The sequence below is a fragment of the Desulfosarcina sp. genome (assembly GCF_033791525.1).
GTDB lineage: Bacteria > Desulfobacterota > Desulfobacteria > Desulfobacterales > Desulfosarcinaceae > Desulfosarcina.
The window spans coordinates 1-46013 of the sequence record NZ_JASJGN010000153.1 but is presented as its reverse complement, the minus strand read 5'-3'; the positions used below and the strand labels follow the sequence as shown (position 1 = coordinate 46013).

Sequence of the window (46013 nt, the reverse complement as noted above, 5' to 3'; positions counted from 1 at the left end):
TGCCATCGAAGATGAAGCCATGAAAATCGTCACTGAAAATATGTCTGAGAAAGTCCGAAGTGGACTGACTGTGATCATTTCAATGGCCAGATATCGGGTTGATATTAGAGAGTAACCACTACCCCAAACAATTTTCTAAAGTCCAAACAAAACCTGCCGATCTCTATCGATGGGCACGCGCCACAGCACAGATCTCTCAACCCGCATTGCCTTGAGTCGTGCCCGTCCATTTTTAGCCATGACCCCACATTATTTTTTCCATGGATAAGTATCTCACTTATATTGGCACAGAGGGACTCGGGCATCATTGCTCGCAGAATGGTAGAACCGTTTTCGACATCGTTCACCTAACCGTAAGGTTTTGATCGGTTAAACCCATTTTCCGATTATTAATTAAAATAACAAATATTTAGGTTGCTATCTTTTTGAATATGCTTATTTTGTCTTAATTCAATTGAGTCCTGCGTGTAATCGGTGGGGCGGTTTCTTTCTGTAGGAACAATCCATTTGCCAAAGTGGCACCCTCCAGTTTGCGACGTTGAAAATTATTAATAATTAGGAGGATGTTATCATGGCTAATGGGACTGTTAAGTGGTTTAACGACTCAAAAGGATTCGGGTTCATTGAGCAGGAAGATGGAGCAGATGTGTTTGTTCATCATTCAGCAATCAATGCTACCGGTTTTAAATCACTCAATGACGGCGACCAAGTTTCCTTTGACATTGGAGAAGGACCAAAAGGTCCTTCCGCTACTAATGTCACTGTAATTTAATCTTAAGTTCTGAATAAATTGGGCATCCCTTCCGACATTGAGGGGATGCCTTTTTTTTGCTGAATATATTCGAGACCGGACTAATACACAATCAACCCGTCCACCAGTTCAAAACACTCAGCCGGCACTATCGCGATAGTAGCCGTCAATCCCATCTGCCAGCCCCGATACCGATCATCCAGATCCAAAGCCACTGCACCGGGCAGAGAGCTAAACTTTCGGGTGAAGTCGCACTCATTTGGATTCCCATCTAACATCTGACCGATTGACCACATCTTTGTCGAAGGCCGTTCCCGTGTGATGTATTCCCGGATCGACAGATGTTTATTCGGGACCTGGTCTTCCCATTCCAGCTTTTTCAACGTGTGAAGGCTTCCCACGATTACCAGTATTTTGGCCGATAGATTCCTATTCAACACTATCAACAATGACCGTGCCATCCATTCATCACGGGAAACAGTTCCTTTGTACATCGAACTGGGTAGATCGATGGCCACCGGAATTGGTCCACCGGATTTTCGAAGCACTTGGAATAGGCGTCGGTACTCTGGGCTATCGATTTGAGTGTGGAGCTTGATGTCATCCAGACCTTGTCCAGTCTTCATGAAGACATCTATCTTTTCTTGCTGGTCAGACGGTATCTCAAGGCCTATATGGGACACACCCCAACCTTTAAGGGATGGGGTAAGGTCAGCTATAAAACTGAGAATCTCAGGCTTCTTGTGCGTTGTTCCCAGAAATACGATGTCGTTTTGCTGGAGTTTGGAATGGAGGTAGTCAGCGGGCGGGAACAATTCACTGGTGGCGGCGACGGAAAGTGCCGGTAAAAAAAGCATGAAGGCTATGCAAAGGAGTTTCATCAAACATGAAAATATCATAACAACCTGTTTTATGGAGTTTCTGCTTTTGCGCATCTATTTTTTGATTCCACAAAAATATGGTCGATTAAGTCACTGAAGCTTTTGTAATATTCCGCGATATATGTTCCATAGGTATTTATGTTTCTCACTGCCTTGTTTAATGTAAAGAGAATTTACAGTACTAATCAAAACCCAATCGCCTTCACGAAATACGATTATAGCAAGGTAGCCTTCGGATACAGTCATTAGACCTCTATCTCCAAGATCTTTAATTTTCTTCAGTTCAAAATTTGGTGGTATCTCCTTGTGGAAATAATCCCGAAGAATCTTCTGGCTTTCGATAACACCGATTTGGAGATATGGAATGCCGCCTGGCTTATTGCTCCATTGGCAACCACGTTCTTGCCCGGTCGGGAAAAGCTTTTTCGGGTAAATTGCTGCTAACTGTTCGTCGCTAACCTGTTCGCAGACATTGAGATTTATTCCTTCCGCATAGCATTGCGTGAAAACACCTAATAAAAAGAGAACAATAAATATTGCACCACTGCGGTTTACCAACTTCAAGATCTCCTCCATTTTGAATTATAAGGATTTCCACATTTCATAAGCAGGTAGTCATTATTCAGATAATCCTAAATGCGTCGTCACCGTATACGCCATATGTTCGTCCAACTCCGTTCCAGATAGCCACTCAATGTAATCCCTTGACACCTCACTGAATAGCTCGCAGACGACAGGGCCACCTTCGGGTTTGAAGGCGATCTGGCAGAGGCGGTCGTCGGGACCATTGCCGGTGGTTTCTGTGTCGAGGAAGATGAACATGTCTACCCTTTGATCCAGGACAAATAAAGATGGATGCCTTCAATTTTTCCGGCAGAATGGACTTGATCCATGCTTGTATAGATCCCAAACAAATCGGCGAAAGCAGCATAGTCTTCAAACCAATTGTATGTTGGGCTAAATGAATGCACGAGCATGGCGGCCGTTAAAGCCTTGAACCGTTTCGCTTCCATTATTGCAGAAGCGGTTCGATGCAAGAGCTGGTATCGGACATCCTGAACTTGGTCCGGGTCCAGCCCCAGAGTCCTGCACAGAAAACCTAATCTTTTAACCTTCCCCGGTGATGGATCAGCATACCAGTCTCTGACAAGCGGTCCAAAAGGTTCGTTGACTTTACCTTCAATCATGATGCTTACAAGGCCATACCGGTTCCTTGCAAGGCAGAATATGTCATTCTGTGAAGCCGTAACGCCTCCGGGGAGGCTAACCTTGTATTCCGGGATCGCCAAGAGCAACTCAACATCTTCAAGGGCCGGAACCGACTCCAAGGCCTCCTTAATTTCGCTGGGGAAACCCTTTGCTTCCTCCCAACGGTGAGCCAATGCATATGCAGAGTATCCCGCCTCCCAATGCAGATCAGGATCTGCCAGCAGGTGCTTCCAGTCATCCGGGCCTTTGGTTGGAATGAGTATCATGGTTTGCCGTTGACCCTTTCCCTGAGTTTTCCAGAACATTTGAACGTCACCACCCGCCTTGCGGGCAGGATAGCATCCTCCCCAGTAGCTGGATTCCGGCCTTTCCGTTCCCTCTTTTCCTTCACACAGAATTTTCCGAACCCTGACACCAAGACATCATCACCGGATGCCAGGGTGGACTTGATAATCTTAAGCAGGGATTCAGTAATCTCTGAAGATTGAATTTTTGGAAAGCCGAGGCCATTGCAGACCTGTTCTACGATGTCATGCTTCGTCAGGGCCATACATAAACTCCGTAAATGTGTTAGAGGAAATGAAAGGCAGGAACAGAAACACGTTCGCAAAGATTCCTATTCTTGTCAAGGGTTTGGTGTCTCTTGACAATCTGAGTGCTGAGGGATATTGCTCAATTGTACCATCGTTCTGAATAAATCATCCCGCGTTTTTAAAGATACTCCATCAGCGTCGAATTCCAAAAAATTTCGAGGGGAGGTAAAAGTATGCCCAAAGACTCCAATATCAGTTGGGGATGGTTGAAGTTTATGTATTGGTAAACCATCGTTGGGGCAGGTGGTTGCGGATTGGGATAATTACAATCCCGGACACTAGTATGGCCAACGGGGAGAAAGCGAAAGCTGCATGATAAAAACAGGACAAATAATCCACAACCGCAAGATTGATATCACCACATACGAAGGAGCCTCCGATTCTGTGATTGTCGAGGGTATTCTTTATGACGAACGCTTGGTTGAAACATTTCGTCCAACCGGGGATAAGCATCCCCCCGGCACCGTTCACCACATGATCATACGCCTGGAGATCAAGGGGTCGAAACTGATTGTCGAGGACATTGATGTTGAAATGCCGACGATTCCGTATGAAGCGTGCCTTGAAACCCTCGATACACTCAATCAGTTGAAAGGGATGCCTATCGTTGCCGGCTTCACAGCCAAGGTAAAGAGGCTGATAGGCGGCAGGAAGGGATGCTGCCATTTGTTGTCTTTGTTGACTGCAATGGCACCTGCAGCTGTCCAGGGGGCTTGGAGTGCTGTGATACGGGAACCAGTTGCGCAAGAAACATATCTGGCAATGGCCTTCGGGCGGGTGAAAAACACCTGCTGGGTCTGGCGTGAAGATGGGCCATTGATCAAGGAATGGAGGGAAAAAGCAAATAATTGAATGCTATTATCCATAAATAGTGAGGTGACCTATGAATCTCAGAGCAAAAAGAAAGGCCAAGCTATCTGAATTCACAATGAAAGAGTAGGGGATTAACGGTGGTTTCATGGCCATTTCGTCATCCTCGCCGAGTTGATCTTTGATACAGGTATCAAAAGCGTATTGAAGATAGGGAACCTTATCTTCTTCTATGTTGGCGATGATGGCCTTTTCCTTCAGGGGTATGTCAGCCAGGATTTCTTGGACGATCTGGTTTATGTTGGATGGGTTGATCATAATTTTTCCGCCGGCCGAAAAATCTTTCCTTGGCTATGGCTTATCGATATTTGGAACCTGCATCATGAGGTGATCATAGAATTTGTTTCTGACCTTTTCAATGCGGAGTGCCTCCTGAAAATCAACCGTGCACTTGTCCTTTTGTAGGTGTCTTTCTGGCTCAACCTGCAAAACGTATGAATTCGGGTATCTTTCCCAGAACCACTCAGCACAGCCGTATTGAACATAGTGGGGATCGATATCAGAGAACTGTTTAAGCCAGCGTAGGAATTTTCGACCAGAATGGCTATACTCCAAACATATCGTGATGTAGGCGATTCTGTATTCAACGGAGTGGATTTTACCTGGCGACGGCAGTGGTTGAATATTGTTTGGATCTTCCTGACCAGGATAAAGAAAGTGGCCAAAGCAGCATTGGATGGTGAAACAGAAAGGAAATTCGCACAGATCGTCGATTAGGCCGGCTATCGGGGCATCCAGTTCATCGATGTCCAGTTCATATAGGCATTGCCTCCTTCGATCTTGGTAGCTGGGATCGACGACCATAGACCTGAATTCGGTGAATGTTTCCATGCCGTAACCCTCTATTGATCAAGCAGGCATATGGCGGTTGATCACCCTTTCCGCCGGCCAGAAAATTAGGATTCTGATGCCATTACCAATTTATTATGGCATTCCCGCCCAAACTACAAGGCATCCCCAACACGTTAGTAGCTTTCACCTACCACCATTCAGCCAACCGGCTCACATTGCCCAAATCCTTTAATGCTGTAAATTGTTGTCAGGAAACAGATTTTAAACCGACAAACAGTCAATAGCTAAATGAGGTGACAAAATGGCCGATAAAAAAACTCAGGATTACTTCGACGACAATACCGAAGGACACGTTGATACTCGCGAAGCCAATTTCAAATGTAAAAACCCTGACAAGAACCTGGGATGTGATCTCGGCATCGATGTGATGGGATAGTTGAAATGAAACGTCTAAAAAAAGCCATATTGTTGCCGGTAAGGAGTTTTGCTTATCGCTGGAACCGATTGAAACTGTATTATTGGGCTGAGCAAGAGTTGCTCGAAATGCGAAACGTTCATGTTATGCCGACTTTCTACTACCGATGGTTATTTCATTTTTCCATGCGAATTGTTCATGTTGATAGGTTCCGGCGATTTGCAGACAAGGTTATCCATACCATTCCCTATAATATTCGTTTTCATGTGGCTTGATTTAGCAAACCAGTACGGCAGAGTTTCGAAAAAATAGGTATCAAGAACAAAACCCGCTGATATGGCGGTACACGGCAGAGCCTCTAACGGGGCTCTTTCTTTTTAATGACCCGGATTTAAAAGGTACCGGGCCACCAATTAGGCAGTCCGGTAAGGAAGAAAGATCTTTAACGACTGGGCTCCCTGGTCCCATGGCGAGGCCATCAGAGTACCCGTCTTATGGTCGAACAATAACCCCCAAACCTTTTTTAAGGGCGGAGAGAATGGTAGTGAGGATTGAAGTAGGGTAGGGTACTAATTGTGATTTTCGACTGGTACAAAATTGGTACACTCCAATCGTTTTTTATTTCACTCATTTCGTTAATTTCATATCGAGTAATTGGGTTGGAAGCGTTGTGGCTCGGGTAAAGCCTTGACTGTTTTGTGATTACCCCAATGTTGCATAAAAATATCTGAAAAGTTAGCTAAACTATTGGAAACATATTTGATATAGTCAAGTTGCTATCATTTTCTGGATGTCACGAATGGTGAAGTCCAAGAATGTCACAGTTTTTCTCATTTTTTTTACCTTTCAGGAACGCTGGAGGACTTCAGGACCCGTGTTGTCAAGGGATCGCGGTAGCCGATTACAGCTTCACCCTTGACGCCTTGTCTCTGAAGCCCTCCAGCTTTTGCAACGTTGGGGTTAACATTCTTGAAGGTCTCTGATTCTTTGGCGAATCTGCAAAAAATGGTTCAGTAGCAGGAGGCTCCTGGAAATTGTGCTAATGAGCGGGACAGGTCAGAGCTTGAGAAAGCGCATTCGGCCAAATCGAATCGAAAATGTTCCAATGGACAAATTAAGCACGGTATTGCGCAGGATCAAACTCATCCGCGAACGCTTTTGACTTTTTGAAACCGTGGTCAACGACAAGGCTGTATTCCACATGGGACGTTCCATGTGACTCCGAGTGATTTTCATTTGGATGGTACCGAATACGTCGATGTTGCCAAAACCGGCGGCCAGATGGTTTCGAAATTTCCATTCTTAATTTGAAAAACTTGAGTCGCAGAGGCATTCTGACGCTTGAATGGTCCGTAATCTTTAAATTCGACGCTTCCAAATGGCGTTTCTATTTTCGTATCGTTCAATGCGGCGCGGATATCATCGGAGGCCAGGGACCGGGACCGGTTGAGTGCGTCCGCACTAACCAGAAGGGCTGAATATGCCTCTGCGGCGTGATAATCAGGCTGAATCGAATACTGCTTCACATATCTGTCATAGAAATCCTTTGCCATGGCAAATTTGGCCGCTGGAGACCATAGGGTGGCGGTTACCATATTTTCCGACGCGTTGCCGGTCTTCCGGCAAAAACTGGCGTGGGTGAATCCGCCTGCACCGCCGCACAACAGGGATTGGATCTTCATTTCCCTTGCCTTACGGACCAGCATGACCGCATCGTCAAGGTATGACACCATGAAGATGGCATCCGGTTGATCCTCCTGTATGGGGCTTAAGACCTTTTGGAGATATTCCGGCGTCGCGCCTTTTTTGAAATAGGGATGAACACCCTTTATCTCGATTTCATTGGCCCGGCAGAAATCCATCATCTGCCTTGCACCACCGGTACCGTAGGGACTGTTTTCATAAACGATCGACATGGATGTCGGTTTAACCTGGTCAAGCAAAAATTCCTCCAACCCTTTGGTGTATTCGCTGGCAGGCGGATTCAAACGATAGATGTTTTCAAGGTTGTGTCGGGTGATTCGATCATCGGCAGCCGTCGCCACCAAAAAGGGTTTGTCCAACCGGTCTGCCGCATAGGCCATCTGAAGGGTGTTGCTGCTCGAATAGCCGCCGACCATCATGACGACCTTTTTCTCCTCGACCAGCGATTTGACTGCCTGTTCCCCAGTCTTGGGTTCTCCCTGATCGTCGGAAAAGATCAATTGCAACGGTTGCCCCTTTATGCCGCCCGCATTGTTGATCTCCTCCAGAGCCATTTCAAATGCGTTTTTCATCATCTTTGCATAGGCAAAGTCCTCACGGTGAACGATGCCGACAACAACGGGTTCTGCCGCGCCCGCGGCAAAGTCGAACACTAAAACAGAAACGGCGGCAACGCATGCGGCGGTGATCTTTTTAAAAACACTGTTCATGGCTATCCCTCCTTTTTCCAAAAAAGTTAGCTGGGGGAATCGTCGGTTGACCGTTGTGATGTGAGAGAGGTGGCGTCAAACTGGAGGATGAGGTTGAATGCGAGACGGACTCACAATTCTGATGCTATCGATGTGCTGTCGAGCGTCGGCGCGGCGCGCATGCGGCCATTTGACTTCTATCCGATCACCATCATCATATGATATCGGCAGGAAATGTAAACACAAAAAAAACAGGTATGACGCCTGTAGATCGAATCGGGGCCTTATTTTTCAATCACCCCTACTCATCTTTTAGTTTTTCTTCAATTTTTTCGGCAAGATCGCCCCTGCCGCGGGTCCGAAGCGGTTCAATCAGCTCTGTATAGAAGGGCTGGCGTACACGGATGGTGATGCTGAAGGCGTCCAGCCATGCCGGATCGACTGCATTTTCCTCAAATGCCCGGGTCTTGTCCAGAAGGCCCATGGCCTCCAGTTCCAGCATGGTGCGCACGCATTTCTCACAGCGACCGCAGTTGAGCTTTTCCGGCACGTTGGCCAGGCAGACGCGGAAATTCTGGAAGGCCACATCCCATCCGGCCACCATTTTCAGTTTTTCCATACGGGAAAGTCCTACATCGCGGTGGCGGATCTGAAGATCGGCGCTGCCGTACTCCGGGTCCAGCAGGGGGTGGGAGCCGCAGGGGTGCAAGTGGGGGATGTCGTAAGAAGATGCCAGCCAGGCCAGGTTGATGCGCGGGGAAAAAGCGTGCACGGCGGCGGCCAGCACGGCGCCGAAAAACTGGTTGAGCCACAGATCGCGGTTGTCGCACAGGTGGCGGATATTCGTATAGATGGGAATAAGGGCCAGATCGGCGTCGGCGGCCACGGGCGCCATGGCTGCTTTGGCGCGTTCGAACACGTGGTATTTCGCACCCCGCTCGATTACGCCGCCGATGTCGAAACCGTGGACCAGCAGGGCGTCCCTGGGATACCAGGGATGCGTCGGGGCATAGTTGTCCTTGATCCGCTTGAGGGCGGCCAGGGAGTCCATGCCCCCGGACAGGAAGATCCCCGCGTGGCGTTTTTTTTCTTCATGCAGGGCCGTTCGGCCAAGCGGTGCATCGATGGCCAGCGGTTGAAACGTGCCATCGGTCCAGTGATGCATGAGGACCATGACCGTCTCCAGACCCTCTTTGAGCCGGGGACAGATGGCTTCGTCCAGAGCAAGGCGCCGTTCCCCGAAATAAAGGGCCGGGATAATGCAGCCCACGGCAAAGGCGTGGGGGTTGGCAAAGATCGACTCCGCGTATGCCGTTTCGGTTTCGATGAAGATTTCCTGCGCCGGCTGATCGCTGTCCTCGAAGGCCACTGAGGCCACGGCCCGGGTCAGGCCATCGTTTTTTCTCATATGCAGGTTGGAAAGTTTCATTTCAGACGTTCATGCTTTCTCGATTTTGGCGATACCGATCGGCGGCAAACTGGATGATTCGGCCGGCGATGTCAAGGCCGGTGGCCGCCTCCAATCCCTTGAAGCCCGGTGAGTAGTTCACCTCCACGATGAATGGGCGATCATCCTTGTCCACGATCATGTCCACGCCGGCCACATCACACCCGACCACCCTTGCGGCGCCAACGGCGATTGGCCCGAGCTCTTCGCTAAGTGCCGTGGCCTCGATGGTGCTGCCCAGATGGAAATTGGCTCGAAACTCGCCTGTTGACGGGATAAGCGCCGCCGCACAGACCACTTCACCGCCGATAACCAGTGCACGAATATCCCGGCGCTGTTCAGGCGGCAGGTAGCGCTGGACGATCAGCCCCCGGCGGCGATCCAGTGCGGGCAGGGCGCGCTGACGGGCATCGCTTGCGTCCATGATCCGCAATACCCCGTCTCCCTGACGCTCGCTCGTCTGTTTGGCCACCACCGGGTAGCCGCCCAATTGATCGACGGCACGAAAAAAGCCCGCTTCGTCGTTGACGAAAACGGTGTCAGGGCAGGGCAGGCCGGCGGCGGTCAGCACCTGCTGGGTGAGAAATTTGTTGCGGGCGATGGAAACCGCCTGATGATCGTTGACCAGTGGCATGCCCATGAGCTGGAACTGGTGAATCAGGGCCAGGCAGGAATCGCCGATCTGGGCACCCTGCCTTGGCAGCACCACGTGGGGAAGGGGGGCAAAATGGGCGCCGGTTACTTCCAATCGCCCTAAAGCCGTTATCGGCCACAGGTGATAGGGGTGGATGAGCATGCCCTGGTGACCGGCCTTACGGGCCGCTTCCAGCAATCGGCGGTTGGGGTGGTAGTCGCTGTCCTGGACGGTGATGATACCGATATGCATGGTTAACTTGGTCTCTTAAACCTGAAGTGCATGTTTTTTTTGTCTGAAAACGAGAAACAAACAGTAAATCACAATAACCAAAAAACCAAATGACAAATAAATCACAATTCCCAAATTCAAAATTCTAAGCTGATCTTTAATATAGGATATTCCAATCATCAAATTTGGCGGATCCGTAAAAAGTCGAAATTTCGGTTTTATTGTCGTCCCCGTGAAGGCGGGGATCCAGTATTAACAGGTAGTTATAGATAGCGCTGAAAAAGCTTCACGACGTGCCCCGCCTTCGCGGGAATGACATGACAGGTGACTTTTTACGAATCCGTCAAATTTGGAGCAATGGAAAAAACAATCAACTCTTGGATTTTGTCCTTTTTGAGATTTGGATTTAGCTATTTGGTATTTATTTGAGATTTGTCGTTTGTTTTTTTGCGTTTGATGTTTTCAATTGGCTGTTTCTGCTTTGTCCGGGTTAGGCGATTTCATTGGTATCGATCATCCATTCCGGCATCCAGATGCCAAGTGTCTTGCCGGCCTTTTCACTGAAATAGGTGGCCACCTTGCGGGTGCGGTTGCGCAGGGCGATGATCTTGGTGGCTGGGTTGTCTTCGGCGATGACCGAAAAGATCCTGCGGTCGCCGGCCCGCTGGGTCAGTCCTTCCAGGAGCCTGGTCCCGATTCCCAATCCCCGGTATTCGGGACGCACCGAGGTATAGCCCCGCTCGACGAATCCGGTGAGATCCAGCCCTGTCTGGCGTTGGACAGCTTCGATGTATTCGGGCCTGGGGTTCTTGAGACTGGAATTGCCGACGATGACGCCTTTTTCCTGCACATAGCCGATGAGATGCGCCCGCTGCAGATTGAACCGGACATGGGTGGCCGCCACCGTGCCTCCGGCCGCAACCATGGCGCAGATCTCTTCCAGGTATCCGTCTGGCAGCCGGTCCGGCGGAAGAAAGTGGTACTTAAGGGCTGCGCCGATCGTAAAAAGGCGCTCACCGTCATTGTCTACGCGCAGACGCAGCACCTGGTCTTTGGTCAACCGGTCCACCAGTAAAAACCGGTTCACCGGGTCGTTTACGCTATGCCACAGCGGCCGGCCGGGCAACGGGGGCACCTGGCCGTAAGTCTCATTGAGATTGAAACTCCGATCGCCAGCGTGGGTTTTCTCCCAGGAGTGGATGATATTCGGATGGCTGGTGATGGCCCTGCAGGTTTCTGATGAAGCATCCCCACCATTGAGCACCAGGTGGTTCCAGATGCCGGCCCGGGAAAATGCCTTGAAAAATTCAAAATTTGGCAGTGGGCCACTTGCGTGCCATTGGAGTTGAACGATGGCTTTGTCACTACCCATGTCCATGATTTCTGGTTCGATGCAACCATCGATGGTGCTGCAAAGGGACAGACGCAAGCGCGGCCGTCGCTCGTTTATTGCCATCAGCAGGTTTTTTAGCTGGGTCGGATCCATTTCATCCGGACATAAAAAATGGATCGTGTCGTGACTCGCCGACAACCGCTCTAAAAGATTCAGCAACCGCCTGCCGCCATTGGTGAACCCGTCCGGGCGGGCATCCCACTGGTGCGTTTCCATCGACCCCGCGGAAAAAAGCTTCTTGGCCTGGGCCAGGGTCGACGGCGGCATGGCGGGCATCTCAGGGGATGGCTGAATCAGCAGAATCGAAAACGAGGATGCAACGGTCATAGTCTTAAGGGAAGCAATCCTAAGGCGGTTGGAAGAGCGGTGCCGATAGTCGACGATCTTTGCATCGGCCCGGCTGACCATTTCCTCTGGTCTGGTTGGCCAGAACCATAGGGACTTTGCACTTTGGTGTCAATTAGAAAGGGCCTCGGGCACCACCTGCAACGCTTGGAGGGTTCTTCCAGAATTGATGCGCTCAACCGCTGAGGGTTGCTAATTTGGCCAAATTAAAGTAAATGAAAGTATCTTATCGACGATTGTCATAAAGGCTGGGAAAAGGACTGTTTCTGCCATGAAGATTGCCTACCTGATGGATCCGCTGGAAAACATCCAGCCTGAAAACGAGACCACCAGCCACCTGATGTACGCGTGCAACGAGCGGGGGCACGCGGTCTATTTTTTAGAACCCCACGACGTATATATCCGCAACGGCCAGGTCGTGGCCCGCATGCGCAACATAACGGTTAAAACAGGCCTCAGTATGGCCAAATACTGGCAGTCAATTATTCGCTGCACCAAGCAGGACCATCTTGTTTTCGAAGCCATTACCGAACTCGATGCGCTGTTTCTGCGCAGCAATCCGCCGCTCAACTACCAGACCATGGAGTTTTTGCAGACGGCCAACAACCACGTCTTCATCCTCAACAGCACCACCGGCCAGATCCTGGGCAACAGCAAACTCTATATCCTCAATTTTCCGGAGATCATCCCCGAGACGCATGTGTCCAGGGACCCCTCCCGCCTGCGCAAAATCATTGACGATTTCGGAGGGGCCATGGTGGTCAAACCCCTGCAGCGGTTCGGCGGAGAGGGCGTGATCAAGGTGAGCACCCGGGACCGGATGAACCTGAACTCCCTGATTCACTATTACGTGCGGGCCTATGAATCCTATTCGCGGCGGGAACCGATCATGGTGCAGGAATACCTGAAAAGCGTCAAGCAGGAGGGGGATATTCGAATTCTGCTGCTCAACGGCGAAATTATCGGTGCCATGCGCCGGAAGCCCAAAAAAGGGGACTTTCGCACCAATGTCCATGCCGGCGGCGAGGTGTTCGCCCACCGGGTGACGGCCCAGGAAAAGCAGATCTGCCAGGTCATCAAAGAAAAGCTGATCGCCGATGGGCTCTATTTCGTGGGTATCGATATCATTGCCGGCAAACTGGTGGAAGTCAACTGTGTCAGCCCGGGCGGTATACCGCGGATCAACCGGTTGAACAATGACCGTCTCGAGTCAAAAGTAGTCGATTTCATAGAAAAAAAGGTCAGCGCTATCAGCCATGTGCCTCACCGGAAGCGGGTCTGAGCATGGGCGGCGCGAGTCGGTGGTGCAGCCTGATCGTTTTTCTGCTCATAGCGGTCGCGGTATCCGCCTGCCATGAGAACAGTCGCCCCTATGCCCTAAAAATCGGCCTGGCTGAAGAACCCCGCACCCTCAATGTCTGGCTGGCCAGCGACGCCAACTCCCGCAAGGTGCTTTCCCTGATTTATCAGCCCCTTTATGTGTATGACCCGGATACCCTCGATCTGGTGCCCTGGCTGGCTGAATCCATGCCGGTTTACGATGCACAGACCTTGTCTTATACCGTGACTCTCCGGGAAGCCCGATGGTCGGACGATACTCCTTTCACGTCAGGGGATGTGGCCTTTACCGGGAACCTCATTCGATCTTTCAAGGTGCCCCGTTATGCGTCCAACTGGCGATTCATCGACCGTATCGAAACGCCGGATTCGCGTACGGTGACCTTTTATCTCAAAAAACCCATGGCGGCCTTTCTTTCCGGGACCTTGTCGACCCCCATCGTGCAGGAAAAAGAATGGGCAGGTTTTGCCGAAATAGCCAAGACCACCGAAAAGCCGCTGGCGACCCTGGTCAACCACCGGGTGCAGCATCCTGTGGGCACCGGCCCTTTTACTCTGGAGCAGTGGCGGCAGGGTGCATTTTTACACCTGAAGCGAAACCCCCATTTTTTCGGTACCGGCAAAACCATCAATGGCCGCCTCCTGGGGCCGTTTTTCAACGATCTTGTCTATAGCGTGTTTGGCACTTCGGATGTAGCCATACTGGCCCTGAAAAAGGGCGACATCGACATGTTCTGGTGGCCCATTCAGCCTGGCTATCTGTCCGATCTGAGCCAGCAGAAGAAGATCCGTCTGTTCACCAACGAGAAGAGCGCCCTTTACTTCATGGGGTTCAACCTGCGGCGGCCTCCCTTTAACGATGTTGCCCTGCGACGGGCTGTGGCTTATACGGTCGACAAAGACTTCATTGTCGATCGGATCCTCCAGGGCCAGGGCACCAAGATGTATTCGGTGGTGCCGGCTGAAAACCGCTTCTGGTGCTGCACCGATCTGCCGCGCTACGGGGGGGACATGAGCCGGCAAAACCGGCTGAAAACCGCATACCAAGTGCTCGTCGATGCGGGCTACAGCTGGGCGGTGCCGCCGGTGGATGCCGCCGGGAACCTTCAGCCAGCCAGGGAGATCCGGCTACCCGGGGGACAACCCATGGGGCGGTTCACCATCCTGACGCCGCCGGCGGACTACGACCCGCATCGCGCAACCAGCGGGTTGATGATCCAGGAGTGGCTTCGGGAACTGGGCATGCCCGCCTACGCCCGGCCCATGGCCTTCTCCTCCATGCTGCAGCAGGTCAAAGGCAACCACGACTTTGACGCATTCATCCTGGGCTATGGGCGTCTGCGCCTGGATCCGGACTATGTGCGCAACCTGTTTCATTCGGCAAACGACAGGTCCCGGGGCTGGAACATGAGCGGGTACCACGATTCCACCTTCGACCAATTGGCCGACCGGTCCACATCCGAGTTGGACCCCTTAAAACGGCAGGAACTGGTGATGGAGATGCAGAGACTGATCGCCCGTGACCTGCCCTATCTTCCCCTGTACAAGCCCTCCTTGGTGGAGGCGGTGCGAACGGATCGCTTCGAAGGCTGGGTAGAGATGCTGGAAGGGATCGGCAACATCTGGTCCATGTGCCAGGTAAAACCGGTGAACTACGATGGGGCTTAAACGATTCATTTTAAGACGGCTGGTTGAAATTGCCGTGATCTTCTTCGTGATCATGACAGTGCTTTTTATCCTGTTCCGCCTGGCACCGGGGGATCCGGTGTCCCGGATGGTGGATCCCTCCATGACGCCGGAGGACGCCCGTCTGCTCATGGAGAGCATGGGGCTGGATCAGCCCGTTTGGACCCAATACCTCTATTACCTGAAGAACGCGGCCACCGGCAACATGGGGGTGTCTTTCCATTACGGCGAACCGGTGACCCATATCCTGTTGAACCGGCTGCCCAACACCATGCTGCTCTTTACCACCTCCATCATCATTTCGGCCCTGCTGGGCGTGTTTCTGGGAAAAATCGCCGCCTGGAAGCGAGGTGAGCGAACTGATACGCTGATGACGATCGGGGCGCTTTTCTGCCATACCTTGTTCCTACCCTGGCTGGCCCTGATCATGATCTGGTTTTTCGCTTACTGGTTAGGCTGGTTCCCCATCACCGGGATGGTTTCGCCGGACGTGTGGATCGATCCCGATGCCGGTTTCGTGGTCAAGGCCCTGGATGTGCTTCACCACATGGCCCTGCCGCTGATGACACTGGTCCTGATCCATTTCGGCAGCTACCTGCTGGTCATGCGCAGCAGCATGCTCGAAACGCTGAAAGACGACTATATCCTCACCGCCCGGGCCAAAGGCTTGGATGAAAAAACCATCCGGGACCACCACGCGGCCCCTAACGCGGCGTTGCCCGTGGTGACCACCGTGGGGTTGAGCCTGGCCTTTTCCATCAACGGTGGAGCCTTGACCGAGACGGTGTTCACCTGGCCGGGTCTTGGGCGAGAATTGGTCTTCGCCGTCAGCCACGCCGACTACCCCCTGGCCCAGGCGGCCTTTCTGCTCATTGCCATCGTGGTGCTGCTGGCCAACCTGGTGGTGGACGTGCTTTACGCCTACCTGGATCCGAGGATACGGTACTGATATGCCCAACCCATCCACTTTTTCCGGGAATCCGGGTAGCCGACCCCCCACATCAGCCGTCAGGCAACGGTCACGCTGGGTGGAACGTTTTCTGGACGGTTGGTCGGTATACCGGAAGAACACCATCGGACGCATCGGGTTGACCCTGCTTGGGCTCTTCGGCCTCATGGCCGCGGCCAGCTATATCCCGCAATGGGTGAACCCCATCTACCACCCCATGACCGGTGTGGACCCGCTGATTTCCCATAGCACCGGCCCAAGCCTGCAGCACTGGCTGGGTACCGATTACATTGGACGGGATATCTTCAGCCAGCTGTTGGCCGGTGCGCGCGTTGCCTTTATGGTGGGCATTTCGTCGGCGCTGATCAGCATCCTGTTCGGCACCACCATCGGCATGGTGGCCGGCTATGCGGGCCGGCGCACGGACGTGGTACTCATGCGACTGGCGGACATGATCATGGTCATGCCTACCCTGCTGGTCGTGTTGATATTGTCGGCCCTGTTCGGCCAGCTGAACATCTGGGTCATCGTGGTGGTGATCGCCCTGTTCCGTTGGCCCGGCGTCGCACGGGTGATCCGGTCCCAGACCCTGAGTCTGCGGCACCGTCCCTTCATCGAGGCGGCACGGGTGTCCGGTGCGTCGCATCTGCGCATTATCTTTAGACACATCCTGCCCAACGTGATGCCCCTGGCCCTGCTATACATGACGTTCCGGGTCACCTCGGCCATCATCATCGAAGCGGCCCTGGCGTTTCTGGGTTTCGGGGATCCGGGCACGGTAAGCTGGGGGATGATGCTCCAGTGGGTGTGGAAGACGGGCCACATGTTCCAGGCCCCCTATTGGCTGCTGCCGCCGGGCATCTGCATTTCCCTGATCACCATGGCCTTTTACATGACCGGCCGGGCCATGGACGACGTGCTGGATCCGCGCCTGCGCAAAGAGGAGACCCAAGCGTGACCACGGCCTTGCTGGAAGTTGACAACCTGAGTATCGGCTACCGCACCACCACCGGCATCGACCTGGCGGTGGATGGGGTTTCCTTTCGCGTGGATCGGGGCGGATCCTTAGGGCTGGTGGGTGAATCCGGGTGCGGAAAGACTACCATCGGTATGGGCCTGATGAGGCTGCTGGCGTCGAATGCGAGGATTGTATCCGGGCAGGTCCGTTTTGAAGGCGAAGACCTGACCACCGTCAGTGAAGAACGGATGCGTGAGATCCGGTGGCGTCGGATCTCCATGATTTTCCAAGCTGCCATGAATGCTTTGAATCCCGTGCATCGGGTTCAGGACCAGATTGCCGAAGCCATCATTACCCATGAGCCGGGTCTATCCAGCCATGCGGTGGCCCACCGGACCCGATCGCTTTTCGAACTGGTTAAGATTCCCGAGGACCGGCTGCAGGACTACCCCCACCAGTTTTCCGGCGGTATGCGCCAGCGGGTGATCATTGCCATGGCATTGGCCTGCAATCCCTCGCTGATCATTGCCGACGAGCCCACCACCGCTTTAGACGTCATCGTCCAGAATCAGATTCTGCGCGCCATCGGTACGTTTCAAAAAGAGATGAATATCGGCATGATCTTTATCTCCCATGACCTGGCTGTGGTGGCGGATGTGTGTACCCATATCGGCGTCATGCATGCAGGCAGCCTGGTGGAGTACGGCCTTCGGCAGGAAGTGTTGGACTGCCCGGGACACCCCTACACGCAAATGCTGGTGAATTCGCTGCTCACCCTCTCTGATGAGCCGGCAGACCTGTCCAGTCTGGTTGGTCCCACCGGCACCAATGGGCCTGCCATGTCCGGCGGTTGTCCTGTTCACACCATGTGTCAGAATGCCACCGCCGCTTGTCGGCGAGAACAGGCCGATTGGGTGGCGCTATCAACCACCCACCGGGTGCGCTGTCAGCATGCGGGGGAGCAACCCTGATATGAATACTCACGGCAGTTCCCCGATTCTTTCGATGACCGACGTGACCAAAACCTATCGTTCGGGCGATTCCTTGTTGGGCTCGTCCGGAAGTCGTGTCGTTGCCTTAGACCACATCTCCCTGGACATCAATGCCGGTGAAATTTTCGGTCTGGTCGGGGAGAGCGGGAGTGGCAAAACAACGGCCAGCCGGCTGATTGTGGGTCTGGAATCGCCAGATGATGGCCGGATCCAATTCGACGGGAAGGACATTTTGGGCCTCAAAGGGCGCGCGAGGCGGGAATTTACCAAGCAGGTACAGGTGATTTTCCAAGACCCCTACCAGAGCCTCAACGCCCACTTTTCCATTTTTGATACCGTGTGTGAACCGCTGGTCATCCATGGCGTCGGAGACCGGGCGTCGCGCCGGATTCGGGTTTGCGAAGCTCTCGAGACCGCCGAATTGACGCCACCGGAGAGCTATCTGAACCGATACCCCCACCAGCTTTCCGGGGGACAGCGCCAGCGCGTGGCCATTGCCCGGGCCATGATTCTGGAACCCCGGTTCCTGATTGCCGACGAGCCGACCTCCATGCTGGATGCCTCCATCTCCTTTCAGATCTTCCGGCTGCTGCACCGCCTGAGGGAGACCTTCGGCGTCACCATGCTGTTTATCACCCACAGCCTGGCGGCGGCCCGGAACCTGTGCGACCGGGTAGGGGTGATATACCGGGGGCGGCTGGTGGAGCAGGGTACCGCCCGGGAGACCATTATGCATCCGCGGCATCCTTACACCAAAGCGCTGTTGGACGCCCATCCCCGTTTCGGTTGCAGCAACCATCACGGGTACGACACCCTGCTTGACGTCGAACGGCCCAGACCCAAAAACGACCATTGCCTGTTCTACCCCCGCTGCCGTCTGGCCATAAACAATACCTGCAATCTGCAGGCCCCTAAACTGAAAAACCTGGACGCCGCCCACCGAGTCTCCTGTTTCCTGTATTAGTTGCTATCTGGCATTGCTTAAGCTGGTTGGCGGATTTATCTTAGCAGGTGACTATCCATAACAAATCCAAATAATATCTCATGATGTAAGGGTTTTTGGAATTGGCCGACAAATGCAGCAACCGTTGAATGTTAACTGCAGTCGAACGCATTCTATTGCTTTACCTGTGATAATTCGACTGCCCAACCTATTCGCTATGGGTCCCATGAAATCAAACGCGTCGACGCATCAGCATGAAAACCCCGCCCAGGATAAGGGCATCCGTGAGATCCTGCTGGCCGGCGTATTCTGGCGGATTCTCTTCATAGAGATGATTCTGCTGGCGTGGTCCGTTTCATACAAGATGTTCTCCCAGGACACCACGGGATTGGAGTTGCTATGGTACGCGGTTCGCATCATTCTGCTGGTGACTGTCATTCTCATATTCATGATGGTGACCCTGCGGCGCTTTCTTGAAAAGAAAATCATCCGGCCCATGGAGGCTGTATCCGAGGGAAATCGCCGGCTGGATGTGGCCCATCCGGAGGTGGACAATGTGCCGTTGGACGATGATGTGGCCGTGGAAATCCGGGAGATTGTTTCCACCCGGGCCAAAATGCTGGAGGCCATACTCAATGTGTCCAATCAGCGACTTCAGCTGGTCAATTTTATCAAGGACACCTTCGGTCGCTATATGAGCCGCAAGATCGTCGACGAGATATTGGAGTCTCCTGACGGGCGGCGGATCGGCGGTCGTCGGCAGACGGTGACCGTGCTCATGTCCGACCTGCGGGGCTTTTCCGATCTGTCCGATTCCAGGGACCCGGAGGAGATGGTCCGGATACTCAACCGCTACCTGGAGGCCATGACCCAGGTGATTGAGCGTTATGACGGCGTGATCGACGAATTTATCGGCGATGCCATCCTCACCGTGTTCGGGATCCCCGAAGAAAAAGCCGACGACCCGGCTCGCGCCGTTGCCTGTGCGCTTGCCATGCAGCAGGCCCTGGCCGATCTGAACCGGGATTACGTGGCCGATAGCCTGCCTCCCCTGGAGATGGGGATCGGGATCAACACCGGCCCGGTGGTGGTGGGCAACCTGGGCTCCGAAGCCAGGACCAAATACGGCATTGTCGGCGCGGTGGTCAATGTTGCATCGCGTATCGAGTCAAACACCGTCGGGGGGCAGGTGCTGGTCGGCGAGGCCACCTACGCGAAGGTCAATGCGCAGGTGGCGGCAGAGCCGCCCATGACTGTCATGATGAAGGGCTTCAAGCGCCCCCTGGTCTGTTACCCGGTGACGGCCATCGGTCCACCTTACGACATCCGATTCAACCTGAAAACACCCGATCCACTGGTCGAGATCTGCCTGCCATTGCAACTGTGGCGCCTGGACGGCAAAAAAGTGGTTGCCGGCCCCATTGCGGGTGAAACCCGCAAGCTCAATGAAACCACCTTTGTCGTGAATTTCACGGAAGCGCTCTCACCGTTGACAAACGTGAAACTCTTATTTACGTTCTGCCAGGAGGCGCACTGCTTTTCAGACATCTACGCCAAGGTTGTCGATGTGGACAATACCAGCAAGCCGCCCGTCTACCAGTTGCACGTCACCTACATGGACCAGGAGGACAGGGCGGTGCTGAACCGTTGGATCCGGGCTGCATGACGCCACCGAAGGATGGCCCGTTGATGAACCCCTTTCTATAATAAAGGTCTGACCTGATGATGGATGCCCAACGTCATACCCTGAGATTCTCGACCGCCATACGGCGATGGTTGCATGTTAAGGAGCGTATAAAAAAAACCATTTTAAATCGACTCCTGCTGATCCTCGCCTTATCGTTCGTGTATGGCCCGGCAACGGCGGGTTATGCTCAGGAGAAGAAAATGGTCAATTCTTTAGGCATGGAGTTTGTTTTGATCCCTGCCGGCATGTTTATGATGGGTAGCCCCATCGACGAAGTGCATCGGGGGGCTTCCGAGATCCCGCATCCGGTCACCATCACCCGGCCGTTTTACATGCAGACCACCGAAGTGACCGTCGATGAATGGCGAGCCGTCATGGGGCGGCGCTTTTTTGCCAGGAAGAAGGGCTCCGCAGATATGCCGGTGGTCAAGGTGTCGTGGCATGACAGCAAGAAATTTATCCGCAAACTCAATTCGATGACCGGTGATCTTTACGCCTTGCCTACTGAGGCCCAGTGGGAATACGCCGCCCGGGCAGGCAGCACGACGGCCTATTTCTGGGGTGGCCAGATCGATTGCACCCGGGCCATGTTTGCCAACAACTCCATGAAATATAACGCCTGTGTCTCCACCAACCGGCCTTTAAACCTTGACCCCGATGGTCCCGCACCGGTGAAGCGCTATTCCCCGAATGCATGGGGGCTTTATGACATGCACGGCAATGTCTGGGAGTGGTGCGAGGACCTTTATGCGCGCTACAATGTCGTTTCGGTGGTCGATCCCTGCGAAACCGAATCGGGCAAAGACCGGGTCCGTCGCGGAGGCAGCTGGTACGGGCCCGGATATTCATGCCGCAGCGCCAACCGGGCCTATGGCCACCCGATGAGCCGCTTGCAGAACACCGGCTTTCGACTGGTCATGGCATTGCCGGACCGGCCAAAGGACAACGCTCAGCCCCAGTAAAGCGGCCGACGCCTCCATTAACGCAGACAGGACCTGCAGCATCCTCCGTCAGTTTAACGGACCGAAAAAGGCCTTGAACCGCGATAGCGAGCGCATTCCTCGCCGCTTGTCGAAGCGAAGCGGAGATCCCGCCATCGGGGTCGGCGCGAAGCAGAGATACCGAGTATCGGTGCGGCGGGGTTAGCGAGCGAACTGAAAATAGACATTCATCCTTACGGTGCTGCGCAGCACTGCCGTTATAGGCAGAACATTCCCCGCGGCTTGTCGGAGCGAAGCGGAGATCCTGCTCATCGGGGCCGCGGGGAGGGTTCAATCCTGAAAGAGAAAATTCGCCTTGCCAATCCATAAAAGAATAGGCCGCTGGCTCAACATCAATGAAGAAGAACTCGGCCTGTTTTTCTGGACGGTTGCGCTGCTCTTCCTGGTCCGCAGCTCCGGGATTTTTCTGAACAACTATGCTGAAACGGCATTTCTAAAGCGATATGGCGTCGAATACATGCCGATCGTGAACATGCTTAACGCGGTGCTGACCTTCTTCGTCATGGGTGTCATGACCGGATTCATGACCCGTCTGCCCGGGGCCAGGTTGCTGGCGCGGCTATTTGTCTTCTGCGCGCTGTCCATCGCGGGCATCCGGGCCATCATCCCCTTTGGGATCGATCTGATCTACCCCGCCCTGTTTATGCTCAAGTCACAGTACGAGGTCCTACTGGCGCTTTTGTTCTGGAACCTGGCCAACGATCTGTTCAACACCCGACAGTCCAAACGGCTCTTTCCGCTGATCACCGCAGGCGGCGTTATCGGACAGATTCTGGGTAGTTTTGCCACGCCTCTGGTGGCCCGATGGCTGCACTTGGATAACCTGCTGCTGGTATACATGGGCACGGCCCTGGCCGGCGCCTGGGCCGTGCAGGCCATGGGAAAGCGGTATCCCACCTTGCTTTTCCAGCAGAAAAAAGAGGCTGGAAAAAAGAGCCGCACCTCTATGATTGAGGAATTCAAGACGGTGCTGCCCCTGATGAAATCCTCGGTGCTGGTGAAAATCCTGGTGGTGCTCACCTTTATGCCCAATGTGGTGATCCCCATCATGAACTACCAGTTCAATTTTGCCGTCAATGAACAGTTTGCCACCGAATCCGGCCTCATCGAATTTTTCAGCTATTTCAGGGGTGTACTCAACATCATCAGCCTGGTGATCTTGCTCTTCGTGGGCAAGCTCTACGACCGCTTCGGGCTGCCCGTGGCGCTGATGTTCCACCCTTTTAACTACATGCTGGTGTTCCTTGCCTTCCTTTTCCGGTTCGATGCCTTAGCGGCCATGTATGCCCGCATGTCCGCCAACATCATCCGCACCACCATTAACATCCCGGCCATCGCGGTGGTGACCGGCCTGTTCCCGGAATCCTACCGGGCCATGATCCGGCCTTTTCTGCGCGGTACCATTGTTCGCATCGGTCTGTTTTTAGGATCCGGGCTTATTTTGCTCTCCGACACCCTGTTCCATCCGCGCTATCTCTCCCTGGTGGCCTTGCCTTTTGTAATGGCCTGGGTGGTCACTCCCTTTGTGCTCAAGCGTCGGTATGCCGGCATTCTTTTAGATCTGGTTTCAGACAACAGAGTCGATTTTCGATCCCTCAATTCCAGTGAACTGGGCCAGGTGTTTCGGGACAAGAAAATTCAGGAAAACCTCGTCAGGCAATTTCAAGATTCATCAGGAGAAAATCGTCTGTGGTATGCTCAACTGCTCAAGTCCATCTCTTTCAGCGGGCTGGACAGCTATTTATTAACGGCATTGCGGGAAGAGCAGGATACCCGGACCCGTATCGGACTCATCGAACTGCTCTCGGATGAGTCCGGCCCGGCTGCTGTTGAATCCTTCACCGAACTGATCGAGCAAGGGTCTCCTGAACTGGCCGTGGCCCTGATCGATGCCGGCCACCGCATATCACCTGAGATCTTTGCCCCATTTAACCGGCGCATTTACGAATCGCCGCTTCCCCTTGAGGCCAAAGCCCATGCTGTGGGCTCCCTTTATACGGTTGAACCGGCCCGGTATGGCACAGTCATTGAAGAATGGCTGTGGTCTGAAGATGCCGACAGCCTTTGTGCCGGCATTATTGCTACCGGGGTATGCCGGGATATCCGTTTTGCGGAGCGACTGAAGGCGCTTTTGTTGACCTCCGATGATGCCACGTTGCTTTTGGTTCTGGGCAGTCTTCGCACCATCAACCTGGCGGGCCTGAACCCCCTGGTGGTGCTCCGGCTGTGGGATCCGGATCCGCGCATGCGGCGCGCCGTGCTTCAAGTTTACCAGATCGACGATGAAGGCGCTTTGAAGAACGTGATTCCGCTGTTGGGGGATGATTCCGATGCAATTGCCGGACTTGCCCGCGAGAAGATCAAGGCTGCCGACTATCAGAACACCCTGCGGCTGGTAAAATCGCTTTCACTTCCCCAGAAAAAAGTGAGAGAGTCTCTGTTCGGTCTGCTGGCGGACATGGCCATCAAGGATCTGGATGTGTTCCGGTTTGTCCGGTTTCAAGCCCTAACTTGTTATCAGCTGACGGCTGAAGCCCAAGGGGTCAGGCTTATGCCCAGTGGGGCGCTGCAGGAATTGCTGGCCGTCCACTTGGACGAGCGGGTCTGGTTTACCCTGCAGACGACCCTGCGGGTGTTGGCCGCTCAAGATCAATCGGGGCGGATGCAGACGATCGCAAAAAGCATCTTCTCAGCGGATATACGTCAGCGGGCAAATAGTTTGGAAGCGATGGACGACATTCTGGATAAAAGCCTGGTTCGCCTGCTGACACCGCTGCTGGACGACATGGATGTTTCTGCGCGCATCGCCGCGGGACAAAGGCTTTTCCCCAACGAATTGCAGGTGTCGACGGACTGGGCACTCTTTGACGCCTTGCTGAGCAGCCCGAACTGGGTTACGATAGTATTGGCACTTACCCTGATTCGGCAACTATCGGTTTCACCAGAGGTTCCCGCCCGCATCCAGGCACTTGTTCAACACAAGAACGTGCACGTATCCCTTGCGGCCACAGAACTACTTGAAAAAAACGGATTCCCCATCCGGGCAGGAGACAGTAATGGAAATAGCGACAGCGATTCCGTTGACGGATAAAATTTTACACCTAAAAAAAATCGAAATCTTTGCCGACCTGTCCGTCAACGAACTGGCCGCTGTGGCTTCGGTCACCGAGGAGGCGGCTTTTGATGAGATGGAAATGGTCTTTCGTGAAGGAGAGACAGGCGACACGCTTTTTCTGGTGCTGGAAGGCGAAGTGGCGGTGATCAAGGACTGCAATGTGGACCGAGAAATCGAGTTGGACACCATCGGACCCGGTGACTACTTCGGGGATATGGCCCTTTTTGGCGATGATCGCCGCTCGGCTACCATCCGGGTAAAGAAGGACGCCCGGTTTCTGACCCTGAACAAGCAGGAGCTTCAGGAAATCGTGCGCGAGTATCCCCAGATCGCTCTGCATGTCTGCCGGGTTCTCAGTGTGAGAATTCGCCGCCTGCACGGCAAAATTTCAGACCAAAGCTGCTGAAAGTTCCCATGATCGATTCTCTGAGACCACTTCACCGACCGTTTTTCGTCTTGACTCGACCATCTGGCCGATGGATATACTGCAGATTAGACTTCGTCCATGCAGATGGGTCCATCCCTGATCGGATTGACAGGAGCTCGATTGAATGCGACCGATTAAGAAAAAGCGAAAGCCCCTTCTCAGACATCCGAAGATTGTTATTTCTCCATGTGTTTTCGGCCATGGGATTTTCACGACAACGTTAATCCCCGCAGACACGACGCTTGAAGAGTGCCCCTATCTTAGGATTAAAGCCGACGAATGCGCCGCTTCCCTGGATGACTACGTGTTCAATCTGGAATCATCGGAAGACAATGGTGAATCGGATTATTATTCCCTGGTGCTTGGATGGGGAAGCCTGTTCAACCACTCCTACGATCACAATACCGAATACTGGCACGATACCGACCGGGACCTGATTGTGTTTCACACCATCAAAGCGGTAGCTGCCGGCAAACAGCTTTTCGTCAATTACGGAATAGAGTGGTGGGATTCAAGGGAATTGGCTCCCGAATAAAGGGACTTCCAAATGAGTCAAAACAAAGCGATCGAGGTGGAAATCGACGGACATGTTGCCTGGCTGAATCTATGTCGACCAGAACGGCACAATGCCATGGGCATGACCTTTTTTAAAGAAGTGACCGGGCATTTCCGACGCCTTGACGAAGATCCCACCGTGAGGGCCGTCGTCATCCGTGCCGAAGGAAAAAGTTTTACCGCAGGTCTGGACCTCATGGAAGCCGGGGCCATGCTGGGCGGCAAAGGTACCGACGACCGGGAACGCCTGAGGAAAAAAATCGTGGAATTCCAAGAGAGCAACAACGCCATCGAGCGTTGCCGGAAGCCGGTTATCGCCGCGGTTCATGGCCACTGCATCGGCGGCGGTGTGGACCTGCTGTCCGCCTGTGACATCCGGCTGGCTTCAGCCGATGCGCTGTTCAGTATTCGGGAAACGCGGCTCGCCATCATCGCCGATCTGGGGACCTTGCAGCGGTTGCCCCACATCATCGGCCAAGGGTGGTTCAGGGAACTGGCCCTTACAGGCCGGGACTTCACTGCCGATGAGGCCCTTCAGATGGGGTTTGTCACCCGGGTCTGTGAAAACCGGGAGGCGTTGATCCTGGCCGCCGGTGATCTGGCGATAGAGATTGCCGGTATGGCACCGCTCACCGTTCAAGGCGTCAAGGAAGTGATTAACTTCAGCCGGGACAACGGTGTCTATGCCGGGCTGTCCTATGTGGCCCAGAAAAATGCTGCGGCACTGCCTTCCGAGGATTTGATGGAAGCCGTCACCGCATTCATGGAAAAGCGTGAGCCGGTATTCCACGGAAAATGATACGGTCGCTTTTCTCGCCCACTGCGAACCTTGAGATAGTCGTTGGCTGAACGCCTCCCCCCCTGACTGCAGCACCCTTCGTTTGTCCCACGTGAGACACCTTTTAGAATGAGCCGCGGTCTGTTACGCCACATACAGCCTTGCCAGGCGCATTGTGCCCATGTATGAGGCGGAACTGGAGAAAACCTGGCGGTATATTGTCGAGGATGCAGCTGTGCGGGTGCTTCTTGTTTCCAAACCGGAGATCCTTGTCATGGAAAAGCTGGCCGCCTTTTGCAGGTTCCCAGTCATGAATGACTAATCCGGCCTTTAGCTTTTGCATAAAGTGGGTTACAATGAACGATAAAAAAAGCCACCCAGTGATGCTGAGTGGCTTGATTGCTTTGATTCTGGTCGGGGCGAGAGGATTTGAACCTCCGACCCCTTGAACCCCATTCAAGTGCGCTACCAGTCTGCGCTACGCCCCGACGAGAAATCAGACAATTAGCATCATCATTAACCGGTGTCAAGGAGGCAAAAACAAAAAAGTGAACTCCCAGAGCCAATTTAATCCGGTGCTGCCGCGGGCCCTCAAACCCGGCGACACCCTTGGCATTGTTGCGCCGGCCAGCCCATTTGATCGAGATTTATTCGATGCTGGCCTGCGGGTCCTGAAATCCATGAATTTCAACCTTGTCATTCCGGGGGCTATATTCGATCAAAACGGCTACCTGGCCGGCTCGGACCAGCACCGGGCGGACCTGTTGAACGACCTGTTTGCCGATTCCGACATTGACGGCATCATCTGTGCCCGCGGGGGATACGGGGCCACGCGCATCCTGCCGTTGCTGGACGTGGATGCCATCGCCTGCCATCCCAAGGTATTTGTCGGGTTTAGTGACATTACGGTGCTGTTGGATTTTCTGGTTCAGCGTTGCCGTATGGTCGCCTTTCACGGGCCTACGGTCACGACCCTGGGCAAGGCTGACCCGTCGACCCGGGATCGTCTTCTGTTGGCGCTGTCTAAACCGGCGCCGCTGTCGCTTACTTCCGCGTCGAATCAGGTGATTCAATCCGGCATCACTGCAGGACGCTTTTTTTGCGGCAACCTGACCTTGTTTTGCCACCTGACGGGTACCCCGTTTCAGCCGGATTTCAGCGGTGGCATTTTGCTGATCGAAGATCAGGGGGAGGCCCCTTACCGTATCGACCGCATGCTGACCCAGATGATGCAGGCCGGGTGCTTCGACGGCCTGGCCGGGCTGGCACTGGGGGCATTTACCGACTGCGGGTCAGCCGACGAGGTCCACCAAATCGTTGCCGACCGGCTGGGCGGACTGAATTGTCCGATTTTGGCTGGATTCGACGTGGGCCATGAAACGGTCAACATGACGCTGCCTGTGGGCTTGCCCGTCCAGTTGGACACGGACTCCGGAACATTGACGTTTGCGGGACCCGCCGTCCGTTAATGGGGGGTAGCGATGAATAGCCATTCCATTCACCATCTGATGCAGCAGGGCTTGCGGGAGAATGTCTTTCCCGGGGCGGTGCTCTTGGTGGGCAGCGGCGATACCCGGCTTTTTTTCGAGGCCTATGGCAAGGCCAACCTGTTCTCGGGCCAACCCATGATCCGGGAAGCCGTGTTTGACCTGGCATCGCTGACCAAACCCCTGGCCACCACCCTGGCTGTCGCCAAACTGGTTGATCAGGCACGGATCAGTTTGGATCAGCCTGTGGTGAAATGGCTGCCCGCTTTGGCCGGCAGCGACAAGGCGACTATTTCGATCCGCCAATTGCTTTGCCATCAAGGTGGTTTTCCCGCCCACCGTCTTTTCTATATGACGCTAAAATCCCTTTTGCCGTCGAGGCGCAAAGCGGCTGTGCTTGATCTTTTAAAGCATACACCCCTGGCTTACCAACCGGGTGAGACGACCCTCTACAGCGATCTGGGTTTCATGCTGCTTTGCCGCCTGGTTGAAGCGGTGGCCGGTTATCCCATGAATGAATTCCTCAAGACTGAAATTTATGACCCAATGGGATTGACCGATCTTTTTTTCGTGGATCTCACCCGCGACCATCTCACCCGCAAACCGTTTGCCGCCACCGAACTTTGCCCGATGCGAAACCGGCTGCTGGTCGGCGAAGTGCATGATGATAATGCCTGGTTTGCTGGAGGCGTTGACGGACACGCCGGCCTGTTCGGCACGGCCGATGCGGTCTTTCGGCTGCTTCGATTCCTGGTTGCCGATTTTCGGGGCCGTTCGTCAGGATCAGTTTTCTCAACGCAAATCCTTTCCGATGTTTTCAACGGGGAGGGTAAACATCCATTGCCGCTGGGTTTTGACCGCCCTTCGGTGCAACATTCCAGCGCGGGCCGCTATTTTTCAGCCAATACCGTGGGGCATCTGGGTTTTACCGGGGTTTCCGTCTGGATGGATCTGGAAAAAGAGTGCTGCATTATCTTACTCACCAACCGGGTGCATCCCTTTCGCTGGAATACCCGGCTGGGTCAGTTCCGCCCCTTTATCCATGACCGGATCATGGAACATTTTGAAATCTAATTGGATTAAAGCCGAATTGAACAAATCAAGTCTTGAAATCACTGGCTATTTCTGGTAGCGGTGCCTTGAGCTCGTTAACTGCGCAGAAAGGCCGGCCCCATTGCCGTTGCCCCTCGTGCAAGACTAAGTTGGCGCTGTTGAGATTCAAAACGAAAAAGAGGCGGCATGAACTTCATCGATTCCATTCTGGGTGTCTTTTCCAGCGACCTTGCTATCGACCTGGGTACGGCCAATACGCTGGTATACGTTAAAGGCAAGGGCATTGTTCTCAGCGAGCCCTCCGTGGTGGCCGTTCGAACGGACAACCGCACCAAAAACCGCGTGCTGGCCGTGGGCATGGAAGCCAAGAACATGCTCGGCCGAACCCCGGGGAATATCGTGGCCATCCGGCCGATGCGTGACGGCGTGATCGCCGATTTCGAAGTGACCGAAGCCATGCTGCGCCACTTCATCCACAAGGTTCACAACCGACGGACCTTCGTCCGGCCACGCATCATCATCGCCGTACCCTCGGGTATTACCCAGGTGGAAAAGCGAGCTGTTCGCGAGTCGGCGGAATCTGCCGGCGCCCGCGAGGTGTTTCTGATCGAAGAGCCCATGGCGGCAGCCATCGGCGCCGGCCTGCCCATCACCGAGCCCACCTGCAACATGGTGGTGGACATCGGCGGCGGTACCACAGAAGTGGCGGTCATCTCCCTGGCCGGGATCGTCTACAGTCGCTCCCTGCGGGTGGCCGGCGACAAGATGGACGAAGCGATCATCCAGTATGTCAAACGCAAATACAACCTGCTCATCGGCGAGCGTACCTCCGAGATCATCAAGACCACCATCGGCAACGCCTACCCGGACCCCAACAAGCTAGAGACCATCGAGGTCAAAGGACGAGACCTGGTTACCGGTATCCCCAAGATTCTGGCCATTGATTCCGAAGAGATCCGGGAAGCCATTTCCGAACAGATTGAAGCCATCGTGGAAACGGTGAAGATTGCTCTCGAACAGACCCCCCCGGAGCTGGCCGCCGATATCGTGGATCGGGGTATCGTGCTCACCGGCGGTGGTGCCTTGCTCAAGAACCTGGATAAGCTGCTCAGAGAGGAGAGTGGGCTCCCCATCACGGTTACCGAAGATCCGCTGTCCACTGTGGCTTTAGGGTCCGGCAAAATGCTGGACAGCCTGGAAATCCTCAAACAGATCGTCATCGTTTAACGGAACCCATGTTTTCCAAAAGGATGATTCTGGTTGCCTTGGTGATCGTTCTGGTTGCGGTGAATATCGTCCTTCTGACGATAACCGGAAAACACACTCAGGCGCCTTCCGGTCTCGGCCGGGGCGCCCTTGTCATTGTTTCTCCCTTCCAGAAACAGTTCACTGCTTTTTTTGATTCCGTAAAAGACACATGGAATCAATACTTCTTTCTGGTCTCCAAGGCCAAAGAGAACCAGCGACTGAAAAAGGCGCTGGGGCAGAGCCTGGAGCAACTCAACCGCTATAGCGAAACCGAAATAGCCAACGACCGGCTCCGCCATCTGATAGGCTTTGAAAAAGAGATTCCACGGCCAATGATCGCTGCCCAGGTGGTGGGCAAGGACCCGTCTGCCTGGTCAAAGACCATCATTGTGGACAAGGGCACCCGGGACAGCGTTCGACAGGGCGCTCCCGTGGTGATCCCCGAGGGGATTGTCGGTGTGGTTGTCGAGGCGTCGGCCCGGTATGCCAAGGTGCTCCTGCTGACTGATCCCAACAGTGCCGTGGATGCCCTGGTGCAGCAAACCCGGGCGCGGGGCATTGTCAAAGGGGGAGGGGCCGATTACTGCGTATTCGACTATGTCCTGCGAAAGCATGAAATCAGTGTGGGGGACATGGTGGTTTCTTCGGGGCTGGACGGCGTGTTTCCCAAAGGGTTTCGAGTGGGGCGCATTTCCGAAATCGTTCGCCAGAACGCCGGTATCTTTCAGAAGGTGTCGGTTACCCCATACGTAGATTTCGAGATCCTCGAAGAAGTGTTTATCATTTCCGAACCGGCATACGAAGACAATCCCAGGGAACGATGACTTACGGCTACCATCTGATCATTTGCCTGTTTCTGATCATTTTTCAGACGACACTGTTGACTGGCGGCGGTACGGCGCACCTTTACGACCTGCTGGCTCCGTTCGTGGTTTATTTGGGGGCTTACCACCTGCCGCGGGCGGCTATCCCTGTCCTCGTGCTCGGCGGGCTGGCCATGGACGGCATCTCCGGCGGTGTGTTCGGCGTTCACCTTACCGTCTATCTGTGGATGTACGTGGGCGTTCGCTGGGCCATCCAGTTCCTGCAGGTGGGCAATGTGATTTTGCTGCCGCTCCTGGTCACCGCCGGTGTTGTTTTCGAAAGCCTGGTGGTGGCTTTTTCCGCGGTGGTGTTGGCGTCGGCGCCCTGGCCGGTGGATTCGATCTTTCCCGTAGTTTCCGGGCAGGTCATGTGGGGGGCGGTCACCGGTCCCTTTCTGATGCTATTTTTCATTCGTGGACAGAAAGTCGTCGATCGGGCAAAAAAATCCTACTATGCAGAAAAAAGCCCCTTGAGGATACCTTGACCGACTACCTGGACAATGTGGACAGCGACTGGTTCAGCAAGCGGCTGAGCGCTGCCCTGACTGTAGTCATTGCCGCCTTTGTGGTGCTGATCGCCCGTCTGCTGTTCCTTCAGGTGATCGATGGTGCAGAGCTTCGCCGGTTGTCGGAGATCAACAGCATTCGGTTAAGAAGCGTGGATGCACCCCGTGGGTTGATTTATGATATCCATAACCGGCTGATGGCGGACAACCGGCCGTCCTATGACCTGAGCATCACCGTCAAAGACGCCAATCCGCTTGAGCGGACCATTGAAAAGCTATCCCGATATACGGGTATTGACGAAGCGCAGTTGTGGGAGCGCCTGGAGAAAGCCAGGGGGACCCGTGCCTACAAACCCGTTCTGCTCAAACCCGATATCGGTCGGGAGGCATTGGCAGCCATCGAGGTGAACCGATGGGACCTGCCGGGTATCCTGGTCAACGTCTCTCCCCGAAGGGATTATATTTTCAGTCCCAGTTTGGCTCATCTCTTGGGCTATATGGGAGAAATTAGCGTCGAGGAACTGAAAAACAAGATTTACAGCGACTGTAAAAGCGGTGATTTCATCGGGAAATTCGGTATCGAGCGGGTCAGGGAAGATTGGCTTCGCGGCGAGCGTGGGGGCCAACAGGTGGAGGTCAACGCCACCGGTCAGGTGGTTCGGGTGATCAATACAGTGGGTGCAACCCCCGGCCACAATATCGTGTTATCCATCGACCAGTCCCTCCAACTGACGGCGGAGCAGTTGCTGGCGGACCAGGCGGGAGCGGCCGTGGCGGTGGATCCGTCCAGCGGTCAAATCCTGGCCATGGTATCCAGCCCCTCATTCGACCAGAATGCCTTCATTTCCGGCATGTCTCATGACACGTGGAACGCCTTGATATCGGATCCATTGCACCCCCTTGAAAACAAGGCCATCCAGGGTGAATATCCACCGGCGTCTACATACAAGATCATCGTCGCCGCCGCCGCGCTCGAAGAGGGCGTCATCGATGAGAGCACCTCCTTTTTCTGCCCCGGTTTTCTCAAGCTCGGCAACCGGACCTATCGGTGCTGGAAAAAGTGGGGGCATGGTGAGGTAAGCATCTTAAGAGCCTTGAGCGAATCCTGCGACGTCTATTTTTATAAAGTGGGGCTCGAGCTTGGCGTAGACCGCCTGGCGTGGTACGCCAATGCCTTTGGCCTGGGGGAACCCACCGGCGTAGATCTGGGTCACGAAGAGGGCGGCTTGATTCCAACCGCCCAGTGGAAGAAAAAACGGACAGGCGTTTCCTGGCAAAAGGGCGAAACCCTGTCTATCGCAATCGGTCAGGGGTTCAATCTGACCACCCCTCTGCAGATGGCAATGGTGGCTTCTGCAGTTGGCAACGGGGGCGTACGTTATCGACCCATGATCGTAAAAACCATCCGGACCGCGGACGGGCAGACCATGTATGAGAGTGTCCCCGAGGTCGTGGGACGGCTGCCAATCAGCGAAAAAAACTTGTGGCTGGTCAAAGAGGGGCTGTTCAAAGCCGTCAATGAGCGGCACGGGACGGCGTGGCGCAGTCGCCTGGAAGGAATGGCCATGAGCGGCAAGACAGGGACCGCCCAGGTTGCGGGACGGCGGGACGATGCTGCCGATGGTGAAAATGATTGGGGGTCGATCAAGGACCATGCCTGGTTTGTGGCCTATGCACCCCGGGAGAATCCCAGGATTGCCGTGGCCGTGATTGTCGAGCACGGAGAGCATGGATCCAGTGCCGCCGCTCCGGTGGCGGCCGAAATGATCCGGTTTTATCTCTCCGGGGGCCAACCGAATCCCGATGCGCCAATGGCGGTCGCAACGGCATCATCCGCCGAAGGAGATTAAACTGCTGATACACAAAGGCCCGTCTGCGTAATAGCAAACAAATTTCAATGACCAAAAAACAAATGACAAATAAATCACAAGGGCCAAATTCAAAATTCCAAACTCTAGGATCTTGAAGAAAGGGCATTACAGTCATCAATAGTGGAGCGATCAAAAGGATCATCAAGCCTGGGTCTTTGTTCTTTATTGAGATTTGGGATTTGGAGTTTATTTGAGATTTGGTGCTTGCGATTTGTTGTTTTCAGTTTATCCAGGTTATGGAATGGAACGATAAGTCATGTTCGATAGACGATTGCTGCAATGCTTTGACTGGGGGCTCCTGGCGCTCACCCTTTCCATCGCCACCGCTGGGCTGGTGGCGCTATACAGTGCCGTATCCGCCGGTGCAGTCGAGCCGGACCTCGTGCTGTTCAGAAAACAGCTGATTTGGTATGGTGTCGGCTTCGGGGTCATGATTTTCTGTTTTTTATTTGACTACAAGCAGTTCGAACGGTTGGCCAATTTCATTTACCTGGCATCCGTTGGCTTCTTGACGGCAGTGCTTTTTTTCGGCAAGTACGTAAGCGGGTCCCGGCGCTGGCTGTCCATGGGCCCTTTTTCCCTCCAACCTTCCGAAATGGCCAAGGTCGCCGTTATTATCGTCCTGGCCCGCTATTTTGCAAAGCTGATCAATACCGACGGGCTCACCCTCCGGGACCTGATAGTCCCGGCGTTTCTTACCGCACTGCCCTTTGCCCTGATTGTCCGCCAACCGGACTTGGGCACGGCTATGGTGATTGCGCTCATTGCCGGGGTCATGACCCTTTTTGCCAAGATCGAGCGCAGGGCGCTGAGTTGGCTGATAGCCACATTTACCATGCTCGTCCCGCTGGTCTGGTTTTTTTTACGTGGATACCAGAAGCAGCGCATCCTGACATTCTTGAACCCGGATCGGGATCCACTGGGCGCCGGTTATCACATCATTCAATCAAAAATTGCCATCGGATCGGGGATGCTTACCGGCAAAGGGTTTTTAAAGGGGACCCAAAACGCGCTTTCTTTCCTGCCGGAACAGCATACTGACTTCATTTTTTCGGTGCTGGCCGAAGAGTGGGGGCTGATGGGATCGTTGTCGGTAGTCATTCTGTTTTTGATGATTATTGCCTGGGGGTTGAGTATTGCCGGCCGTTGCCGGGATCCCTTCGGCACCATGCTGTCCGTGGGGGTAACCGCCATGATCGCCTGGCAGGTGCTTATCAACATCGGGATGGTCATGGGACTCATGCCGGTGGTGGGGGTGACCCTGCCTTTTGTGAGTTATGGCGGTTCGTCGATCATCACCATGATGATCGGCATTGGTTTGCTCATGAATGTGAGCATGCGCCGATTCAAATTTGAATAACCCCAACAGGCGGTCATCGTGGTCGGGGTGTGAAATCAGTGTCATTCAAGCGTAAACAGGGGGATGCGATGAAAAAAAAAGAGAGTGCAGACCATATTTCCACACTGCTGGGCGTCGGGACCACCATCGAAGGGACCCTGGCTTTTAAAGACACCATCCGACTGGATGGTGCGGTCAATGGAAAAATCGTTTCGGACAAGGGCACCGTGATCATTGGTGAACGAGCGGTGGTGGAGGCACAGATCCGCGTTGGAACAGCCATTGTCAAAGGAACCGTCAATGGCCATATCCACGCCGCCGAGCGAATAGACGTCTATCCGCCGGCCAAAATAACAGGTGATCTCCAGGCGCCGGTGATTTCCATTGAAACGGGAGTTTTTTTTAACGGAAACTGTAGCATGGTCAAACCAGAATCGCTGCCGGTTGAAAAAAAATCGGTGGAAACAACGCGGGATGAAAAGAAATCCGGATGACGGATTAATTTTTAAAAAACCTTTGACATTTCGGCGATGCGGATGGTATAGACCGCCGGAGTTCGCACCTTTCGTAAGTCACATCATTTATAGACAATATGCTGTTTTTTGGGAATATTTAATCCTACTTCAACGGAGGCTCTTAGATGGTAAGCGTCGATGGATCTATAGTCTTACAAATCGCTAATTTTTTGCTGCTGATTTGGATTTTGAACATGGTGCTTTATAAGCCCATTCGAAAAATCCTGCTGGAGCGAAAGGAAAAAATGGTCGGAATGCAGTCCGATATTGACGGGTCCGCCCAGCAGGTCCAATCAAAAGAAGACGCGTATCTCGAAGGGGTCCGTCAGGCCCGCGCCGCCGGCCAGAAGGAGAAGGAAGCGCTGATGCAGGCCGCTGCGGATGAAGAAAAGGCGATCATCGGCAAGATCAATGAAGCCGCTCAGTCCGAACTCAAGGACGTCAGGGAAAAAATCACTCAGGAGATGGGCACCGTCAAGGCCGCGCTTGAAGATGAAATTGACGCATTTTCGGATGCGATAGGACAAAAAATATTGGGGAGGGTCGCTTAATGAACGTTCCAATTTTCAGCGGGAAGCGCAGCCTTCGCGCTGGGTGGATGTTACCACTAGTGTTGGTTGCGCTTCTTCTGTGTGGGAGCGCCGCTGTTTTTGCGTCAACTAACGCTGGGCATAGCGACGCAGCCACCACCGGCGAGCACGGCGATGCGGCTGCCACGGATGGGTATGGTGATGGAGGCGGACACGGTGAAGCAGGCGCCAAAGGGTGGGTGGCAACAGACACCTATCGGGTGATGAATTTCGCAGTGCTGGCCATCGGACTCTTTCTGGTTCTCAAAAAGCCGGTCTCCCAGGCGCTGGGCGGGCGCATTCAGGGAATCAAAGAGCAGCTGGCGGACCTGGAAGAAAAAAAGAATGAGGCGGAAGCCAAACTGGCCGAGTACGATGCCAAAATGGCTGAACTGGATAAAGGATCCGAAGCCTTGCTGGCTGAGTACGTGAAGCAGGGTGAAGACGCCAAGGCCAGAATTCTGAAGGAAGCCGAGGCCGCTGCAGAGAGGCTCAAAGAACAGGCCAGCAAGAATATCGAACACGAATTTTTACAGGCCAAAACTGAGCTCAAGGCGATGATCGTGGAAAAGGCCCTGGCAAAGGCCGAGGCGATCATCAAGGAAAAAATCAATTCGGACGACCAGGAAAAACTGGTGGATGAATACTTAGAGAAGGTGGTGGCATAGTGAAGAATCTGGCGATTGCAAGGCGGTATGCCAAAGCACTCCTGCTGATCGGTAAAGAGGACGGGAAAACCGACACGTACCGGGAAGAATTGGGTGCTTTTGCTAATCTGATCGAGCAGGAAGAGAACCTTCAACAGGTGCTGGTCAATCCGCTTTACGACGCGGATGGTCGCAAAAAAGTCCTGACGACAGTGATGGATAATCTTAAATTGTCACAGGCCATGGCCACATTTCTTCTTTTTCTATTCGATAAGGGGCGGATCGGATTTTTGAGCAATATCAATGACTTTTTTCAAAAATTTGCCGATGAACTCAAAGGCGTCGCCCGGGCTAGTTTGGTTTCGGCCACGGAACTTTCATCCGAAACCGTTGATAAAATTCGGTCAGCCCTGTCCAAGCGGATAGGTAAGGATATCATTCTGGAGGTTGAGCAGGATCCGGAACTGATCGGCGGCATTGTGACCCGCATCGGTGATCTGGTTCTGGACGGCAGTGTTCGGACGCAGTTGCTCAATATGAGAGAATCTTTAAAAAGGGGTGAGAGTGTCTAATGGAACTAAGAGCTGAAGAAATAAGTCAGATCATCAAAGAGCAGATCACGGATTATGACAAGAAGATCGAACTGAGCGAAACCGGTGTCGTTCTTTCAGTGGGCGACGGCATTTCCCGCGTCTACGGCCTGGAAAAAGTCATGGCACTTGAACTGGTGGAGTTTCCCGGCGGCATCCTCGGTCTGGTGCTCAACCTGGAAGAGGATAACGTGGGTATCGCCATCATGGGTGATGACTCCGGCATCAAAGAGGGCGACATGGTAAAACGGACCGGCAAAATCGCCCAGGTGCCCGTGGGTGAAGCGGTGCTCGGCCGCGTGGTTTCCGGCGTGGGTGAACCCATCGACGGCAAGGGTGCCATCGACTCCTCGGAGACCCGCCGCGTTGAAATGGTGGCCCCGGGTGTTATCGCCAGAAAATCGGTGCACCAACCCTGCTACACCGGCCTCAAGGCCGTTGACGCCATGACCCCCGTGGGCAAGGGCCAGCGTGAGCTGATCATCGGCGACCGCCAGATCGGAAAAACCGCGGTGGCCGTGGATGCCATCCTGGCCCAGAAAAATACCGACGTTTTCTGTATCTATGTGGCCTGCGGCCAGAAAAAATCCACCGTTGCCCAGGTGGCCGCCATTCTCGAAAGGGAAGGGGCCATGGAATACACCACCATCGTGGCCGCCTGTGCCTCCGACCCGGCGACCCTGCAGTACCTGGCGCCTTACGCCGGCTGCGCCATGGGAGAATACTTCCGGGATAAAGGCCAGCACGCCCTGATCATTTACGACGATCTTTCCAAGCAGGCCGTCGCTTATCGCCAGATCTCCCTGCTGCTCAGACGGCCGCCGGGACGTGAAGCCTACCCCGGCGACATTTTCTACAACCACTCCAGACTGCTGGAGCGTTCGGCCAAGCTCAGCGACGAACTCGGTGGCGGTTCCCTGACGGCCCTGCCGATCATCGAAACCCAGGCCGGCGACGTCTCCGCCTACATTCCGACCAACGTGATTTCCATTACCGATGGTCAGATCTACCTGGAACCGGCCCTGTTTTTCGCCGGCGTCCGTCCGGCCATCAATGTCGGTTTGTCGGTTTCCCGCGTTGGCGGTGCCGCCCAGACCAAGGCCATGAAGAAAGTGGCCGGTACCCTGCGCCTGGACATGGCCCAGTTCCGTGAACTGGAGGCATTTGCCGCCTTCGGCAGCGACCTGGATGCCGCCACGCAGCGGCAGCTTACCCGTGGGGCGCGTCTGATACAGGTGCTTAAACAGCCGCAATACAAGCCCCTTTCACATGAAAAGCAGGTAACCATCCTTTACGCAGCGACACGCGGGTACCTGGACAAGTTTCCAACCGACGTCGTTGCCAAGTACGAAGCCGGTCTCTATCCCTTCATCGACGAGCGCTACCCGCAGATTTATTCCAAGCTGGAAGAGGCTCAGGATATCACTGATGAGATCGAAGGCCTGCTCAAGGCCGCCCTCGAGGCCTATAATGAAGAATTCAAAGACACCATCAAATAAGGCTTTTGGGAACGATCTTGGTAACACCGCAGAACTCAGACCACATGCGACAAGGACGACAACTTTATGCCAACGTTAAAGGATGTCCAGTTAAAAATCCAGGGTGTCAAGAAGACCAAGCAGATCACCAAAGCCATGAACATGGTGGCAACCTCGCGGTTGCGCGGTGCGCAGGGGGCGATGGACGGCTTTCGCCCCTATGCCGAAAAGTTTTCTGAAGTCCTTGGCAGCCTGGCGGATAAGGCCGGTGATGAAGCCAGCCCATTGCTGATTCCCAAAGAAGAGGTGAAAAAGATCCATGTGGTCTTGTGCACGTCCGACCGGGGACTGTGCGGCGGCTTTAACATCAACCTCACCGATGCAGCTAAAAATCACATCAAAAACAACCCGATCGAAGGCGCTGAATACGCCTTCACCTGCTTCGGCAAGAAAGGGCGGGATTGGAGCCGGAAGGCAGGCCATGCGATAGCCGAAGAACATCTCGGGGTCGTGGGCAGCAAATTCGGCTTCAGCGTTGCTTCGACTGCCGGTAAAAAACTGGTGGACGGGTTTTTGGACGGAAGTTACGACGAAGTCTACATCATCTATTCTGAATTTGTGAGTATGGCCAAGCATCTGCCGGTGGTACAAAAGCTGCTGCCCATTCCGCCCATCGAGAAAGATGAAACGGAGGAGAGCGGTTCTGGGGAATACCAGGCCGAACACATCTGTGAACCATCGCCGGAAGAGCTTCTCGGCGATTTGCTGCCACGCAACGTATATGTCCAGATTTTTCGGGCATTGCTGGAAACATCTACCAGCGAGCACGCCGCCCGGATGACCGCCATGGACAACGCCACCAAGGCGTGCAGCGATATGATCGACAATTTGACCCTCGCTTACAACAGAGCGCGGCAGGCAGCCATTACTGCGGATCTGATGGATATTGTCGGCGGCGCCGAGGCCCTCAAAGGGTAAAACACATTTTAGGAGGCTGTAAATGTCAGAGAATATAGGTAAAGTCACTCAGGTTATGGGGCCTGTCGTAGACGTTGAATTTGAACAGGGGCAGTTGCCGAAGATCCTCACTGCACTGTCGATCACCAACCCGACCATCAATGACGACGAAGACAACCTGGTGATTGAGGTGGCCCAGCATCTCGGCGACAACGTGGTGCGAACCATCGCCATGGACGTTACCGATGGTCTGGTCCGTGGTATGGCGGTGAAAGATACCGGTTCCCCTATTATGATGCCCGTGGGTGAAGCCAGTCTGGGCCGTGTGCTCAACGTCGTTGGACGCCCGGTGGATGGCCTTGGGCCGGTCAGCCAGGAAAAGATGATGCCCATCCACCGTCCGGCACCGCTTTTCACCGAGCAGGATACGGAAGTGCGCGTGCTTGAAACCGGCGTCAAGGTGATCGACCTGCTGGTGCCCTTTCCCCGTGGTGGAAAAATGGGGATGTTCGGCGGCGCCGGTGTGGGCAAGACAGTTATCATGATGGAGATGGTCAACAACATCGCCATGCAGCATGGTGGTATTTCCGTTTTTGCCGGTGTGGGCGAGCGCACCCGTGAGGGCAACGACCTTTACCACGAAATGAAGGACTCCGGTGTGCTTCCCAAAGCGGCGCTGGTTTACGGCCAGATGACCGAACCGCCGGGGGCACGTGCCCGCGTGGCTCTTTCCGCCCTGACCTGCGCGGAATACTTTCGCGACAAGGAAGGCCAGGACGTGTTGATCTTCATCGACAACATCTACCGCTTCACCCAGGCGGGTTCCGAAGTGTCGGCGCTTCTCGGCCGCATGCCATCCGCGGTGGGTTACCAACCCACGCTGGCCGTCGACCTTGGTGGCCTGCAGGAACGCATCACATCAACGGACAAAGGCTCCATTACCGCCGTGCAGTGCGTTTACGTACCTGCCGACGACTTGACCGACCCGGCGCCGGCCACCACCTTTGCCCACCTCGACGGCACCGTGGTGCTGTCACGTCAGATCGCCGAGCTTGGTATTTATCCCGCGGTGGATCCCCTGGACTCAACGTCGCGGATTCTTGACCCCATGGTCATCGGTGAAGAGCATTACCTGGTGTCCCGTCAAGTGCAGAACATGTTGCAGAAATACAAGGAGCTGCAGGACATTATTGCTATCCTTGGCATGGAAGAACTTTCCGACGAAGACAAACTTACCGTCCAGCGTGCCCGTAAGATCCAGCGCTTCCTCTCCCAACCGTTCCATGTGGCTGAAACATTTACCGGCAAAGCCGGCAAATACGTTAAGGTCGAAGACACGGTTCGTGCGTTTAAAGAGATCTGTGAAGGTGTGCACGACAGCATTCCCGAGCAGGCCTTTTACATGAGGGGCGGAATCGAAGAGGTATTAGAAGCGGCCAAGGAAATGGCCGAGGCTTAATGGATAGAAAGAGGTAATAAATGGCTGAAAGCATTAGACTCGAAGTGGTTACCCCCGAAAAGTCTGTTGTCAGTGAAAGTGCCCAGATTGTCGTGGCCCCCGGTTCAATGGGTGAGTTCGGTGTGCTTACGGGTCATACCCCCTTTCTGACCACACTGAAGACCGGTGCCCTGAAATTCAAGGACGAAAGTGGCCGCGAGCGGTTTGTATTTGTCAGCAGCGGTTTCGCCGAAGCCCTTCCTGACCGTGTGACAGTTCTGGCCGAATCAGCTGAGCGACGCAAGGACATCGATGTTCAGCGGGCCAAGTCTGCCGTGGAGCGTTCCGAAAAGCATCTACAATCGGCCGGTAAGGATGTCGATTACCTTCGTGCCAAAGCAGCGCTGCTTCGCGCCATCAGCCGGATACAACTCGCCGAAACACGCTGATGCATAGATAGCGATTCGGTTCCATTGCGCAGGCGGGTACGCGATTAAATGGGTAGAAGGCATAGAATAACAAAGGGGTAAACCGGATTCGGTTTGCCCCTTTTCCGTCGGATCGAAAAATCGGATTTCAAATCATTAAATTTTCGCCTGAACCGCGACAGCGAGCGAACTGGAAATCGATTTACCTCCTTACTGTGCTGCGCAGCACTGCCGTTACAGGCAGAACCCTCACTGCGGCTTGCCGCGGGGAGGGTTCAATTAACGATATCGTCCAATTCAATCGCCGTTTGCCGGATTGGACCGTGATGAAAATCACTTGACTTAAAAACCGTTGGCTGGTTATATTGGAAAAGCGAAGGAATAAACTAATATGCTGGATATAGAAGCAATACTTCAACAATTTGAACTCATTGAACAAAAAGTAGAGCATGTTGTTCAGGCCCGCAAGCAGCTTCAAAAAGAAAACGAAGACCTGAACAACCGAATTGGACAACTTGAAAACTCGATACAGGAAAAAGCCGAGGCCGAAAAGAAACATGAGGAATTGACGGCGCTCGTCAGAGCAAAAATTGACAGCCTGATTGGAAGACTAGAAGGGATTACAGAAGAATAGAAAGCCGAGCTGCGGAATTTTTAGGAGCGGACGCTAATTGGAACAAACGGTTACCCTGCAAATATTTGGTCGCAAATTTACTTTTCAGACAGAATCCGGTGTGCCCGATGCAGAAAAGGTGGCAGCACTATTCGAGGATGCCGTCCAGAAGGTTCAATCTCAGTTTGACGGTAAACCGGTTAATGTCGACAGAGAAACGATTTTGGTCCTAACGGGGCTGAATATTGCCAGCGAACAGTTTAAACGCGAAGAACGTTACCACCAATTTTTGACCCGTATGACCGAAAAATCTGCAGTGGTTCTCAGTGAACTGGAAAAAGCGATTTCTTAACGTCCTGAAACAGGAATGATAATAAAAGTTGCCTTGTAATGCTGCCAAAGCGATGATCGACGTTAAGCACTGTTTCTGGAATCGTAATCGACAAGCGGCTTATCGAATCAACCCCTGCCGTGTTCGTGATTGGATAGTGAACTTTGACCCAACACTTACTTATCGGGAACCTTCACTAGTTTTGGTGAGCAAGTTCTGCATGTACAGAAAAGCCTAAAGAAACTACAAGGTGCCCACCTGATCCAATGGATCAAAGACCGGCCAACACGGCACAATGGTGGGGGTTCCACTCCCGCCCTTTTCTGCTTTCCCTCACTTCCGCATGGGCTTAGCTCGCCTGCCTGTTTCCTTTATTTATTCCTTGTGGGTAACATGGGCATCATCTGGTTGTCAGATGATAAACCTTTGCATATATATAATGTTTAGCTCTCGGAGATTCACATGGACATATATACCATCATTATCGCTGCGGGATCGGCTGCTGTCGGGTGTGTTGTGGCACTCTTGCTCAAAGGCGTGCTGGGGTCAAAAAAACTGAAGAATGCTGAAAACGAAGCAGGCCAAATCGTTAAAGGGGCAAAAGCCAAAGCGGATAGTTTGATCAAGGAGGCAGGCATTGAAGCCAAAGATCTCCTGTTTAAAATGAAAAGTGATTTCGAATCTGAAGCCAAGGAAACCCGTTCGGAAATCAAAAAGGCAGAGCATCGCTTGATTCAAAAAGAGGAAAATATTGACCGCAAGACCGATATGGTTGATCAGCGTGAAAAAGAAATCGCCGGCAAAGAACAGTCACTTTCTGATCGCGATAAGACCCTTGCCCAAAAAGAAGAAAAATACAATACACTGCTATCGGAACAAAAAGCGCAGTTGGAAAGGATCTCTACTTTGACTGCGGATCAGGCCAAAGAATTGCTGATCCGTGCCATGGAAAATGAGGCCCGCTACGAAGGCGCCAAGCTGATCAAGCGTATCGAAAACGAGGCCAACGAGGAGGCGGATAAAAAGGCCAAAAAAATTATTGCAACCGCTATCCAGCGCTATGCCGGTGATTTTGTTGCCGAACGGACCGTGTCGGTGGTTCAGTTGCCCGGTGATGAAATGAAAGGGCGGATCATCGGCCGTGAGGGCAGGAACATACGCGCTATCGAAGCTGCCACGGGCATTGATCTGATCATTGACGATACCCCAGAGGCGGTTATCCTTTCCGGCTTCAATCCGGTCCGTCGTGAAGTCGCCCGGCTGGCTTTGATCAAGCTGATTTCAGACGGTCGAATCCATCCAGCCCGCATAGAGGATGTCGTCAAAAAGGCGGGTCAAGAGGTGGATACGGCCATTAAGGAAGCCGGCGAACAGGCCGCTTTTGATTTGGGTGTTCACGGCATCCACCCTGAATTGATTAAATACCTGGGGCGGTTGAAATACCGTACCAGCTATGCCCAGAATGTGCTTCAGCATTCGGTGGAGGTGGGGGTGATGTGCGGCATCATGGCCGCTGAACTGGGTCTGAAGGAGAAGCTCGCCCGGCGCATGGGACTGCTTCACGATATCGGCAAGGGGATTGATCATGAAGTCGAAGGCCCCCATGCGGTGATCGGATCGAATCTGGCCAAGAAGTTTGGTGAAACGCCCGGTGTCGTGCATGCCATCGGCGCCCACCACGAAGATATCCCCCCATCATCTGTTTACGCCTTGTTGGTGCAGGCGGCAGACGGGCTTTCCGGTGCGCGGCCCGGGGCCAGAAAGGAGCTGCTTGAAAATTATATCAGACGTATTGAGGACCTTGAGGGCATTGCCAATGGGTTCCAGGGGGTGGCAAACACCTATGCGATCCAAGCGGGTCGAGAAATCCGTGTGATCGTGAAAAGTGAAAAGGTATCGGATGAAGAATCGGTGTTGTTGAGTCGTGATATTGCCAAAAAAATCGAAGAATCACTTACCTTTCCCGGACAAATCAAGGTGACGGTCATCCGGGAGACGCGCTCGGTTGAATATGCCAACAAATAAAACGGGGTTGGTCCCTGTATGCGCTAATTTCAAAAGGCTGATGTGAAATGGAAAACGTTCTGGACGTACTAAAGGCGCGCGGTTTTATAGAACAGACGACTCACGATGATGCGTTGCGCGACTATCTGGATTCTAAACAGGTGACCTGCTACATCGGTTTTGACCCGACGGCCTCCAGCCTTCATGTGGGCAGTCTGGTCCCCATCATGTCTTTGGCCCATATGCAGCGAAACGGACATCGGCCCATCGCCTTGGTCGGCGGTGGAACCGGCCTCGTCGGGGACCCCAGCGGAAAGACCGAGATGCGGAAGATTATCACGGTGGAAGATGTGGCGGCCAATGTTGTCGGCCTCAAAAACCAACTGTCCCGTTTCATCGATTTTTCAGACAATAATGCCATTATGGTCAACAATGCAGACTGGCTGACCAAATTGGAATACATCCCTTTCTTGAGAGACATTGGCCGGCATTTTTCCGTCAATCGAATGGTCAAGGCGGAAAGCTACAAAATGCGTCTGGATTCCGAGGAGGGGCTGAGTTTTATCGAGTTTAACTACATGGTTCTTCAGGCTTACGATTTCCTCGAACTGCGCAAGGGCTATGACTGCCGCCTTCAGATGGGGGGGAGCGATCAGTGGGGAAACATTGTGGCCGGGATTGATCTGATTCGACGCGTTGAGGGCCAAAGCGCCTTTGGCATCACCTTTCCCCTGATTACCACCGCCAGTGGCGCCAAGATGGGCAAAACCGCAGTTGGAGCTGTCTGGCTCGACCCCGATCGTACCTCTCCTTACGATTATTTTCAGTTCTGGGTGAATACGGACGATCGGGATGTGATGCGTTTCTTGGCCCTGTTCACCTTTCTTCCCCTGGATGAAATTCGATCTCTTGCCACCCTCGAGGGGTCGGATCTGAATGCGGCTAAGTCAATCCTCGCCTTTGAGGCGACCCGGTTGGCACATGGCGATGAAGAAGCCCTGAAAGCCTATCAATCCGCCTCTTCGATGTTTGGTTCAAGGCGGTTACCCGATGCCCTGCTGCCGTCCAGTCAGATCCCGCGGGCACAAGACACGTCCGATGACGAAACGGTGCCCCAACTCGAGATGCGGGTGGAGGAATTTAAGGATGGCATTCCCTGTTTCAAGTTGTTCCACGCTGTCGGCTTAGCCGACTCTTCCGGAGCGGCCAGGAGGTTGATTCAACAGGGCGGCGGGTATGTGAATGGCCGTCGGCTTGAGCGTTTTGATGAAATGGTAACTGTCAAGGATATCGATGACAGGCAAATATTGCTGCGGGCGGGGAAAAAGCATTTCTTCAAGATCCGAATTATAAGTTGAAATAAGCGTTGACAACGGCATCAGGGCCGTGTAGAAAGCGCTTCGTTTTTCAAGAATATAGTGGCAAACCATCCATCGTGATCTTTAAAAATATGCCGTTTGAACAGGCTCCTGTATCGCCCCTGACGGACCTCTTGGGAGCCTTTTTCAGACGGCTTCAAAAATGTGACCCGTCAACCCGGATTTAATTTTTTTGTTGTTGACAGTCAGCGTTTGGATGGTATATTTAAGCTTTTCGTCAGTCGACGAATGGTGACATTTTTGATCTTTGAAAACTAAATAGTGACAGGTTTTAAGAGTTGGGTCTCTTTAAGTCAATTTGTTACGTAAGTAAC

45 protein-coding genes, 1 tRNA gene and 1 other RNA gene are annotated in these 46013 nt (G+C 53.6%); 36 read left to right on the top strand and 11 right to left on the bottom strand.

The window, feature by feature from the left end; translation table 11 throughout:
• Positions 1-571: 571 nt before the first annotated feature.
• Positions 572-772: a cold-shock protein gene (locus tag QNK41_RS07430; protein WP_319255310.1), complete on the top strand. Its 201-nt coding sequence runs from the start codon at positions 572-574 to the stop codon at positions 770-772.
• 80 nt (positions 773-852) lie between these two features.
• Here the strand turns inward: QNK41_RS07430 and QNK41_RS07425 are convergent, their stop codons facing one another.
• From QNK41_RS07425 to QNK41_RS07410, 4 genes are all read right to left on the bottom strand, one after another.
• Positions 853-1686: a hypothetical protein gene (locus QNK41_RS07425; RefSeq protein WP_319255308.1), complete on the bottom strand. Its 834-nt coding sequence runs from the start codon at positions 1684-1686 to the stop codon at positions 853-855.
• 36 nt (positions 1687-1722) lie between these two features.
• On the bottom strand, positions 1723-2196 hold the full coding sequence (locus QNK41_RS07420) for a hypothetical protein (protein ID WP_319255306.1): 474 nt from the start codon (positions 2194-2196) through the stop codon (positions 1723-1725).
• A 260-nt stretch (positions 2197-2456) separates the two neighbouring features.
• Positions 2457-3146 carry a DUF6946 family protein gene (locus tag QNK41_RS07415; RefSeq protein ID WP_319255304.1) on the bottom strand — a complete coding sequence of 230 codons (690 nt, stop codon included), beginning with the start codon at positions 3144-3146 and terminating at the stop codon, positions 2457-2459.
• Positions 3104-3391: an integration host factor subunit alpha gene (locus QNK41_RS07410; protein ID WP_319255302.1), complete on the bottom strand. Its 288-nt coding sequence runs from the start codon at positions 3389-3391 to the stop codon at positions 3104-3106. The genes QNK41_RS07415 and QNK41_RS07410 overlap by 43 nt, the downstream gene beginning before the upstream one ends.
• A 355-nt stretch (positions 3392-3746) precedes the next feature.
• Here QNK41_RS07410 and QNK41_RS07405 point away from each other — a divergent pair, with 355 nt between their 5' ends.
• On the top strand, positions 3747-4286 hold the full coding sequence (locus tag QNK41_RS07405) for a DUF2889 domain-containing protein (RefSeq protein ID WP_319255300.1): 540 nt from the start codon (positions 3747-3749) through the stop codon (positions 4284-4286).
• Positions 4287-4292: 6 nt separating this feature from the next.
• Here the strand turns inward: QNK41_RS07405 and QNK41_RS07400 are convergent, their stop codons facing one another.
• Both QNK41_RS07400 and QNK41_RS07395 read right to left on the bottom strand, forming a co-directional pair.
• Entirely contained in the window at positions 4293-4562 is a 270-nt protein-coding gene (locus QNK41_RS07400; protein WP_319255298.1) for a hypothetical protein, read from the bottom strand.
• Positions 4563-4595: 33 nt separating this feature from the next.
• Positions 4596-5135: a hypothetical protein gene (locus QNK41_RS07395; RefSeq protein WP_319255296.1), complete on the bottom strand. Its 540-nt coding sequence runs from the start codon at positions 5133-5135 to the stop codon at positions 4596-4598.
• Between the two features lie 262 nt (positions 5136-5397).
• Between QNK41_RS07395 and QNK41_RS07390 the strand changes: the two genes are divergently transcribed.
• Positions 5398-5532, top strand: coding sequence for a hypothetical protein (locus QNK41_RS07390; protein ID WP_319255294.1), 135 nt, complete (start codon positions 5398-5400; stop codon positions 5530-5532).
• A gap of 1211 nt (positions 5533-6743) precedes the next feature.
• On the opposite strand, the gene QNK41_RS07385 is transcribed toward QNK41_RS07390, so the two are convergent.
• The 4 genes from QNK41_RS07385 to QNK41_RS07370 form a co-directional block, all read right to left on the bottom strand.
• On the bottom strand, positions 6744-7925 hold the full coding sequence (locus tag QNK41_RS07385; RefSeq protein ID WP_319255292.1) for an ABC transporter substrate-binding protein: 1182 nt from the start codon (positions 7923-7925) through the stop codon (positions 6744-6746).
• Between the two features lie 280 nt (positions 7926-8205).
• Positions 8206-9333 carry a hypothetical protein gene (locus tag QNK41_RS07380; RefSeq protein ID WP_319255290.1) on the bottom strand — a complete coding sequence of 376 codons (1128 nt, stop codon included), beginning with the start codon at positions 9331-9333 and terminating at the stop codon, positions 8206-8208.
• A 1-nt stretch (position 9334) separates the two neighbouring features.
• Complete coding sequence (locus tag QNK41_RS07375) at positions 9335-10237, bottom strand: RimK family alpha-L-glutamate ligase (RefSeq protein WP_319255288.1); 903 nt, start codon at positions 10235-10237, stop codon at positions 9335-9337.
• A 469-nt stretch (positions 10238-10706) separates the two neighbouring features.
• Positions 10707-12017, bottom strand: coding sequence for a GNAT family N-acetyltransferase (locus QNK41_RS07370; RefSeq protein WP_319255286.1), 1311 nt, complete (start codon positions 12015-12017; stop codon positions 10707-10709).
• A 208-nt stretch (positions 12018-12225) separates the two neighbouring features.
• Between QNK41_RS07370 and QNK41_RS07365 the strand changes: the two genes are divergently transcribed.
• From QNK41_RS07365 to QNK41_RS07305, 13 genes are all read left to right on the top strand, one after another.
• On the top strand, positions 12226-13236 hold the full coding sequence (locus tag QNK41_RS07365) for a glutathione synthase (RefSeq protein ID WP_319255284.1): 1011 nt from the start codon (positions 12226-12228) through the stop codon (positions 13234-13236).
• A 2-nt stretch (positions 13237-13238) separates the two neighbouring features.
• Complete coding sequence (locus QNK41_RS07360; protein WP_319255282.1) at positions 13239-14960, top strand: ABC transporter substrate-binding protein; 1722 nt, start codon at positions 13239-13241, stop codon at positions 14958-14960.
• Positions 14950-15927 (top strand): ABC transporter permease, encoded by a 978-nt coding sequence (locus QNK41_RS07355; RefSeq protein ID WP_319255280.1) that lies wholly within the window; start codon positions 14950-14952, stop codon positions 15925-15927. Before QNK41_RS07360 ends, QNK41_RS07355 begins: the two co-directional genes overlap by 11 nt.
• A gap of 1 nt (position 15928) precedes the next feature.
• Positions 15929-16885, top strand: a complete 957-nt coding sequence (locus QNK41_RS07350) for an ABC transporter permease (RefSeq protein WP_319255278.1) — start codon at positions 15929-15931, stop codon at positions 16883-16885.
• Positions 16882-17856, top strand: coding sequence for an ABC transporter ATP-binding protein (locus tag QNK41_RS07345; protein ID WP_319255275.1), 975 nt, complete (start codon positions 16882-16884; stop codon positions 17854-17856). The genes QNK41_RS07350 and QNK41_RS07345 overlap by 4 nt, the downstream gene beginning before the upstream one ends.
• Position 17857: 1 nt before the next feature.
• Positions 17858-18841 (top strand): oligopeptide/dipeptide ABC transporter ATP-binding protein, encoded by a 984-nt coding sequence (locus QNK41_RS07340; RefSeq protein ID WP_319255273.1) that lies wholly within the window; start codon positions 17858-17860, stop codon positions 18839-18841.
• A gap of 205 nt (positions 18842-19046) precedes the next feature.
• A complete protein-coding gene (locus QNK41_RS07335; protein ID WP_319255271.1) occupies positions 19047-20486 on the top strand; it encodes an adenylate/guanylate cyclase domain-containing protein in 1440 nt (479 codons plus the stop codon).
• 221 nt (positions 20487-20707) lie between these two features.
• A complete protein-coding gene (locus tag QNK41_RS07330; protein ID WP_319255269.1) occupies positions 20708-21469 on the top strand; it encodes a formylglycine-generating enzyme family protein in 762 nt (253 codons plus the stop codon).
• 334 nt (positions 21470-21803) lie between these two features.
• The gene (locus QNK41_RS07325; protein WP_319255267.1) at positions 21804-24599 is read left to right on the top strand and encodes an Npt1/Npt2 family nucleotide transporter; all 2796 of its coding nucleotides are present in this window, start codon (positions 21804-21806) and stop codon (positions 24597-24599) included.
• Entirely contained in the window at positions 24565-25029 is a 465-nt protein-coding gene (locus QNK41_RS07320; protein ID WP_319255265.1) for a cyclic nucleotide-binding domain-containing protein, read from the top strand. Before QNK41_RS07325 ends, QNK41_RS07320 begins: the two co-directional genes overlap by 35 nt.
• A gap of 145 nt (positions 25030-25174) precedes the next feature.
• Positions 25175-25585, top strand: a complete 411-nt coding sequence (locus QNK41_RS07315; protein WP_319255263.1) for an SET domain-containing protein-lysine N-methyltransferase — start codon at positions 25175-25177, stop codon at positions 25583-25585.
• 12 nt (positions 25586-25597) lie between these two features.
• Positions 25598-26404, top strand: coding sequence for a crotonase/enoyl-CoA hydratase family protein (locus tag QNK41_RS07310; protein WP_319255261.1), 807 nt, complete (start codon positions 25598-25600; stop codon positions 26402-26404).
• A gap of 160 nt (positions 26405-26564) precedes the next feature.
• Positions 26565-26705: a hypothetical protein gene (locus tag QNK41_RS07305; protein WP_319255259.1), complete on the top strand. Its 141-nt coding sequence runs from the start codon at positions 26565-26567 to the stop codon at positions 26703-26705.
• Between the two features lie 89 nt (positions 26706-26794).
• On the opposite strand, the gene QNK41_RS07300 is transcribed toward QNK41_RS07305, so the two are convergent.
• A tRNA-Pro gene (locus QNK41_RS07300) sits at positions 26795-26871 on the bottom strand.
• A 60-nt stretch (positions 26872-26931) separates the two neighbouring features.
• On the opposite strand from QNK41_RS07300, the gene QNK41_RS07295 reads away from it, so the two are divergent.
• From QNK41_RS07295 to tyrS, 20 genes are all read left to right on the top strand, one after another.
• A complete protein-coding gene (locus QNK41_RS07295) occupies positions 26932-27852 on the top strand; it encodes an LD-carboxypeptidase (protein WP_319255257.1) in 921 nt (306 codons plus the stop codon).
• Between the two features lie 12 nt (positions 27853-27864).
• On the top strand, positions 27865-28944 hold the full coding sequence (locus QNK41_RS07290; protein ID WP_319255255.1) for a serine hydrolase domain-containing protein: 1080 nt from the start codon (positions 27865-27867) through the stop codon (positions 28942-28944).
• A gap of 165 nt (positions 28945-29109) precedes the next feature.
• A complete protein-coding gene (locus QNK41_RS07285) occupies positions 29110-30150 on the top strand; it encodes a rod shape-determining protein (RefSeq protein ID WP_319255253.1) in 1041 nt (346 codons plus the stop codon).
• A gap of 8 nt (positions 30151-30158) precedes the next feature.
• Positions 30159-30995 (top strand): rod shape-determining protein MreC, encoded by an 837-nt coding sequence (gene mreC / locus QNK41_RS07280; RefSeq protein WP_319255251.1) that lies wholly within the window; start codon positions 30159-30161, stop codon positions 30993-30995.
• Positions 30992-31519, top strand: a complete 528-nt coding sequence (locus QNK41_RS07275; protein ID WP_319255249.1) for a hypothetical protein — start codon at positions 30992-30994, stop codon at positions 31517-31519. Before mreC ends, QNK41_RS07275 begins: the two co-directional genes overlap by 4 nt.
• Positions 31516-33390 (top strand): penicillin-binding protein 2, encoded by a 1875-nt coding sequence (gene mrdA, locus QNK41_RS07270; protein ID WP_319255247.1) that lies wholly within the window; start codon positions 31516-31518, stop codon positions 33388-33390. Before QNK41_RS07275 ends, mrdA begins: the two co-directional genes overlap by 4 nt.
• 277 nt (positions 33391-33667) lie before the next feature.
• Complete coding sequence (rodA, locus tag QNK41_RS07265; RefSeq protein ID WP_319255245.1) at positions 33668-34771, top strand: rod shape-determining protein RodA; 1104 nt, start codon at positions 33668-33670, stop codon at positions 34769-34771.
• Positions 34772-34839: 68 nt separating this feature from the next.
• Positions 34840-35244 (top strand): polymer-forming cytoskeletal protein, encoded by a 405-nt coding sequence (locus QNK41_RS07260; RefSeq protein WP_319255243.1) that lies wholly within the window; start codon positions 34840-34842, stop codon positions 35242-35244.
• A gap of 146 nt (positions 35245-35390) precedes the next feature.
• Positions 35391-35816: an ATP synthase F0 subunit B gene (locus tag QNK41_RS07255; RefSeq protein WP_319255241.1), complete on the top strand. Its 426-nt coding sequence runs from the start codon at positions 35391-35393 to the stop codon at positions 35814-35816.
• The gene (locus QNK41_RS07250; protein ID WP_319255239.1) at positions 35816-36502 is read left to right on the top strand and encodes an ATP synthase F0 subunit B; all 687 of its coding nucleotides are present in this window, start codon (positions 35816-35818) and stop codon (positions 36500-36502) included. The genes QNK41_RS07255 and QNK41_RS07250 overlap by 1 nt, the downstream gene beginning before the upstream one ends.
• Positions 36502-37053, top strand: coding sequence for an ATP synthase F1 subunit delta (atpH, locus tag QNK41_RS07245; protein WP_319255237.1), 552 nt, complete (start codon positions 36502-36504; stop codon positions 37051-37053). Before QNK41_RS07250 ends, atpH begins: the two co-directional genes overlap by 1 nt.
• Positions 37053-38570 carry a F0F1 ATP synthase subunit alpha gene (gene atpA, locus QNK41_RS07240; protein ID WP_319255235.1) on the top strand — a complete coding sequence of 506 codons (1518 nt, stop codon included), beginning with the start codon at positions 37053-37055 and terminating at the stop codon, positions 38568-38570. The genes atpH and atpA overlap by 1 nt, the downstream gene beginning before the upstream one ends.
• Before the next feature lie 66 nt (positions 38571-38636).
• Complete coding sequence (atpG, locus tag QNK41_RS07235; protein ID WP_319255233.1) at positions 38637-39527, top strand: ATP synthase F1 subunit gamma; 891 nt, start codon at positions 38637-38639, stop codon at positions 39525-39527.
• A gap of 22 nt (positions 39528-39549) precedes the next feature.
• Positions 39550-40965, top strand: coding sequence for a F0F1 ATP synthase subunit beta (atpD, locus tag QNK41_RS07230; protein WP_319255231.1), 1416 nt, complete (start codon positions 39550-39552; stop codon positions 40963-40965).
• A 20-nt stretch (positions 40966-40985) separates the two neighbouring features.
• Positions 40986-41393 carry a F0F1 ATP synthase subunit epsilon gene (locus tag QNK41_RS07225; RefSeq protein ID WP_319255229.1) on the top strand — a complete coding sequence of 136 codons (408 nt, stop codon included), beginning with the start codon at positions 40986-40988 and terminating at the stop codon, positions 41391-41393.
• 370 nt (positions 41394-41763) lie between these two features.
• Entirely contained in the window at positions 41764-42006 is a 243-nt protein-coding gene (gene zapB, locus QNK41_RS07220) for a cell division protein ZapB (RefSeq protein ID WP_319255227.1), read from the top strand.
• A gap of 37 nt (positions 42007-42043) precedes the next feature.
• Positions 42044-42337: a cell division protein ZapA gene (locus QNK41_RS07215; RefSeq protein ID WP_319255225.1), complete on the top strand. Its 294-nt coding sequence runs from the start codon at positions 42044-42046 to the stop codon at positions 42335-42337.
• Positions 42338-42445: 108 nt separating this feature from the next.
• Positions 42446-42625: non-coding RNA, 6S RNA (ssrS, locus tag QNK41_RS07210), on the top strand.
• Positions 42626-42778: 153 nt separating this feature from the next.
• Entirely contained in the window at positions 42779-44341 is a 1563-nt protein-coding gene (gene rny, locus QNK41_RS07205; RefSeq protein WP_319255223.1) for a ribonuclease Y, read from the top strand.
• 47 nt (positions 44342-44388) lie between these two features.
• Positions 44389-45678 carry a tyrosine--tRNA ligase gene (gene tyrS, locus QNK41_RS07200; RefSeq protein ID WP_319255221.1) on the top strand — a complete coding sequence of 430 codons (1290 nt, stop codon included), beginning with the start codon at positions 44389-44391 and terminating at the stop codon, positions 45676-45678.
• Positions 45679-46013: the final 335 nt, after the last annotated feature.

Excerpts from the sequence above, each read along its gene's own strand:
- QNK41_RS07430 (WP_319255310.1), top strand. The coding sequence starts at position 572 with ATGGCTAATGGGACTGTTAAGTGGTTTAACGACTCAAAAGGATTCGGG.
- QNK41_RS07425 (WP_319255308.1), bottom strand. The coding sequence starts at position 1,686 with ATGCGCAAAAGCAGAAACTCCATAAAACAGGTTGTTATGATATTTTCA.
- QNK41_RS07415 (WP_319255304.1), bottom strand. The coding sequence starts at position 3,146 with ATGTTCTGGAAAACTCAGGGAAAGGGTCAACGGCAAACCATGATACTC.
- QNK41_RS07410 (WP_319255302.1), bottom strand. The coding sequence starts at position 3,391 with ATGGCCCTGACGAAGCATGACATCGTAGAACAGGTCTGCAATGGCCTC.
- QNK41_RS07405 (WP_319255300.1), top strand. The coding sequence starts at position 3,747 with ATGATAAAAACAGGACAAATAATCCACAACCGCAAGATTGATATCACC.
- QNK41_RS07400 (WP_319255298.1), bottom strand. The coding sequence starts at position 4,562 with ATGATCAACCCATCCAACATAAACCAGATCGTCCAAGAAATCCTGGCT.
- QNK41_RS07395 (WP_319255296.1), bottom strand. The coding sequence starts at position 5,135 with ATGGAAACATTCACCGAATTCAGGTCTATGGTCGTCGATCCCAGCTAC.
- QNK41_RS07390 (WP_319255294.1), top strand. The coding sequence starts at position 5,398 with ATGGCCGATAAAAAAACTCAGGATTACTTCGACGACAATACCGAAGGA.
- QNK41_RS07385 (WP_319255292.1), bottom strand. The coding sequence starts at position 7,925 with ATGAACAGTGTTTTTAAAAAGATCACCGCCGCATGCGTTGCCGCCGTT.
- QNK41_RS07380 (WP_319255290.1), bottom strand. The coding sequence starts at position 9,333 with ATGAAACTTTCCAACCTGCATATGAGAAAAAACGATGGCCTGACCCGG.
- QNK41_RS07375 (WP_319255288.1), bottom strand. The coding sequence starts at position 10,237 with ATGCATATCGGTATCATCACCGTCCAGGACAGCGACTACCACCCCAAC.
- QNK41_RS07370 (WP_319255286.1), bottom strand. The coding sequence starts at position 12,017 with ATGGTCAGCCGGGCCGATGCAAAGATCGTCGACTATCGGCACCGCTCT.
- QNK41_RS07365 (WP_319255284.1), top strand. The coding sequence starts at position 12,226 with ATGAAGATTGCCTACCTGATGGATCCGCTGGAAAACATCCAGCCTGAA.
- QNK41_RS07360 (WP_319255282.1), top strand. The coding sequence starts at position 13,239 with ATGGGCGGCGCGAGTCGGTGGTGCAGCCTGATCGTTTTTCTGCTCATA.
- QNK41_RS07355 (WP_319255280.1), top strand. The coding sequence starts at position 14,950 with ATGGGGCTTAAACGATTCATTTTAAGACGGCTGGTTGAAATTGCCGTG.
- QNK41_RS07350 (WP_319255278.1), top strand. The coding sequence starts at position 15,929 with ATGCCCAACCCATCCACTTTTTCCGGGAATCCGGGTAGCCGACCCCCC.
- QNK41_RS07340 (WP_319255273.1), top strand. The coding sequence starts at position 17,858 with ATGAATACTCACGGCAGTTCCCCGATTCTTTCGATGACCGACGTGACC.
- QNK41_RS07335 (WP_319255271.1), top strand. The coding sequence starts at position 19,047 with ATGAAATCAAACGCGTCGACGCATCAGCATGAAAACCCCGCCCAGGAT.
- QNK41_RS07330 (WP_319255269.1), top strand. The coding sequence starts at position 20,708 with ATGGTCAATTCTTTAGGCATGGAGTTTGTTTTGATCCCTGCCGGCATG.
- QNK41_RS07320 (WP_319255265.1), top strand. The coding sequence starts at position 24,565 with ATGGAAATAGCGACAGCGATTCCGTTGACGGATAAAATTTTACACCTA.
- QNK41_RS07315 (WP_319255263.1), top strand. The coding sequence starts at position 25,175 with ATGCGACCGATTAAGAAAAAGCGAAAGCCCCTTCTCAGACATCCGAAG.
- QNK41_RS07310 (WP_319255261.1), top strand. The coding sequence starts at position 25,598 with ATGAGTCAAAACAAAGCGATCGAGGTGGAAATCGACGGACATGTTGCC.
- QNK41_RS07305 (WP_319255259.1), top strand. The coding sequence starts at position 26,565 with ATGTATGAGGCGGAACTGGAGAAAACCTGGCGGTATATTGTCGAGGAT.
- QNK41_RS07290 (WP_319255255.1), top strand. The coding sequence starts at position 27,865 with ATGAATAGCCATTCCATTCACCATCTGATGCAGCAGGGCTTGCGGGAG.
- QNK41_RS07285 (WP_319255253.1), top strand. The coding sequence starts at position 29,110 with ATGAACTTCATCGATTCCATTCTGGGTGTCTTTTCCAGCGACCTTGCT.
- mreC (WP_319255251.1), top strand. The coding sequence starts at position 30,159 with ATGTTTTCCAAAAGGATGATTCTGGTTGCCTTGGTGATCGTTCTGGTT.
- QNK41_RS07275 (WP_319255249.1), top strand. The coding sequence starts at position 30,992 with ATGACTTACGGCTACCATCTGATCATTTGCCTGTTTCTGATCATTTTT.
- rodA (WP_319255245.1), top strand. The coding sequence starts at position 33,668 with ATGTTCGATAGACGATTGCTGCAATGCTTTGACTGGGGGCTCCTGGCG.
- QNK41_RS07260 (WP_319255243.1), top strand. The coding sequence starts at position 34,840 with ATGAAAAAAAAAGAGAGTGCAGACCATATTTCCACACTGCTGGGCGTC.
- QNK41_RS07255 (WP_319255241.1), top strand. The coding sequence starts at position 35,391 with ATGGTAAGCGTCGATGGATCTATAGTCTTACAAATCGCTAATTTTTTG.
- QNK41_RS07250 (WP_319255239.1), top strand. The coding sequence starts at position 35,816 with ATGAACGTTCCAATTTTCAGCGGGAAGCGCAGCCTTCGCGCTGGGTGG.
- atpA (WP_319255235.1), top strand. The coding sequence starts at position 37,053 with ATGGAACTAAGAGCTGAAGAAATAAGTCAGATCATCAAAGAGCAGATC.
- atpG (WP_319255233.1), top strand. The coding sequence starts at position 38,637 with ATGCCAACGTTAAAGGATGTCCAGTTAAAAATCCAGGGTGTCAAGAAG.
- atpD (WP_319255231.1), top strand. The coding sequence starts at position 39,550 with ATGTCAGAGAATATAGGTAAAGTCACTCAGGTTATGGGGCCTGTCGTA.
- QNK41_RS07225 (WP_319255229.1), top strand. The coding sequence starts at position 40,986 with ATGGCTGAAAGCATTAGACTCGAAGTGGTTACCCCCGAAAAGTCTGTT.
- zapB (WP_319255227.1), top strand. The coding sequence starts at position 41,764 with ATGCTGGATATAGAAGCAATACTTCAACAATTTGAACTCATTGAACAA.
- rny (WP_319255223.1), top strand. The coding sequence starts at position 42,779 with ATGGACATATATACCATCATTATCGCTGCGGGATCGGCTGCTGTCGGG.
- tyrS (WP_319255221.1), top strand. The coding sequence starts at position 44,389 with ATGGAAAACGTTCTGGACGTACTAAAGGCGCGCGGTTTTATAGAACAG.